55 protein-coding genes (1 of these 55 running past the window's edge) are annotated in these 55,066 nt (G+C 73.6%); 27 read left to right on the forward strand and 28 right to left on the reverse strand.

What is annotated here, in order from left to right:
- Positions 1-89: 89 nt before the first annotated feature.
- From ACGF0J_RS35450 to ACGF0J_RS35465, 4 genes are all read right to left on the reverse strand, one after another.
- A complete protein-coding gene (locus ACGF0J_RS35450) occupies positions 90-707 on the reverse strand; it encodes an LmbU family transcriptional regulator (RefSeq protein ID WP_393153195.1) in 618 nt (205 codons plus the stop codon).
- Positions 708-839: 132 nt separating this feature from the next.
- On the reverse strand, positions 840-1,844 hold the full coding sequence (locus ACGF0J_RS35455) for a sporulation-delaying protein SdpB family protein (RefSeq protein ID WP_393153197.1): 1,005 nt from the start codon (positions 1,842-1,844) through the stop codon (positions 840-842).
- Positions 1,838-2,392, reverse strand: coding sequence for an SdpA family antimicrobial peptide system protein (locus ACGF0J_RS35460; RefSeq protein WP_393153199.1), 555 nt, complete (start codon positions 2,390-2,392; stop codon positions 1,838-1,840). Before ACGF0J_RS35460 ends, ACGF0J_RS35455 begins: the two co-directional genes overlap by 7 nt.
- On the reverse strand, positions 2,389-2,904 hold the full coding sequence (locus tag ACGF0J_RS35465) for a hypothetical protein (protein WP_393153201.1): 516 nt from the start codon (positions 2,902-2,904) through the stop codon (positions 2,389-2,391). Before ACGF0J_RS35465 ends, ACGF0J_RS35460 begins: the two co-directional genes overlap by 4 nt.
- A gap of 137 nt (positions 2,905-3,041) precedes the next feature.
- On the opposite strand from ACGF0J_RS35465, the gene ACGF0J_RS35470 reads away from it, so the two are divergent.
- The 4 genes from ACGF0J_RS35470 to ACGF0J_RS35485 all read left to right on the forward strand — a co-directional run bounded on the left by ACGF0J_RS35470 (position 3,042) and on the right by ACGF0J_RS35485 (position 7,245).
- Positions 3,042-3,431 carry a GntR family transcriptional regulator gene (locus ACGF0J_RS35470; RefSeq protein WP_393153203.1) on the forward strand — a complete coding sequence of 130 codons (390 nt, stop codon included), beginning with the start codon at positions 3,042-3,044 and terminating at the stop codon, positions 3,429-3,431.
- A 192-nt stretch (positions 3,432-3,623) separates the two neighbouring features.
- Positions 3,624-4,493, forward strand: coding sequence for a hypothetical protein (locus tag ACGF0J_RS35475; protein WP_393153205.1), 870 nt, complete (start codon positions 3,624-3,626; stop codon positions 4,491-4,493).
- Between the two features lie 266 nt (positions 4,494-4,759).
- Complete coding sequence (locus ACGF0J_RS35480; protein WP_393153207.1) at positions 4,760-5,464, forward strand: 4'-phosphopantetheinyl transferase; 705 nt, start codon at positions 4,760-4,762, stop codon at positions 5,462-5,464.
- Between the two features lie 29 nt (positions 5,465-5,493).
- Positions 5,494-7,245, forward strand: a complete 1,752-nt coding sequence (locus tag ACGF0J_RS35485; protein ID WP_393153209.1) for an FAD-binding oxidoreductase — start codon at positions 5,494-5,496, stop codon at positions 7,243-7,245.
- A gap of 47 nt (positions 7,246-7,292) precedes the next feature.
- Here ACGF0J_RS35485 and ACGF0J_RS35490 read toward each other — a convergent pair whose 3' ends face one another.
- Positions 7,293-8,687, reverse strand: coding sequence for a glycoside hydrolase family 6 protein (locus tag ACGF0J_RS35490; RefSeq protein ID WP_393153211.1), 1,395 nt, complete (start codon positions 8,685-8,687; stop codon positions 7,293-7,295).
- A 158-nt stretch (positions 8,688-8,845) separates the two neighbouring features.
- Positions 8,846-9,403: a TetR/AcrR family transcriptional regulator gene (locus tag ACGF0J_RS35495; RefSeq protein ID WP_393153213.1), complete on the reverse strand. Its 558-nt coding sequence runs from the start codon at positions 9,401-9,403 to the stop codon at positions 8,846-8,848.
- 76 nt (positions 9,404-9,479) lie between these two features.
- On the opposite strand from ACGF0J_RS35495, the gene ACGF0J_RS35500 reads away from it, so the two are divergent.
- Positions 9,480-10,463: a DsbA family protein gene (locus tag ACGF0J_RS35500; protein ID WP_393153215.1), complete on the forward strand. Its 984-nt coding sequence runs from the start codon at positions 9,480-9,482 to the stop codon at positions 10,461-10,463.
- Here ACGF0J_RS35500 and ACGF0J_RS35505 read toward each other — a convergent pair.
- From ACGF0J_RS35505 to ACGF0J_RS35535, 7 genes are all read right to left on the reverse strand, one after another.
- Entirely contained in the window at positions 10,448-11,896 is a 1,449-nt protein-coding gene (locus tag ACGF0J_RS35505; protein ID WP_393153217.1) for a PepSY-associated TM helix domain-containing protein, read from the reverse strand. The two genes, ACGF0J_RS35500 and ACGF0J_RS35505, sit on opposite strands and share 16 nt — an antisense overlap.
- 273 nt (positions 11,897-12,169) lie before the next feature.
- Complete coding sequence (locus tag ACGF0J_RS35510) at positions 12,170-12,880, reverse strand: hypothetical protein (RefSeq protein WP_393153219.1); 711 nt, start codon at positions 12,878-12,880, stop codon at positions 12,170-12,172.
- 188 nt (positions 12,881-13,068) lie between these two features.
- Complete coding sequence (locus ACGF0J_RS35515) at positions 13,069-14,751, reverse strand: ABC transporter ATP-binding protein (protein WP_393153221.1); 1,683 nt, start codon at positions 14,749-14,751, stop codon at positions 13,069-13,071.
- A complete protein-coding gene (locus ACGF0J_RS35520) occupies positions 14,748-15,644 on the reverse strand; it encodes an ABC transporter permease (protein ID WP_393153223.1) in 897 nt (298 codons plus the stop codon). Before ACGF0J_RS35520 ends, ACGF0J_RS35515 begins: the two co-directional genes overlap by 4 nt.
- Positions 15,634-16,674: an ABC transporter permease gene (locus ACGF0J_RS35525; protein ID WP_393153225.1), complete on the reverse strand. Its 1,041-nt coding sequence runs from the start codon at positions 16,672-16,674 to the stop codon at positions 15,634-15,636. Before ACGF0J_RS35525 ends, ACGF0J_RS35520 begins: the two co-directional genes overlap by 11 nt.
- Positions 16,659-18,236: an ABC transporter substrate-binding protein gene (locus tag ACGF0J_RS35530; protein ID WP_393153227.1), complete on the reverse strand. Its 1,578-nt coding sequence runs from the start codon at positions 18,234-18,236 to the stop codon at positions 16,659-16,661. Before ACGF0J_RS35530 ends, ACGF0J_RS35525 begins: the two co-directional genes overlap by 16 nt.
- Before the next feature lie 134 nt (positions 18,237-18,370).
- Positions 18,371-19,810, reverse strand: coding sequence for a PucR family transcriptional regulator (locus tag ACGF0J_RS35535; RefSeq protein ID WP_393153229.1), 1,440 nt, complete (start codon positions 19,808-19,810; stop codon positions 18,371-18,373).
- 88 nt (positions 19,811-19,898) lie between these two features.
- Between ACGF0J_RS35535 and ACGF0J_RS35540 the strand changes: the two genes are divergently transcribed.
- The 6 genes from ACGF0J_RS35540 (at position 19,899) to ACGF0J_RS35565 (ending at position 26,956) form a co-directional block, all read left to right on the forward strand.
- Positions 19,899-20,999: a DUF917 domain-containing protein gene (locus ACGF0J_RS35540; RefSeq protein WP_393153231.1), complete on the forward strand. Its 1,101-nt coding sequence runs from the start codon at positions 19,899-19,901 to the stop codon at positions 20,997-20,999.
- Complete coding sequence (locus ACGF0J_RS35545; protein ID WP_393153233.1) at positions 20,996-22,306, forward strand: hydantoinase/oxoprolinase N-terminal domain-containing protein; 1,311 nt, start codon at positions 20,996-20,998, stop codon at positions 22,304-22,306. Before ACGF0J_RS35540 ends, ACGF0J_RS35545 begins: the two co-directional genes overlap by 4 nt.
- A gap of 127 nt (positions 22,307-22,433) precedes the next feature.
- Positions 22,434-23,753, forward strand: a complete 1,320-nt coding sequence (locus ACGF0J_RS35550) for a purine-cytosine permease family protein (protein WP_393153235.1) — start codon at positions 22,434-22,436, stop codon at positions 23,751-23,753.
- Between the two features lie 31 nt (positions 23,754-23,784).
- Positions 23,785-25,302 (forward strand): hydantoinase/oxoprolinase N-terminal domain-containing protein, encoded by a 1,518-nt coding sequence (locus tag ACGF0J_RS35555; RefSeq protein ID WP_393153237.1) that lies wholly within the window; start codon positions 23,785-23,787, stop codon positions 25,300-25,302.
- Entirely contained in the window at positions 25,295-26,353 is a 1,059-nt protein-coding gene (locus tag ACGF0J_RS35560; RefSeq protein ID WP_393153239.1) for a DUF917 domain-containing protein, read from the forward strand. The genes ACGF0J_RS35555 and ACGF0J_RS35560 overlap by 8 nt, the downstream gene beginning before the upstream one ends.
- Before the next feature lie 111 nt (positions 26,354-26,464).
- Entirely contained in the window at positions 26,465-26,956 is a 492-nt protein-coding gene (locus tag ACGF0J_RS35565) for a DUF4232 domain-containing protein (RefSeq protein ID WP_393153241.1), read from the forward strand.
- Here the strand turns inward: ACGF0J_RS35565 and ACGF0J_RS35570 are convergent.
- The 3 genes from ACGF0J_RS35570 to ACGF0J_RS35580 are packed head-to-tail and all read right to left on the reverse strand — an operon-like array spanning position 26,953 to position 29,133.
- Positions 26,953-27,420 carry a cupin domain-containing protein gene (locus ACGF0J_RS35570; protein WP_393153243.1) on the reverse strand — a complete coding sequence of 156 codons (468 nt, stop codon included), beginning with the start codon at positions 27,418-27,420 and terminating at the stop codon, positions 26,953-26,955. The genes ACGF0J_RS35565 and ACGF0J_RS35570 overlap by 4 nt on opposite strands.
- A gap of 7 nt (positions 27,421-27,427) precedes the next feature.
- Entirely contained in the window at positions 27,428-28,372 is a 945-nt protein-coding gene (locus tag ACGF0J_RS35575) for a sugar kinase (protein WP_393153245.1), read from the reverse strand.
- Positions 28,369-29,133 (reverse strand): IclR family transcriptional regulator, encoded by a 765-nt coding sequence (locus ACGF0J_RS35580; RefSeq protein WP_393153247.1) that lies wholly within the window; start codon positions 29,131-29,133, stop codon positions 28,369-28,371. The genes ACGF0J_RS35575 and ACGF0J_RS35580 overlap by 4 nt, the downstream gene beginning before the upstream one ends.
- 122 nt (positions 29,134-29,255) lie before the next feature.
- Between ACGF0J_RS35580 and ACGF0J_RS35585 the strand changes: the two genes are divergently transcribed.
- From ACGF0J_RS35585 to ACGF0J_RS35595, 3 genes are read left to right on the forward strand one after another with little or no spacing between them, the layout of a single operon-like run.
- Complete coding sequence (locus tag ACGF0J_RS35585) at positions 29,256-30,506, forward strand: extracellular solute-binding protein (RefSeq protein ID WP_393153249.1); 1,251 nt, start codon at positions 29,256-29,258, stop codon at positions 30,504-30,506.
- Entirely contained in the window at positions 30,503-31,435 is a 933-nt protein-coding gene (locus tag ACGF0J_RS35590; RefSeq protein ID WP_393153251.1) for a carbohydrate ABC transporter permease, read from the forward strand. The genes ACGF0J_RS35585 and ACGF0J_RS35590 overlap by 4 nt, the downstream gene beginning before the upstream one ends.
- The gene (locus ACGF0J_RS35595; protein ID WP_393153253.1) at positions 31,435-32,256 is read left to right on the forward strand and encodes a carbohydrate ABC transporter permease; all 822 of its coding nucleotides are present in this window, start codon (positions 31,435-31,437) and stop codon (positions 32,254-32,256) included. Before ACGF0J_RS35590 ends, ACGF0J_RS35595 begins: the two co-directional genes overlap by 1 nt.
- 116 nt (positions 32,257-32,372) lie before the next feature.
- On the opposite strand, the gene ACGF0J_RS35600 is transcribed toward ACGF0J_RS35595, so the two are convergent.
- Positions 32,373-34,649 carry a M9 family metallopeptidase gene (locus ACGF0J_RS35600; RefSeq protein WP_393153255.1) on the reverse strand — a complete coding sequence of 759 codons (2,277 nt, stop codon included), beginning with the start codon at positions 34,647-34,649 and terminating at the stop codon, positions 32,373-32,375.
- Positions 34,650-34,801: 152 nt separating this feature from the next.
- On the opposite strand from ACGF0J_RS35600, the gene ACGF0J_RS35605 reads away from it, so the two are divergent.
- Entirely contained in the window at positions 34,802-35,755 is a 954-nt protein-coding gene (locus ACGF0J_RS35605) for a LysR family transcriptional regulator (RefSeq protein ID WP_393153257.1), read from the forward strand.
- Between the two features lie 70 nt (positions 35,756-35,825).
- Here ACGF0J_RS35605 and ACGF0J_RS35610 read toward each other — a convergent pair whose 3' ends face one another.
- Positions 35,826-36,653 carry a helix-turn-helix domain-containing protein gene (locus ACGF0J_RS35610; protein WP_393153259.1) on the reverse strand — a complete coding sequence of 276 codons (828 nt, stop codon included), beginning with the start codon at positions 36,651-36,653 and terminating at the stop codon, positions 35,826-35,828.
- Between the two features lie 101 nt (positions 36,654-36,754).
- Here ACGF0J_RS35610 and ACGF0J_RS35615 point away from each other — a divergent pair, with 101 nt between their 5' ends.
- A complete protein-coding gene (locus ACGF0J_RS35615; protein WP_393153261.1) occupies positions 36,755-37,567 on the forward strand; it encodes a hypothetical protein in 813 nt (270 codons plus the stop codon).
- 83 nt (positions 37,568-37,650) lie between these two features.
- Here the strand turns inward: ACGF0J_RS35615 and ACGF0J_RS35620 are convergent, their stop codons facing one another.
- The 3 genes from ACGF0J_RS35620 to ACGF0J_RS35630 form a co-directional block, all read right to left on the reverse strand.
- Complete coding sequence (locus ACGF0J_RS35620; protein WP_393153263.1) at positions 37,651-39,033, reverse strand: serine/threonine protein kinase; 1,383 nt, start codon at positions 39,031-39,033, stop codon at positions 37,651-37,653.
- 135 nt (positions 39,034-39,168) lie between these two features.
- A complete protein-coding gene (locus ACGF0J_RS35625) occupies positions 39,169-39,723 on the reverse strand; it encodes a GNAT family N-acetyltransferase (protein WP_393153265.1) in 555 nt (184 codons plus the stop codon).
- Entirely contained in the window at positions 39,723-40,223 is a 501-nt protein-coding gene (locus ACGF0J_RS35630; RefSeq protein WP_393153329.1) for a shikimate kinase, read from the reverse strand. Before ACGF0J_RS35630 ends, ACGF0J_RS35625 begins: the two co-directional genes overlap by 1 nt.
- 58 nt (positions 40,224-40,281) lie before the next feature.
- Between ACGF0J_RS35630 and ACGF0J_RS35635 the strand changes: the two genes are divergently transcribed.
- Both ACGF0J_RS35635 and ACGF0J_RS35640 read left to right on the forward strand, forming a co-directional pair.
- The gene (locus ACGF0J_RS35635) at positions 40,282-40,563 is read left to right on the forward strand and encodes a hypothetical protein (RefSeq protein WP_393153267.1); all 282 of its coding nucleotides are present in this window, start codon (positions 40,282-40,284) and stop codon (positions 40,561-40,563) included.
- A 49-nt stretch (positions 40,564-40,612) separates the two neighbouring features.
- Complete coding sequence (locus ACGF0J_RS35640; protein WP_393153269.1) at positions 40,613-40,999, forward strand: ChaB family protein; 387 nt, start codon at positions 40,613-40,615, stop codon at positions 40,997-40,999.
- Between the two features lie 71 nt (positions 41,000-41,070).
- On the opposite strand, the gene ACGF0J_RS35645 is transcribed toward ACGF0J_RS35640, so the two are convergent.
- The 3 genes from ACGF0J_RS35645 to ACGF0J_RS35655 form a co-directional block, all read right to left on the reverse strand.
- Positions 41,071-42,897 (reverse strand): transketolase, encoded by a 1,827-nt coding sequence (locus ACGF0J_RS35645; protein ID WP_393153271.1) that lies wholly within the window; start codon positions 42,895-42,897, stop codon positions 41,071-41,073.
- Positions 42,898-43,001: 104 nt separating this feature from the next.
- Positions 43,002-44,033 (reverse strand): SDR family oxidoreductase, encoded by a 1,032-nt coding sequence (locus tag ACGF0J_RS35650; protein WP_393153273.1) that lies wholly within the window; start codon positions 44,031-44,033, stop codon positions 43,002-43,004.
- 44 nt (positions 44,034-44,077) lie between these two features.
- Positions 44,078-44,335, reverse strand: coding sequence for a hypothetical protein (locus tag ACGF0J_RS35655; protein WP_393153275.1), 258 nt, complete (start codon positions 44,333-44,335; stop codon positions 44,078-44,080).
- Positions 44,336-44,391: 56 nt separating this feature from the next.
- Here ACGF0J_RS35655 and ACGF0J_RS35660 point away from each other — a divergent pair, with 56 nt between their 5' ends.
- Genes ACGF0J_RS35660 through ACGF0J_RS35670 form a run of 3 tightly spaced genes read left to right on the forward strand, consistent with a single transcriptional unit; the run spans position 44,392 to position 46,398 of the window.
- Entirely contained in the window at positions 44,392-45,396 is a 1,005-nt protein-coding gene (locus ACGF0J_RS35660; protein WP_393153277.1) for a DNA topoisomerase IB, read from the forward strand.
- Positions 45,397-45,440: 44 nt separating this feature from the next.
- Entirely contained in the window at positions 45,441-45,689 is a 249-nt protein-coding gene (locus ACGF0J_RS35665; protein ID WP_393153279.1) for a BON domain-containing protein, read from the forward strand.
- Position 45,690: 1 nt separating this feature from the next.
- Positions 45,691-46,398: a metallophosphoesterase gene (locus tag ACGF0J_RS35670; RefSeq protein ID WP_393153281.1), complete on the forward strand. Its 708-nt coding sequence runs from the start codon at positions 45,691-45,693 to the stop codon at positions 46,396-46,398.
- A gap of 184 nt (positions 46,399-46,582) precedes the next feature.
- On the opposite strand, the gene ACGF0J_RS35675 is transcribed toward ACGF0J_RS35670, so the two are convergent.
- Positions 46,583-46,732, reverse strand: coding sequence for a GPGG-motif small membrane protein (locus ACGF0J_RS35675; protein ID WP_169807523.1), 150 nt, complete (start codon positions 46,730-46,732; stop codon positions 46,583-46,585).
- 157 nt (positions 46,733-46,889) lie between these two features.
- Positions 46,890-47,375 carry a DUF1360 domain-containing protein gene (locus ACGF0J_RS35680; protein WP_393153283.1) on the reverse strand — a complete coding sequence of 162 codons (486 nt, stop codon included), beginning with the start codon at positions 47,373-47,375 and terminating at the stop codon, positions 46,890-46,892.
- 110 nt (positions 47,376-47,485) lie between these two features.
- Here ACGF0J_RS35680 and ACGF0J_RS35685 point away from each other — a divergent pair, with 110 nt between their 5' ends.
- From ACGF0J_RS35685 to ACGF0J_RS35705, 5 genes are all read left to right on the forward strand, one after another.
- Positions 47,486-48,082, forward strand: a complete 597-nt coding sequence (locus ACGF0J_RS35685; RefSeq protein WP_393153285.1) for a nucleotidyltransferase — start codon at positions 47,486-47,488, stop codon at positions 48,080-48,082.
- 181 nt (positions 48,083-48,263) lie between these two features.
- A complete protein-coding gene (locus ACGF0J_RS35690) occupies positions 48,264-49,148 on the forward strand; it encodes a DMT family transporter (protein ID WP_393153287.1) in 885 nt (294 codons plus the stop codon).
- 183 nt (positions 49,149-49,331) lie between these two features.
- Positions 49,332-51,527 carry an accessory Sec system translocase SecA2 gene (gene secA2 / locus ACGF0J_RS35695; RefSeq protein WP_393153289.1) on the forward strand — a complete coding sequence of 732 codons (2,196 nt, stop codon included), beginning with the start codon at positions 49,332-49,334 and terminating at the stop codon, positions 51,525-51,527.
- Positions 51,528-51,576: 49 nt separating this feature from the next.
- Positions 51,577-51,951, forward strand: a complete 375-nt coding sequence (locus ACGF0J_RS35700) for a VOC family protein (protein ID WP_393153291.1) — start codon at positions 51,577-51,579, stop codon at positions 51,949-51,951.
- 107 nt (positions 51,952-52,058) lie between these two features.
- Positions 52,059-52,943: a DMT family transporter gene (locus ACGF0J_RS35705; protein ID WP_393153293.1), complete on the forward strand. Its 885-nt coding sequence runs from the start codon at positions 52,059-52,061 to the stop codon at positions 52,941-52,943.
- Here the strand turns inward: ACGF0J_RS35705 and ACGF0J_RS35710 are convergent.
- On the reverse strand, positions 52,846-54,081 hold the full coding sequence (locus ACGF0J_RS35710; RefSeq protein ID WP_393153295.1) for an FAD-dependent monooxygenase: 1,236 nt from the start codon (positions 54,079-54,081) through the stop codon (positions 52,846-52,848). The two genes, ACGF0J_RS35705 and ACGF0J_RS35710, sit on opposite strands and share 98 nt — an antisense overlap.
- Positions 54,082-54,182: 101 nt before the next feature.
- On the opposite strand from ACGF0J_RS35710, the gene ACGF0J_RS35715 reads away from it, so the two are divergent.
- Entirely contained in the window at positions 54,183-54,758 is a 576-nt protein-coding gene (locus tag ACGF0J_RS35715) for a TetR/AcrR family transcriptional regulator (RefSeq protein ID WP_393153297.1), read from the forward strand.
- 32 nt (positions 54,759-54,790) lie between these two features.
- On the opposite strand, the gene ACGF0J_RS35720 is transcribed toward ACGF0J_RS35715, so the two are convergent.
- Positions 54,791-55,066 carry the 3' portion of a GNAT family N-acetyltransferase gene (locus ACGF0J_RS35720; protein WP_393153299.1) on the reverse strand. 303 nt of this gene lie beyond the right edge of the window, so only the last 276 of its 579 coding nucleotides appear in the window; its start codon lies off the right edge, out of view — the gene reads right to left on this strand; it ends in the stop codon at positions 54,791-54,793.

Genomic DNA, 55,066 nt, shown 5'->3' on the forward strand with positions numbered 1-55,066 from the left:
GCCGGGGCGGCGGCGGGGGCGGGCGCGGGGGCGGGGGGGGGGGCCCCCCCCCCGCCCCCCCCCCCCCCCCCCCCCCACAGGACCGCGGGTCAGCCGCGCGACGAGACCACCACCTCGCCGGCCTCGGACGTCTTCTTGCTGATCACTTCCTGGGCGATGCTCTCCAGTGCCTGCACCATCCAGCTCACCAGGTCGCGGTTCTGCAGGTCGGCGGCCTTCTTCCAGCGTTCCAGCTGCTCCCGGCTGGAGGTCAGGCGCACCTTCACGTCCACCGATCCGGCGGCGGCCTCCCGGCCGTCCGCCGCCTCGGCGGCCTCCACCGGCACCACGCCGGTGGTGCGGCGCAGCTCGCGGCGCAGCCGGTTGCGAGACCAGCCGAACTGCTCGGCCCGCTCCAGCCATACGTCCTGCTCCTCCTGGGCGAGCGCCGCCACCTCGGCGTGGTGGGCGAAGCTCAGCTTGTCCCGGCGCCGGGCCAGGCTGAAGCGGCGGGCGACCCAGGCGTAGTTGCGCAGGGTCTGGTAGTCGAGGGAGGTCTGCTCGATGGCCATCCGGTAGCGGTCGGCGTACTCCTTCTCCCCGTAGATGAGCCAGTCACCCAGCCACCAGGCAGAGGAGTCGGAAATGAGGGATATTTGCTTGCCGATACGCTCCCAGATGGGAAATTCCAGTCGATTCGGAAACTGCAGGCCGGTGCGCCGGGTCACGACGGACCGGTCCAGTCCCAGACGGTGGCCGGTGCCCGCGTGGGGCGTTCCTTCACCGTGTCCTTTCCTCGTGAGGCCATTGACGGAGTGGTTCATGGGTCCTCCGTAAGCGGATTACTGGTGAATCTGGTGTCACGGACTCTGGTTCTGCTGGCGTGCCTTCTGCCGCGGTGATTCCTCCGCGTTCTCTGCTCGTGATCCCGTCGTCTGCGGGCTTCGTCGTGGGGTGATGCTCGCGCGCCGGCGGCGGGCCGCGAGCGTGATCGGCTCGACGCTCGTCCTGAACGGCACGTCCAGGGGCCGAAGGAACAGCACGAGGGCGCCGATCATGGCCAGGCTGAAGCTGCCGAGCCCCATCAGCACCGCGATCGAGGCGTGCAGGAACACGCCGGCGGCCAGCAGGTACGGCCTGACCACCCGGCGTGCCACCAACCCCATGACCAGGGCGAACTCGACCGCGATCGAGCCCCAGGTGAGCAGCGTGACGCCCAGGGGGTGGGCCAGCACCGGGGCGAGGAGCGGCGCGGCCCAGCCCGGGACGCCGAACAGGGGATCGCTGAGCCAGTAGTACAGGGCCGTGCCGTCCGCCCACTCCTCCCGTCCCAGCTTGGCCATGGACGCCTGCAGATAGATCCCGGCGACCTGGACGCGGATGACCAGGAGGGCCGACCAGGCGACCAGGGAGGCGGCCTCGTCGCGGACCTCGTCGCCACGCTGCCAGTGCCAGGCGCGGTCGTCGGTCAGAGCGAGGGGGAGCAGCAGCAGGGTGAGCACGGCGGCGACCTGGTCACCGCCATCGGGAATCGTCGTCGAAGCCTGGAAGCTCACCGTCGCCCACCAGTGGGGCAGCGCCGTGAGCCGGGGCCGCCATCCGGAGCAGGCCAGGAGCAGGATCGCGATCGCGACCGGGTGGGCCACGTCCGCGTCCATCACGCAGAACAGGCCGGCGCCGGCGAGCCCGTCGCAGTGGGGGTAGCCGGGCACGCCCGCGGCCGGCCTGAAGAGCGTGGCGGTGTCGCTGGCCAGCAGCGTGGTCAGCGTCGCGGCCGCGACGAGGGTTCTGGCGGCGCCGTACACGTTGGTCCAGGGGCTGATCCGGGCGATGTCGTGCGCCCACGTCCCGAGGCGGGTCAGCATCGCGCGTCCAGGAGCACGACCGTCGCGGGCATCCGGGTCCGCGCCGCGGCTGCGGACCACGCCCACGGCAGGGGTTCCTGCCGGGACACGCCGAGCGGGCCGCAGAGGAGAGGGCGGGGCGCGGGATTGGCCACCGGCACGGCCTGCGTCAGGCCGCCGAGGCAGCGGGTGATCTCGCCGGTGTCGCAGCGCGACCACTGCTCGGCCGGCACTGCTGCGACGAGGATGCCGAGGTCCACCGCCTGCGCCCGCGACCGCCGGTCGAACCCCCACAGGTTGCGGAGCTCGGCGTGCGGCCCGAGCAGCGCCGGTTCCCAGGCGCCCGCGGGTGAGCGGCGCCAGACGATCTCGTGGTGCTCGCGCGCCGACCTGGTGAAGAACGCCCATCCCTGCGGTGCCACGACCCTGGCGTGCTCGGCGGCGGAACGCTGGCCGGGCAGCTCCAGGGCGGCCGACGGCAACTGGCCGATGACGACGTAGCCGGCGGCGGCAGCCCAGGCCAGGCCGAGCAGGAGCAGGAGTGCTCCGAGCCGGCGGTGCGGGCTCACGGGGTCAGGGTTTCGGCCACGTCGTCGGCCCAGCGTTCGCGCACCAGGGCGGCGCTCTGGGAGGAGGCTCGATGCCAGTAGCTGTGCTTGTTCACCACCATGTGGGTCGCCCTGACGATCGTCCGGTGGACCACGATGAAGCTGCCGTGCGGGCCCTTGCCCGGTGCCACGGCGGAGGACGCGTTGACCGTCGTGTCGTAGGCGGCGTCGGCGGACCGCGCGATGCGGACCCTGTCACCGCTGGTGATGTCGGCTGCGAAGGACTCGAAGAAGCCCGGCGTCCGGGCCTCGATCCGGGCAGTGAGATCATCGGCTTCGGCGGTGGTCCAGGGCTGTCCCTGGTGGAGGCTGAGCTCGGGATGGGCCCGGGCCACTGGTCCCTCCGCGAGGAGGAGGCCCTTGAAAAGCTCCTTGCCGTCGTAGCGGGCGGGGACCGACTCCCCCCGCGCGATGCCCCCACCGATGATGCCGATGACCAGGAAGGTTCCTAAGATCGCTCGTGTATGTCGCATGCCTGCTCCAGGTCATCATGAGGCCCATCAGGTCTTGTTGTTATATAACTTCTCGAACAATGTTGTAAATGGGACCAGCATGGGAACCTGCAGAACTGCCCTGTCCGTCCAGGGTGCGGCTCTAGAAGGAGCGACGAATGCGCCTGAGCATCGACCCGAGCTCGGCGGAACCTCTCTTCGACCAGATAGCCCGGAGCCTACGTCAGGCTCTCGCGGCGGGAGCGCTCCAGCCGGGTGACAGGTTGCCGCCGGCCCGCGAACTGGCGGACAGCCTGCAGGTGAACCTGCACACGGTGCTGCGGGCCTACGCCCTGCTGCGCGACGAGGGACTCCTGGAGGTTCGCAGAGGCAGGGGCACGGTCGTCGTCTCCCGGTCGCCGCAGCAGCTCGACCCGCGTCTCACCAGGGCGATCGAGGCCCTGCTGGGGGAGGCGCGACGGGTGGGGCTCACGGAGAGCGAATTGATCCGCTTGGTGACGCACAGCTTCCGAAGTGATGTCGGTTATGACAGGATTTCGGGCGAGTGAAATTCGCTTTCAGCGCTACGGGGAGACCAACACATGAGGTCGCGCTTCCTGGGGGTCGTGATTCTCATTCCCGCCGCATTCCACGCGATAACACTGGCGGTCCCGCTGGCCCTCCGGAACCGGCTGCCGGAACCTGTCGCCACGCACTTCACCGAGGGAAATCCGGACAGGTCGAGCCCGCTGTGGACGGTAATGGGGGAGAACTTCGTCCTGAGCACCGGCGCCTGGACGGTTTTCGGGCTGCTGGCCTGGTTACGCCATGACGGATCGATGGGGCGGCGCGCGGCCGCGGGTCTGGCGCTCGGCGTGCTCGTCCTGCTGGACCTCGCGTTCCTCATGGGGATCGTGGCGGCGAACGTGGACGCGGGCCAGTGGCGGCAGGCGTCGGCGCCCGCCTACGGGCCCGCCATGGCGTTCGCCGGCGGCGTGCTGGCCGTCGTCGTCGGCGCCGTCGCCGTCAGCCCGCGCCGGCGACGGGCCGCCGAGGACGGCCCGGAACTGCCCGACGACTGCGTCACCGGGCTGCCCAGCGGCAAGCCCACCATCTGGATCGGCGGGGCGAGGAACCGCAGATACTTCTGGCGCACCATCGCCGCCGTCTGCCTGATGCTCGTCCTCACCGTCATGGGGACGACGTGGATGGTGCTGCCCGCCGTGCTGTCGCTGCTGACGCTGCACTTCTGGAGCGGGGTCACGGCCGTCTTCGACGGCGGGCGGCTCACCATCCGGGGCGGCCTGCCGTTCCTGTTCCCCCGGCACGTCGAGCTGGCCCGGATCGAGACCGCGGAGGCGGTGCGCATCGACCCGCGCCAGTGCGGGTGGGGGTGGCGGCTGCGCAGCACGAGGCGGCACATGGTGGTCGTCAGGAAGGGCGAGGCCCTCCTGGTGGCGTTACGCGATGGTGGCGAGGTCATCGTCACCGTGGACGACGCGGCCGCGGGCGCGGCCGAGATCCGCCGCGCGCTCAGATACCAGGCGCACGCACGGCATCCGGCCGACCGGCGGGACGTTCGGCCCGCCGAGGCCGGAGAGGTGGACCCGGCCAGATCCGCCGACCTGTAAAGGCCGGTGAAATTCCCCCGCGTGCCACGGCCATAAAGGGTCGTCCGCGTAGATCGCGACATGCTGATGTCATCCTGCGCGGGCACGTCCGTGATGTCAACGAATGGACGACCAGCGCGCGACAAAGGACCAACGCATATGCGTCTCGCTGGCGGGACAGCGGCCGGCTTTCTTGGAATCGCGCCGGAAAATGGCTCACAATCCCCCGGTGCCCGTGAATTGGCGGCCGGACCGCCGGCCCTCGCCCGACGCCGGTGGCGGCTGAGATGCTTGCCGCGCTCCTGCCCGCGCCCGTGGCCGTCGAGGAGACATTCGCCGAGGGGACGGGCATGCTGCTGCCCGAGGAGGAGGCGCTGGTCACCGGCGCGGGTCCGCGCCGCGCGCGGGACGTCGCCGATGGCAGGACGTGCGCCAGGCGGGCGCTGTCGAGGCTGGGCGCGCAGCCCGGTCCCGTCCTGCGCACCGACTCGGGCGCGCCGCTCTGGCCGCCCGGGGTGGTGGGGTCCATCACCCACTGCGCGGGCTACCGCGCCGCGGCCGTGGCCTGGCGGCGCGAGGTGCCCGTCATCGCGCTGGACGCCGAGCCCGGCCTCCCGGTCCCGCGACGGGTCATCGACGGCATCACGCTGCCGGAGGAACGGGCCTGGCTCGAACGGCTCGACGCCGAACAGCCGGAGGTCGCCTGGGGGCGACTGCTCTTCAGCGCCAAGGAGGCGGTCTACAAGGCGTGGTACCCGCTCACCGGACGGTGGCTCGGCTTCGCCGACGCGGTGATCTCCGTGGACGCGGCCGCGGGCACGTTCACCGCCCGGTTGCCGGGCGGTGGACGCGTGGCCGGGTTCGACGGGTGCTGGCGGGCAGGCGGCGGCCTGCTCGTCACCGCCGTGACCCGGGCGGTGCTCCGGCCGGACCGCGCATCGGAGCGGCGGCTTCGCGAAGCCCGGCGACCGACCCCTGCCCGATTTCGATGACCCGCTGACCGAAAGGCACGGTGCCGACAGTGGCCGACGCGACACGACGCGGCTTCCTCAGCACGATGACCGCGATGGGCGGCGCCGCGGTGGCGACCGCAGTCACGCAGGGCGCGGACGCGCGGGCGGACACGCTCTCGCGCTCCTGCCCGCCGACGCCCGGCCTGGTGAGTGTGGGACCCGACGACCCCCGCTACCAGGACCTGATCCTCAGGGGCTACAACGCCCGCTTCCTCGGCAGCCCCGAGACCGTGCACGTGGTCCACTCGGCCGACCAGGTGGTACGCGCCGTGAACCAGGCGGTGCGCGCGGGCAAGCGGATCGTCGTGCGCGGCGGCGGCCACTGCTTCGAGAACTTCGTCGACGACCCGTCCGCCCAGGTGGTCATCGACCTCAGCCAACTGAACGGTGTGGCCTACGACCCGCGCCACCACGCCTTCGCCGTCGAGGCCGGAGCGACGCTGGGGCAGGTCTACCGCTCCCTGTCCCTCGGGTGGGGCGTGACCCTCCCCGCGGGCACCTGCCCGTCCGTCGGCGTCGGGGGGCACGTCGCCGGCGGGGGATACGGCCTGCTGTCGCGCCGGCACGGCCTGGTCGTGGACCATCTCCACGGCGTGGAGGCGGTCGTGGTCGACAGGTCCGGCCGGGCCCGCGTCGTCGTGGCCACGCGGGAGCGCGACGATCCGCACCATGACCTCTGGTGGGCCCACACGGGCGGCGGCGGTGGGAACTTCGGCATCGTCACCCGCTACCTGATGCGTTCGCCGCATGCGACCCGCCGGACCGACCCGGCGAACCTGCTGCCCGCGCCGCCGGCCGGAATCCTGGCGTGCCAGATGTCCTGGGACTGGGCCGAGCTGACCCGGAGCACGTTCGCCCGGCTGCTGGACAACTACGGGCGATGGCAGCAGGGACCGATGAACGAGCCGGCCTACGCCGGTATGGACACCACGCTCGCCCTGCCGCACCGCGCCGGCGGCCGGATCGGCCTGACGGCGCTCCTCGACGTCCCCGGCCCGGCCGCCGAGGAGTCGATGGGTCGGTTCATTCACGCGATGGGCCAGGGGGTCGGCGAGCCGCTGATCGAGGTGTTCGGCACCTCGCCGTACCTGCGCCTGGTCACCTCGTCCGGGGACGCGGCCGGGTCCTTCTACCTCAGGTCCAAGTCCAAGTGCGGCTACCTGCGGGCGCCGTGGACGCCGAAGCAGGTCGAGACGGTGTACCGGTACCTGACCGAGGGGGAGGAGGACCCCGGCGGCGCCGTCTACCTGAACTCGTTCGGCGGGACGGTGAACAAGGTCCCCGCCGACGCGACGGCCTTCCCTCACAGGTCCTCGTCCATGATCGCGTTCTACGACGTGGGCTGGTACGACCCGGCGCAGGACGAGGAGAAGCTCGCCTGGGTGCGGCGGCTCTACCGTGAGGTGTACGAGGACACGGGCGGCGTGCCGGCGCTGGACGGGCGCAACGACGGCGCGTACATCAACTACCCGGACCTGGACCTCGCCGACCCGGCGCACAACACCTCGGGAACGGCCTGGCACACCCTGTACTACAAGGACAACTACGCACGGCTGCAGCGGGTCAAGGCGCGGTTCGACCCGCTCGACCTGTTCCACCACGGTCTGTCGGTCCGGCCGCCCGGCGGGGACGCCGCCGTCCGTAAGGCTGCCGCCCCGGCGGGCCGGGGGCGCCTGCCCCGGCCCGAACCACGGTCCTACGCCAAGCCGGCGGCGCCGGTGCACGGGGTCGCGCACCGCATCCTCGACGCCGGGAGCTGAAGGACGCGGGGCCGGAGACGGAAGGTCTCCGGCCCCGTGCGGACGGGTCAGGCGCCGTCGATCAGCCGGATGGCGAGGTCCGGGCTGAACGTTCCGGCGGGCACGGTCGGCGCTACGCCGCAGGGGCCGTCGGAGTCGCCGGGCACCTTCACCCACAGCAGCATCTCGGCGCCGCCGCCGACCCGCGCCGGCGTGCCGAGCTGGCGGCCGGGCGGGTTGCACCACTGGTTGTTGGAGCCCTTGCCGTTGCGGCTGGTGTCGATGACGAACGGGACGCCGCCGCCGAGCGCCGTGGAGACGGCGTCCCCGTACCGGGCCGAGTCGGCGGTCGTGTAGTAGTTGGAGACGTTGACGGCGAAGCCGCGGACGTTGCCGACGCCGGCGTCGCGCAGGCGGCCGGCCATCGTCGCCGGCTGCGTCCAGCCGGCGTTGGCCGCGTCCAGGTAGGCCCAGGTGTTGGCGGCCTTGTCGCGGAACTGCCGCGTGGCGTGGTTCAGCATGCGCTTGCGTGCCGTGATCTCGCCGCTGTCCATGCACGCGAAGTCGCCGAGGGAGTCGGGCTCGATCACGACGACCGCCGGGCGGTTCCCGATGCCGGCGGCGAACTCCGAGATCCACGTCAGGTACGCCGCCTCGCTGGGGGCGCCGCCGCTGGAGTGCTCGCCGCAGGCGTCGCGGCCGTAGATGTTGTAGGCCACCAGGATCGGCAGCTTGCGGGCGGCGGCGGCGTCGGCGACGTACCGGGAGACGGCCGAGCGGATGTCGCCGCTCCAGCCGCCGAACCAGCGGGCCATCGGCTTGGTCGAGATTGCCGCCTTGATGCGGTCGGCCTTGGCGCCGGGGTTGCGGTTCACCCACAGCGCGGGGTTGGAGCCGGGGTCGACGTAGAAGCCGTCGGTCATCTCCACCGGTCCGGAGCCGGGCGGCGGCGTGGAGGTCGTCTCGGTGAGGGAGACGTTGTCCACGAAGAAGGTGAAGCCGGCGTTCTTGCCGAGCTGGAACGACACCTGTCCGGCCGGGGTGCCGAGGCCGGCGGTGAAGGGGAAGCTGAAGCGCTTGCTCGTCGTGGTGAGGGCGATCGGCTGGGTGAGCGTGTTGGTGTACGGGGCGTCGGCGAGCTGCACGGTCGTCACGGCGGAGACGGCGGTGGAGGCCGAGGCGTCGAAGGAGAGCGTGTAGGACTTGCCCTTGGTCAGCGTGATGGCGTTCTGGCCGATCATGGCGTCCCACGGGTTGGCGGTGCCGCCGGGCACGGTGACGCGCAGCCGTCCGGCGTCCACGGCCATCGAGGTGTTGGCGGAGTTCCACCAGGGCGCGGTGCCGTTGGCGAAGGTGCCGTTGACCACCAGCTCGGGTGCCGCGGCGGCGGATGCGGCCGGGGTCACCGACAAGGCGGTGAGTGCCGCGGCCGTGATCGCCGTGAGGCGGGTTGACAGTCGCACGAGACGGGTCCCTTTCTGGGCGTCAAATCGCGATCGGTGATCAAATATCACAGGGACGGGACCCGTTTCGTGCCGGTTTACGGGAACTTGTGGGCGCGCCTGGGTATCCGATCGGAGGCGTCCGCCGGGTAGTGGCCGGTGGGCACGTTCCACGCGGGTCAGGACCGGAAGAGCCGCCAGAAGGCCAGGGCGATCTCCTCGGCCGGTGCGCGGCGGCCGCCCGTCACCCAGTGGGCGACCACCCCGGTCAGCGCGCCGGCCAGGTAGGCGGCGTGCACCTCGGGCGGCACGTCGGCGTACCCGCCGGGCCGGGTGCCCCGGGCGAAGCGGCCGGCCAGCTCGGCGGTCAGGCGTTCGCGCAGCCGGGCCGCGAAGCGGGCGCTGCCCTGCGCGTCCAGCATGCGCTCGAACAGGGTCGCGTGCGCCGCCACGTGGCCGAACAGGGTGACCAGCGGCTCCGGCGCGTGGTCGCGCGGGCTGTCCAGCGGGCACAGCGCCGCCGCTCGGGCGACGTGGCCGATCGTGTCGTCCATCGCGTCGGTGACCAGCGAGTCGAGGTCGGGGTAGTGCAGGTAGACCGTGGCGCGGTTGACCTCGGCGCGCCGGGCCACTGCCGACATCGTGATCGAGCCGAACTCGTGTTCGGCCGCCAGGGTGAGGACGGCGGACCGCAGCCGGGCCCGGGTGCGCCGCGCGCGGGGATCTTCGGGGTTCACGCCGCCAACTATACGACAGCAGTCGCTTACAAGACATGTGTTGTTTAATCAACAGTCGTCGTATAAGGTGCCGGGCATGCGAGTCGAGATCTGGGCCGACGTGGTCTGCCCCTGGGCGTACATCGGGAAGAGGCGGCTGGAGAAGGCGCTGGCCGGCTGGGACGGGGAGCCGGTCGAGGTGGTGTGGCGGCCGTACCGCATCGACCCGGCCGCGCCCGCGCCCGGCGAGCCGCTGGCGGATCTGCTGCGCGACCCGCGGGTCGACGAGGCGCTGCGGTCGTGCAACCCGGACCTGACACCCGCCGACAACCGTTCGCTGGTCGAGCGGATCGCCGCCACCGAGGGGCTCGGCCCGCCGTGGGGAGCCGCGTGGCGGGTGAGCACCCACGACGCGCACCGGCTGATCGCGCTGGCGTACGAGCACGGCGGCGCCGGGCTGCAGGACGCCGTGGCCGAGGGGGTGCTGCGGGCGCACTTCGTCGAGGCCCTCGACCTGAGCCGCCCGGAGGTGCTCGGCGGGGTCGCCGCCCGAGCGGGCTTCGCCGAGGGGGCGGACCTGCTGGCGGCCGGCGCCGGCGACGAGCAGGTCCGCGAGTCGCTGCTCGTCGGCAAGGCCATGGGCGTGCGGACCTCGCCCACCCTTGTCGTGGCGGGCCGCGCGCTGGCCGGCGCCCAGCCGCCGGAGGTGATCAGGGAGTTCCTGGAGGAGGCCGGCGCGACGGTCCCGCGCCGGCTGCCGGCGGAGGTCGAGCGGCTCCGGCACGCCGAGTCGCTGCTGGACCAGCGCGACCCGCTGGGCTCGCTGGCCCTGCTGCGGCCCCTGCTCGGCGAGCACGGCGACGACCGCGGCGTCCGCATGCTCGCCGCCCGCGCCTACTACGCCTCCGCGCAGCTCGGCCGGGCCGCCGCCACGCTGGAGCGGCTGGTGGCCGAGTCGCCGGACGACTCCTACGCGCGCCACCTGCTCGGCCGCACCCTGCAGCGCCAGGGCCGGCCCGAGCAGGCCGGCCCGCACCTGGCCATGGCCTCCGCCATGACCCCGTCCTACGACGTGACCTGACCTGACCGGCGGCGCGCCTTCGACGCGACGCGGGCGCGTACGCCGACCAGGACGCCGAGCAGGACGTCGAGCAGCAGGAAGGCGGCCAGCGACACACCCAGCAGCGGCAGGAACCAGCCGACCGCCACGACCGCCACGGCCGCCGGCACGAGGACGGCCCAGCGCACCCCCCGCCAGGCGCCCCGCCGGTACGGCCGGGCGAAGCCGCGCGTGGGCCGGCGCTGCCACCACATCCGGTACCCGTATCCGACCAGGAAGACCAGGCCGGCGGCCAGGGCGATGAGCAGGAGCTGGTTGGCCGGGCCGAACAGGACCCCCATGTGCCCGTCGATGCCCCAGCGGGCGAGCTTGGCCGCCGGCGGATGGTCGGCGAAGCGCAGCTCCTCGACGACCTGCGCGGTGCCCGGGTCGACGGCCACCTGGTCCAGCCGCTGCGGCCACACGTTGTCGATCTCCTTGACCACGTAGGCGCCTCCGGAGCCGCCCGGCCAGACGATCTCCAGCGGCCCGAACAGCCCCGCCCTGGCAGCGGCCCCGGCGACCCGGTCCACCACCGCGCCGTGCGCGGCGTGGCCACCATGGCTCGCATGGCCCGTGGCGGCGTGCGCGGCGTGGTCGCCGCCGCCGGAGGCCGACGACAGCGAGGGGGTCGACCAGTCGAGCGCGGCGCGCAGGCCGCTGACGTTCTCGCCCGCGTACGCGGACCACGTCAGCCCGGTGGCGGACAGGAACAGCAGGCCGGTCACCGCCCACAGCCCGACGGCGCCGTGCCAGGACAGGGTGCGGCGCAGGCCGGTGGTCCCGGGTTCGGGGGCGAGCAGGCGGCGTACCCGCCGGCCGGGGCGACGGCGGCGGCTGAGCCACAGCAGCAGCCCGCCGAGCGCCACCACCCACAGCCAGCTCGCCGCCAGCTCGCTGTAGATCCGGCCGGGCTCACCCAGATGCAGGTTGCGGTGCAGGTGGGAGACCCAGGCGCGGACGGGCAGCGCGCCGGAGCCGCCGTAGCTCTCCAGCGTGCCCCGCACCTCGGCGGTGTGCGGGTCGACGAACACGGCCAACTTGGTGCTCGGCGCCAGGCCGGGCACCTCCATCAGCACCGCCGTGGTGCGACCCGGCTCGGCGGGCGTCCGCACGGAGGTGACGGTGCCCCGCGGCTGGGCGGCACGGGCGGCCGCGACCTGCTGGGAGAGCGGGGTGGTGGCGGGGCCGGCGGGCACGTACAGCTCGTGGCTGTAGACGATCTTCTCGACCTGCCAGGAGGCGGCGTAGAGCAGGCCGGTCGCGGCGGCGACGAGCAGGAACGGTGCGACGAGGACACCGGCGTAGAAGTGCAGCCGCAGCACGAGCGGACGCAGCGCCGCCCAGCTCGCGCCGCGGGGCGCGGGTGAGCCGGGAGGCTCGGTGGTGGGTTCGGTTTCGAGGATCGAGGACATGGGGCGTTCTCCGTTTCCGGGGACGCGCGCACGCGGGACGCGCACGTGTCGCGGTACGAGCCGATGGGGGACGCCGACGCAGGCCGGATGCGCGTCCTGGACGCGCGCGGGCGCGGCGACGGCGCGGCGACGGCGGTGACAAGGCCGTGCCGGCCCGCGTCCAGACCGGGGTGGCACTCGGCGTGGACGGGACGCGATCGGGGCACGGCGTGGGGACGGGCGTCCGCCCGCGCGAGGGACATGAGCCGTCCGGTCGGCGGCGGCGGGCCCGTTTCAGCGAACGGAGAACGCGAGGGGCGGGCCGCGCCGGGAGATCGCCGCCACGTGCGGTGGCGGCGGAGGCGCCGGGGCCGCCGAGGCGGCGCTGATCGTCGGCCCGGCCGCGGTGACCCGGCAGGTGAGCCCGACCAGCAGCCGGGTCAGGAAGCCGCGCACCGAGGTGACGGCGAGACGCAGGAAGGTGGCCAGGGCCGTTTCCCCCCGCTCCAGCCACCAGCCGGAGATCAGGGCGACGGTCACGTGCACCAGCAGCATCGCCATGCCGCCGCCCGCGCCCGGGGCCGCGAGCGCGGGATCGAGCAGGCCGTCCGGGGCCGCGTGGTGTCCGGTCTGGTGTCCTGCGTGGTGTCCGGCCTGCCACGTCGCCGTTCCGGCGGGTGCGGGGGCCGGGGCGGTGAACAGGTTGTGCAGGCCGTACTGGGCGGCGAAGCAGGCGGCGAGCAGCGTGCGGCGCCCGCGTCGGCGGGCGGCCAGCGCGTACGCCCCGGCCCAGGTCGCCGCCGTCGCGCCGGCCAGCATCGGCAGCTCCACCGGACCGCCTCCGGTGGCCGTGTGCAGGCCGGCCGACAGCAGCACGCACACGACCGCGAACACCCCGGCGCGTGGCGCCCGGATGAGCGGATGGCCCACATGCGGCGCGCCGTCACGGCAGTCGCGACCGGCGCCCCCGCCTCCTGCGGGGAACGGGCCCGGTCGCGCAGCCATCGCCCTGCTCCTTTCCTCGCCCGGAGATACGGCCCGGGAGCCGTTCCGGCTCAACGCCGCGGCGGATTTCCGTCCGGCGATCTCCGCGGCGCGGTGGGGGCGCTCGGGGACGGACCCGGCCGAGGGCTCGGGGACGGCCCGGCCGGGGCGCTCGGGGACGGCGCGCGGGGGGCGCTCGGGGACGGTGGTCAGGCCGGGCTTTCGTCGAGCATGGCAGGAGTGGCGGCGAGCAGCGCCCTCGTCTCCGGGTGGGTCGCGGCGGTCAGGTCGGCGGCGGGCAGGTCCTCCACGACGCGGCCCTCGCTCATGGTGACGATCCGGTCCGCGACGCGGCGGGCGACCCGCAGGTCATGCGTCACCACGACGAGGGTCAGCCCCTCCACCCGTAGCCCCGCCAGCAGGCCGAGGACATGCTCGGTGGCGAGCACGTCGAGCCCGCTCGTGGGCTCGTCCGCCAGCAGCACGCGCGGGCGCTGCGCCAGCGCGCGGGCGATGGCGACCCGCTGCAGTTCCCCACCCGAGAGCGTGGCGGGCCGCCGCGCCGCGAACCCGGCCTCCAGCCCGACCCGCGCCAGCAGCGCCGCCACCTCCGCGGCCACCTGCGCCGCGGCGGATCCGGCCGCCCCGCCCCGGGGAAGCGCCTCGGCGACGACCTGGCCGACGGTGTAGCGGGGGTCGAACGAGGCTTGCGGGTTCTGGAAGATCAGACCCGTGGTCCTGCGGACCGCCCGCCTGTCACGATCCCGGATCGCCCACACGTCGCGGCCGTCCACCGTCACGGTCCCCGAGCCGGGCCGGTCGAGGGTGGACAGCGTGCCGAGGAGCGTGGTCTTGCCCGAGCCGCTGCGGCCCACGACGGCGACCGACTCGCCGGGCTCGATGGCCAGGCCGACCCCGTCGAGCGCCCGCACCCGCCGGCCCCGGCCCCGCAACTCGCGGCGCACGTCCACGCAGCGCAGCCCGGCCCCGGCCCGCGCGCCTGTCCCGGCCGTGACCCCGGCCGTGACCCCAGCCGTGACCCCAGCCGTCCCGGACGTGACCCGGGAGGCGGTGATCAGGGTGCGGGTCAGGTCGGCCCGCGGGTCCGACAGCACGCCGCCCGCCGGGCGGGCCTCCACGATCCGGCCGTGGTCCAGGACCGCGATGTCGTCCGCCCACCGCGCGGCCGCCGCCAGGTCGTGGGTGATCAGCAGCACGGCCCGGCCGTGCTCGTGCGCCTGGGCGCGGACGAGGTCGAGCACCGGGGCCTGGGTGACCGGGTCGAGGGCGGAGGTCACCTCGTCGGCGATGAGCAGCGGCGGCGACGTGGCGACGGCCAGCGCCAGCGCCACCCGCTGCGCCTGACCGCCGGACAGCTCGAACGGGTAGGCGTCCCACAGCGTGCCGGGCAGCCCGCACGACAGCAGCGCCTCCTCCCCGGCCGCCCGGACCTCCCTCCGCCGCGCTCCCCGGAGCATGGCCCGGGCCGGCGCGTGCCCCCCGGCCGCCCCGCCGTGGGCACGCAGCGTCTCGGCGAGGTGGCTGCCGACCGTGATGGTCGGGTTGAGCGAGGCGAGCGCGTCCTGGAAGGCGTAGCCGACGGACCGTCCCGCCATCACGGGCGCCCCGTCGAGCGACACCGAGCCGGTCGCCGGGTGCAGTCCGGCGACGGCGCGGGCCGTCAGGCTCTTGCCGCTGCCGCTCCTGCCCACCAGGGCCACCACCCGACCGCGCGGCACGTCCAGGTCGAGCCCGTCCACGACCCGGCGGCCACCGGCCTCGACGACCAGGGAACGGACGATAAGACCGCGGACGACCGGACGGCCCGGGTCGGGGCCGTGTGTGTCCGGGCGGTGCGCGGTGCGGCGGTGCGTGTGGGGGTCGGGCGTCACCAGGGCCTGCCTTCCGGACGGCCGCCGACGGCGTTCGCGACGAGGTTCACCGCGACTATCGTGACGATCACCGCCGCCGCGGGCACGGCGACCGTGTGCCACTCGCCGGTGAGCAGGTGCGACTGCGCCTCGGTGAGGAGGTTGCCCCAGCTCGGCTGGTTGGGCGGGATGCCGAGGCCGAGGAAGCTCAGCGTGGACTCGGTCAGGATGGCGTGCCCCACCTCGAACGCCGCGATGGCGGCCACCGGCGGCGCCGCCCCGGGCAGCAGGTGCCGCCACAGGACCTGCCGCCGGGTCAGGCCGAGCCCGTAGGCGGCCCGTACGTACAGGCGTTCCCGCAGGCTGCGCAGCTCGGCGCGGACGATCAGGGCGACCGGCATCCAGCTCGTCACCGCGATGCCCAGGATCACCACGTGCATCGACGGCCCCGCGACGGCGGCCAGCGCCAGCACCACGACGAGCAGCGGCAGGGAGAGCAGCACGTCGGCGGCTCGGGCGATGAGCCCGTCCAGCCAGCGGGGCGCGACGGCGGCCAGGCCGCCGATGAGCGTGCCGGCGCCCACGGTGACGGCCGCCGCCGTGATGCCGACGACCAGGGACGTGCGCGCGCCGTACAGCATGCGGCTGAGCAGGTCGCGGCCCAGCATGTCGGTGCCGAGCGGGTGGCCGGGCGAGCCGGGCGGCAGCGAGGTGGCGGCGGTGTCGGTGGCGAGCGGTTCGTACGGCGTCAGCAGCGGCGCGGCGGCGGCCAGCGCCGCCATCGCCGCGAGCACGACGAGCGCGACCGGAAGCGCGGGACGGCGCGGCCGCATCCGCACGGCGAGCAGCCCGCGCGGCCGCACCCCGGCCCGCACCCCGGCCCGCACCCCGGCGGGCGGCTGGTCAGCCGGCATGGGCGGCCGTCCCGTCGGCGCGAACCGGGTGCGGGTCGGACGGCATGGACGGCCTCCCGGGGGCGCGGCGGCGGATGCGCGGGTCGAGCGCGGCGACGACCAGCTCGGCGGCCAGATTGGCGGCCACCACCACCAGCCCGGTGACCAGCACGATCGCGACGAGCACCGGGTAGTCCTGGCCGCGGGCGGCGTCGATGGCCTGGCGGCCCATGCCGGGCCAGGAGAAGACGACCTCGGTGGTGTACGCGCCGGTCAGCAGCGTGCCGACGCTGACGCCGAGCCGGGCGGTGAACGGCACCAGACCGGGCCGCATCAGGTGCCGTGTCGTGACGACCCGCCGGGGCAGCCCGCGGGCGCGGGCGTTGTCGACGTGCGGGGCGTCGCGCAGCCGGCCGACGCCGCTCTCCACGAGCCGGACGTAGATGCCGAAGTGGTGGCCGAACGCCAGCGCGGTGGCGGGCAGCACCAGGTGGGTGAGCAGCGCGTACGGGGTGACCGGCTCGCCGGGCCGGCTCACCCCGCCGGACGGCAGCAGCCCGGTGGCGGCCGTGAAGACGTACAGCAGCAGCAGCGCGGCGACGAACCCGGGCAGTCCGCCCAGCACGAACATCGCCCCGTCGATCGCCCGGCGCAGCCAGGCCCGCCGGGTCAGCGCGGCCACCAGGCCGACGGCCACCGCGCCGGCGGCCGACAGCAGCGTCGCGGCGGCGGTGAGCAGCGCGGTCCAGGGCGCGGTGGCGGCCAGGGTCTCGGTGACGGGCCGGCCTGTGAGGTAGGAGGTGCCGAGGTCGCCGCGGACCGCCGCCGACACCCACCGCGCGTACCTGACGGGCAGCGGCTCGTCCAGCCCCATCTCGGCGCGCAGCCGCGCCACGTCCTCGGCGGCGGGCGGCCGGCCGCCGTTGCGCGCCTCCAGCACGGACGCCGCCGGATCTCCCGGCGCGGCGTCGAGCAGGGCGAAGCAGACCACCGACAGGACGGCGACCACGGCCGGCGCGGTCGCCGCCCGCCGGATCAGCGATAGCGCCACGTCTCGGCGTTCCAGAAGAATCCGTAGCCGTGGTGGCCGAGCGTGCGCTGCCGGGGGCCGGTCAGGTCCTCCGGCACCGCGTTGATCGCCTTCAGGTACGAGATCCACACGAACGGCGGGTCGTCCTGCAGCGCCTGCTGGAAGGCGTCGTAGGCGGCCTTGCGCCGGTCCGGGTCGAGCGTGCCGCGGCCGTCCTCCAGGGCCTTGTCGACGGCCGGGTTGCGGTAGGAGCCGAAGTTGGAGCCGCCCTCGGCCAGCGCCTCGGAGGAGTGGAAGGGCCCGTAGACAGAGGTGTCCGGGTCGTACGGCGTGCCCCAGCCGACCACGAACACCTCCAGGTCGCCCCAGTGCCGGCGCACCCAGTCGCGCGGGCGTGGCGTCGGCACCGCGTCGAACCCCTGCTGCCGGAGCTGGGTGGCGGCCACGTTGAGGATGGCCACCCGCAGCGAGTCCTCGGCGAACGTGCTCAGCTCGAACCGCACCGTCTTGCCGTCCTTGGCCCACAGGCCCTGCCCGTCGCGGGCGTAGCCGGCCTCGGCCATGAGCGCGGCGACCTTGGCGGGGTCGTGCGCGAAGCCCGGCGCGGCGGCGTACGGGGAGGTGTCGAGCGGGCCCTTGGCCGGGGTGCCGTAGCCGAGCACGACGCTCTTGGTGATCGCGTCGCGGTCGACGGCGTGGTTCATCGCCTGGCGCACCCGCTTGTCGGCGAAGACGGGGTTCGTCATGTTGAACATCAGGGCCCGGTAGTCGGCGGTCGGGTAGACCTCCAGCCGCTTGCCCCGGGCCTTGCCGGCCTGCTGCGGGGCGAGGGCGGCTGCGTCCACCTCGCCGTTGGCGAGCTGGATCAGGCGGGCGCTGTCGTCCGGCACGTACTTGATGATGATCTTCTGCAGGCCGGGGGCGCCCTCGTAGTAGCCGCCGAACGCCCGCAGCTCGGCGTACTGGCCGGGCTTGTACGTGGTCAGCTCGAACGGCCCGGCGCCGACCGGCTGCCGGCCGAAGTCCGAGTCGGTGATCTTCTTGCCGTTCAGGACGTGCCTGGGCAGCACGGCCATCGCCATGGCGTCGAGCATCGGGGCGAACGGCCGGGCGAGCTCCAGGCGGACCGTCGTGGCGTCGGGCGCGGTGACGGAGGTGACGGCGGTGAAGTTGCGGGCGAGCGGCGAGTCCGCTCCGGCCGCTTTGATCGTCTCGATGGTGAACGTGACGTCGTCCGAGGTGAGCGGTTCGCCGTCGTGCCAGGTCAGCCCCTTGCGCAGGCGGAAGGTGTAGGACCTGCCGTCCTTGGCGACCTCCCACGACTCGGCGAGGGCGGGGACGACCTTGTTGTCGGCGTCCCGCCGCGTCAGGCCGCGGAAGACCAGCTCGGTCACCGGGTCGGTGTGCTCGTCCTGCAGGCCGGGGTTGAAGGTCTCGGGCTCGTCGCCGAGTGCGTAGGTGAGCGTGCCGTCGCGGGCGGGGGTGCTCGTGCCGCCGCCCTGCCCGCCGCCCTGCCCGCAGGCGGCGAGGAGGACGGCTACGGACATCGCGGCGAGCGCGGTCAGAACCGGACGTCTGTGCATGATTCAGCATTATTGCAAATAATGTGCAGGAGCTTGTAGGTGGCATCAGGTTGCCGTCGCTGGGTGCGGTCCGAGAGCGGCCGGGCCACCACGGCCTGGGGCTCGCCCCGCATCCGGCAGCCGGTGGCCCGGTCTCAGGCGCGGGCGGCGCGGCAGGCGAGCTGGAGGGCGAGCCGCTGCTGCGGGTCGGACAGGTCGGCCTGCAACAGGGCCTCGATGCGGCGGATGTTCCTGCTCACCGCGTTGCGGTGCAGGTGCACCTCCTCCGCGGCCCGCGCGGGCGAGCCGTGGTGGTCGAGGTAGGCGCGCAGGATGGCCAGGAGCTGTGCGGGCCGTTCGCCCGGAAGGTCCAGGATGGGCTGGAGCAGCTCTCTGACGGCCTGCTGGGCCGCGTCGGAGGAGTACCACTCCTCCAGCATCCGGTCCAGCCCGGCCAGGTCGTACGTGGCCAGCGGCAGGCGGCTGCGGCGCAGGGCCGTACGCGCCTCGGAGGCCGACGTGCGCAGCCCGAGCAGGCCCTGGTGCGCGGTGCTCACCCCGCAGCGCAGCTCGGCCCCGGCCGGGCGGACCCGGCCCAGGAGACGGCCGGCGTCACGGACCGCCTCACGCAACCCCGCCCGGCCGGGATCGCGCGGCTGGGTGCGGACGAGCACCAGCGCGTCGCCCGCCAGGGCGCCGTTCCACGACGGGCCGACGATCTCCCGTACGGCCCGGGCCGTGCGGGAGGCGACGGTGTCGAGCAGGGCGTAGCGCTCGGGGCCCTCGTCCATGAGAGGTTCGAGGCGCAGCACGATGTGCCACTCGTCGATCGGCAGCCCCAGCGCGCGGGCTCGCGGGGCCAGCTCCTGCGCCTGCTTCTCCGCCGTCACCAGCAGCTCGGTCAGCACCTGGGACCGCGAGCGGCCGGGCAGCTCGTCGGCCGGCCCCGCGGCCGCGGCCAGGGCCGACAGCCGCAGCACCACCTGGACGGCCCGGCCGAGGTGCCCGTCGCGCGCCTCGGCGGAGAAGTCGTGGCCCTCGGCGCGTACCGGCACGCCGAGCGCGGCGGCGGCCTCCTCGGCGATCCGGTCGGGCGCGCCGCCCGCCCGCAGCACGCCCTCCATCGCCCGCGCCGTCCTGATCAGCGCGTCGGCCGCGTCACCCGCGATGACCCGGTCGATGGCGACGATCAGCTCGGCGAGGTCGCCCGGCCCGCCGTCGCCGCCGGGCGCGGGGTCGCCGGGCGGGGGGTGCGCGGGGTCGCCGCCGGCGGCCTCGCAGAGGACGACGCGGCCGCGCCGGGCGAGGACCGCGGCGCTCCGGTCGATGTCGGGCACCAGGCCGGCGCCGGGATGGCCGGTGGCCGGGGCGCGGGCGGTGAGGACGAGCGCCGCGGCCCGGGCGGCCGCCGCGTCCCGCAGCGCCACGTCCAGCCGGTAACCCGTGGCCTGCCGCGAAGCCGCCCGGGTGAGCACCACGACGGACCCCGGAGGCTGCCAGGCCACCTCCTTGAGGTCCTCGACCAGACGCACGCCGGTGGCGGCGCGCGGCACGTCGGGCCCCGCCAGCCGGTGCAGCTCGGCGAGCAGGTACATGCCGCCAGTGTGCCACCAGCACATCGGCGGGCGAAACAGGTGCTCCGGGCACATGCCCGTTGACCTGGGCATTCGTACGCTGGGCAGCGTGGACATCGACACCGGGCTGCTCCCGGCGTTCGCGCGGGGCTGCGCCGTCCTGGGCTCGGGAGGCGGCGGCTCCGTGACGATCGGACGCGCCGCCGCCCTCCAGGCGCTGGAGGACCACGGCCCCGTCCGCGTCGTCGCGCCCGCCGACCTGGACCCCGGCCTGCTGGTCATGCCGGTGGGCACGGCCGGTTCGTCGGCGGTGATGTCCGAGCGGGTCGGCGGCACCGAGGAGCCCGTCCACCTGCGTGACAAGATCGAGGAACTGTTCGGCGTCCGCGTCGGCGCCGTCATGGCCAGCGAGATCGGCGGGGCCAACGGCTGCCTCGCGGTCGCGTGGGCGGCCCGCCTGGGCCTGCCGCTGGTGGACGCCGACGGGATGAGCCGCGCCTTCCCCGGCATGGACCAGACCGTGATGGAACTGCGCGGCATCCCCGCCACCCCGGCCGTGCTGTGCGACGAGCGCGGCCGGACGGTCGTCATCGAGCACGTCACCGGGCGCTGGCTGGAACGTTACGTCCGCGCGTCCCTGGAGGCGTTCGGCGGGCAGGTCGCGACCAGCGAGTACGTCCTGCGCGGTGACCAGGTCGCCACGGCGACGGCGCTCGGCTCCGTCACCCGGGCGGTGCGCCTGGGCACCGCCCTGCCCGAGCCGCTGATCACCGGGAAGGTAGCCGAGGCGGCGGGTTCGATCCTCGTCGAGGGTCTGGGCCGCGACCAGGGCCGGCTGCTGCGCGTCGAGGCGGGCAGCGAATACCTCGCGGCGATCGAGGACGGGCGGCCGGTTGCGGCGGTGCCCGACGTCATCGCGCTGCTCGACACCCGCACGCGCGAGGTGGTGCAGACCGAGCAGATCAGGTACGGCCTGCGGGTCAGCGTGCTGCGCGTGCCGTGCGACCCGATCTGGTACACCCCCGAGGGACTGCGCCTGGCGGGGCCCGCCGCCTTCGGCCTGTCCGGCATCCCCGCGCCGCTCGGCGCGCCCGGTCGCTCGACCGTCTGGAGAGCCGCACCGGACGAGCCGCGCGCCCGGCCGGCGTCGCCACAGGCGCCGCCCGCATCCGGCGGCAGCGGAGCCCCGCCCGGTGAGGTGTTCCGATGAAGGCCGGTGTGCACGTGGGACTCGCCACCACCGAGGCGGCGCTGATCGACGACGACGGCGCCCTGGTCGCCACCGCCGCGGTCGGCTCCGTGCCGGGCGACGCCGTCGCCAGCGTGGGGGCCGCCCTCGTGCGGCTGCCGCGGCACGATCCGGCCCAGGTCGCGGTGGGGCTGCGGGCCACCGCCTCCGCCGTGGCCGAGCGGCGGGGGCTGCGCCGGGTCGGGGTGCTGCGCATCGGCGGGGCCGCCGCCCGCGCGGTGCGTCCGCTGTGGGGCTGGCCCGCCGACCTGCGGGCGGCCGTCTGCGCCGGCGTCGACATCGTGGACGGCGGCGGCGGGCTCGACCGGGAGGACTGGACGCCCCTGGACCGCGACGCGGTGGCCCGGTTCGCCGCCGGCGTGGCGGGCAAGGCGCAGGCGGTCGCCGTCGCGGGCCTGTTCTCGCCGCTGGACGGGGAGCAGGAACGCCAGGCGGCCGAGATCCTCCGGGCCGAGCTGGGCGACCTGCCGATCGCCCTGTCCGCCGACCTGGGCTCGATCGGGCTGCTGGAACGCGAGAACGCCACCGTCCTCGACGCCGCCCTGTCCGGTGTCGCCGGTGGGCTCGCCGACCGGCTGGCAGGCACGCTGACGGCGCTCCACCCAGGCGCCGCCGTGTTCGTCACCCGCGGCGACGGCACGCTGATGAGCCTGGAGCACCTGGCCCGCCACCCCGGGGCGAGTCTCGGCAGCGGGCCCGCGAGCGTGCTGCGCGGGGCGGGCGCGCTGGCCGGGCTGGAGGACGCGGTGGTCGCCGACGTGGGCGCCCGGCGGGTCAACGTCGGCGCGCTGGCCGGCGGCTTCCCCGAGGAGGCCGTCGGCGGGGCCGAGATCGGCGGGGTGTGTGTCGGGTCCCGCATCCCGGCGCTGATCCGGCTGCCCCGGCCGTTCGACCCGGCCGAACTGGCCGAGGCGGTCGACCGGCTCCAGCCGGGCGCCGGGCGGCTGCCGCTGGTCGTGGTCGGCGGCGGCGCGCACGACGTGCCCGGAGGGGTGCATCCCGAGCACGGGGAGGCGGCGGGCGCGATCGGCGCGGCCGTCAGCCCCGTCGGCGGCCAGCACGAGCGGATCGTCCGGCTTCCCGACCGGTCCGCGACGCCCGTGGTGCTGGAGGACGTCATGGAGGAGGCGCGGGCGGCGGCGGTCCGCGCCGGCGCCGACCCGCGGCACGTGGTGGTGGTGGAGGTGGACGAGACACCGCTGGCCTATCTGCCCGGCCGGTTCGTCAGGCTCCGCGCCAGAGCCGCCGGCCCGCCGTCCCCCCTGTGACCCGGCTCGCCGACCCCGTCCCCCGGCGGGCGCGCGCGTGCCCGCAGGCAGGCCCGCGCCGCCGACAGACCTGCCCACCCCCCAACAGAGACAGACTCGTGCACCCCCCAAGAGAGAGGCACCACCCATGACCGACCCCGACTACCCGCTGGAGCGGGTGCCGGCCGACGCCCGCTACCCCTGGTTCAACGTGGCCGTGCAGCGCTTCGGCCAGCTCTCCGACCTGACGCAGTTCCTGCTCGGCGCGACCCTGGGCGCCGGGCTGTCCTTCTGGGGCGCGTTCTGGGCGTTCACGCTCGGCTCGGTGATCCTGGAGGTGGTCTGCATCTTCGTCGGCATCGCCGGCATGCGGGAGGGCCTGTCGACCTCCATGCTCGCCCGCTGGACCGGGTTCGGCCGGTACGGTGCCACGCTCATCGGCGTCGTCATCATGCTCAGCCTCTTCGGCTGGTTCGGCGTGCAGACCGCGGTCTTCGCGGCGGGCCTGCACTCGATCATGTCGTGGCTGCCGCTGTGGGCCTGGTCGCTGGTCGCCGGGCTCGGCGTGACGCTGCTGGTCATCCGCGGCTTCAAGGCGATGGGCCTGACGGCGTTCGTGACCGTGCCGGCCTTCCTCGGCCTGGCCGGCTGGGCGATGTGGGTGGAGATGTCCCGGCACGACCTCGGCGCCCTGGTGGCCTCACCGCCGTTCGGCGAGCCGATCAGCATCGCGACCGGCGCCACCATCGTGGCCGGCTCCTACATCGTCGGCGCCGTCACCACGCCCGACATGACGAGGTTCAACCGCAACACCGGCGACGTGGTCAAGCAGACGCTGGTCGGCATCTCCCTCGGCGAGTACGTGCTCGGCCTGGCCGGCGTGCTGCTGGCCTACGCGGTCAAGTCGTCCGACGTCATCGCGATCATCACGGCGTCCTCCGGCGTGGTCGGCGTCATCGTGCTCATCACCGCCACCGTCAAGATCAACAACTGGAACCTCTACTCCGCCACGCTCGGCCTGCTCACCGCGGTCGAGTCCACCATCGGCGTGCGGCTGAACCGGGTCACCGTCACCCTGGGCATCGGCATCCTCGGCAGCCTGCTGGCCGCGGCGGGCATCCTGGAGCGCTTCACCGACTTCCTGCTCATCCTCGGCGTCATCACGCCGCCGATCGCCGGGATCATGGTCGCCGAGTACTTCGTCCTCCGCCGCTGGCGGCCCGTCCTGGACGCCTCCCGCGCCGCCGGGCGGCTGCCGGACACCGAGCCCACCTGGGTCCCGGCCACGCTCGTCATCTGGGTGGCGGCGGCCGTGTTCGGCTGGCTGAGCGAGCAACACCAGTGGTTCGGCATCCCCGCGCTCAACTCGCTGCTGCTCGCCGGCGTCGCGTACGTCGTGGCCGGTCGTCTCGGCCTGGTCCGGGGGACTCGCGAGCAACCCGTGGAACAGCGCGCGGTGAACGTCTGAAATGTCAGCAACCGTCAGGAAAGACCCCCACATGCGTATCGGCATCGACGTCGGCGGCACCAACACCGACGCCGCCCTGATCGACGGTGACGGCCAGGTGCTGGCCACCGTCAAGTGCCCCACCACGGAGGACGTCACCGGCGGCGTCGCCGCGGCCCTCGCCGCGCTGGGCGCCACCGACGTGTCCGCCGTGATGATCGGCACCACCCACTTCGTCAACGCCCTGGTGGAGGCCGCCAGGCTGGAGCCGGTCGCCGCCGTGCGGCTCGGCCTGCCCGCCACGGCGGCCCTCCCGCCGCTGGTCGACTGGCCCCTGCCGCTGCGCGAGGCCGTCGAGGGAGCGATCCACCTGTGCCACGGCGGCCACGAGTACGACGGCACCCCCCTGTCCGGCCTGGACCCGGCCGAGCTGCGGGCGGTCGCCGCCGACATCAGGGCGCGCGGGCTGCGCTCCGTCGCCGTCTCCTCGGTGTTCTCCCCGGTCAGCGCCGACTCCGAGCGGCGCGCGGCCGAGATCCTGGCCGCCGAGCTGGGGCCGGGCGTGCACCTGTCGCTGTCCGCCGAGATCGGCCGCGTCGGACTGCTGGCCAGGGAGAACGCCACGATCGTGAACGCCGCGCTGCGCCCGCTGGCCGACCGGACGGTGGCCGCCTTCGGCGAGGCGCTGCGCCGGGCGGGCATCACCGCGCCGCTGTTCCTGTCGCAGAACGACGGCACCCTCATGGACGTCGCCCACGCCCGCCGCTACCCCGTCGCCACCTTCGCCTCGGGGCCGACCAACTCGATGCGCGGGGCCGCGTACCTGTCCGGGCTGAGCGACTGCGCGGTCGTCGACATCGGCGGCACCACCACCGACGTCGGCGTCCTCGCCGGCGGCTTCCCGCGCGAGGCAGCGGGGGAGGCGCTCGTCGCCGGGGTGCGCACCAACTTCCGCATCCCCGACGTGCTGTCGATCGGCATCGGCGGCGGCTCCGTCGTGGCCGGCGACGGCACCACCGGACCGCGCAGCGTCGGCTACCGGCTGACGTCGGAGGCGCTCGTCTTCGGCGGCCCCACCCTCACCGCCACCGACCTCGCCGTGGCCGCCGGCCATGCCCGCCTCGGCGACCCGGCACGGGTCGCCGGCGTGGACCCCGGCCCGGCGCTGAAGGGCATCGCCGAACGGGTCGCCGAGGCCGTGGACCGCATGCGCACCTCTCCGGCGCCGCTGCCCGTCGTCCTGGTCGGCGGCGGCAGCATCCTCATCGACGAGCTGCCCGGCTTCGCCGACGTGCGCAGACCCGACCACTACGAGGTGGCCAACGCGGTCGGCGCGGCCATCGCCCAGGTCGGCGGCGAGGTGGACCGGGTGTTCTCCGGCCCGCGCGAGGCCAACCTGGCCGAGGCCCGGGCGGAGGCGGTGAGCCGCGCCGAGCGGGCCGGCGCCCGCGCGGGCAGCGTGCGGATCGTGGACGTGGAGGAGCTGCCGCTCGCCTACCTGCCGGGTGACGCCACCCGGATCAGGGTGAAGGCCGTCGGTGACCTGGACCTGGAGAAGATCGATGCGTGAGATCGGGATCGACGTGCTCGGCGACCTGGCGCGGGGCGCCGGGATCCTCGGCACGGGCGGCGGCGGCGACCCCTACGTCGGCATGCTGCTGGCCCGCGAGGCCATCCGCAGGCACGGCCCGGTGACCGTCCTCGACATCGGCGAGGTGCCCGCCGACGCGACCGTCGTACCGGTGTCGGGGATGGGCGCGCCCACCGTCCTGCTGGAGAAACTGCCCGCCGGCACCGAGGAGCTGACCGCCCTGCGTGCCCTGGAACAGGTGCTCGGCCGGCCCGCCAGCCACATCGTCCCCATCGAGATCGGCGGCGTGAACTCGATGATCCCCATCGCGGCCGCCGCGCAGGCCGGGCTGCCGCTGGTGGACGGCGACGCGATGGGCCGGGCGTTCCCCGAGGCCCAGATGGTGCTGCCGACGCTGATGGGCGTGCCCAACACGCCCATGGCGCTGGCCGACGACAAGGGCAACACCCTGGTCGTGGAGGCGGTGACCAACCGCTGGGCCGAGCGCATCGCCAGGGCGGCGTGCGTGCAGATGGGCTGCCAGGTGTCGTGCGCCGACACGGTGCTGCGCGGCGACCAGCTCCGCGACGGGCTGGTGCCCGCCACGCTCACCCTGGCCGAGAGCCTCGGCCGGGCCGTACGGGAGGCGCGGGCCGGCCACGCCGACCCGGTGGCGGCGGCGCTCGGCGTGCTCGGCGGGGTGCGGCTGTTCGCCGGCAAGGTGGTGGACGTGGAGCGGCGCACCACCGGGGGCTTCGCCAGGGGCCGGGCCCGGCTGGAGGGCACGAGCGACCTGGAGCTGCACTTCCAGAACGAGCACCTGCTCGCCCGCCGGGACGGCGAGATCGTGGCGACCACGCCCGACCTCATCTGCGTGCTCGACACCGACACCGGCGAGCCGGTCACCACGGAGGCGATGCGCTACGGCCTGCGGGTCACGGTCATCGCCGTGCCCTGCGACCCGCGCTGGACGACCCCGGCGGGGCTGGAGCTGGCCGGCCCGCGCTACTTCGGCTACGACTGCGACTACCTCCCCCTGGCGGCCGCCTGACACGGGCCGGCGAGGACGCGGTCGGCTTCCGAGGGGGACGGCCGTCCGGTGTAAGCCGCCTGACTACCGGAAATACCCCCCAGCAAGGTGACAAAGTGACGGGGCGTGCCGATGAGGGGACTGAGGATCGCCGGGATCGTGGGCGGGCTGCTGCTGGCGGGCGGCGGCGTGCCCGCCCCGGCCCGCGGGCCCGCGCCGGGGGCGGCGCGGGACCCGGGCGGCTGCTCCTCGGCCCAGCTCGACGTGCGGCTGGACCGGGTCGATCCCGGTGCGGGCAACCGGTACGCGCCGCTGGTGTTCACCAACCGCTCCGGCGCCGACTGCACCCTGCGCGGCCGTCCGGCGCTGGTCGTGCTCGACGCCTCCGGCGCCCCGCTGCCGGGCGCGGCGCCGGCCGCGCCCGGCACCTGGGCGCCGGAGGAGACGGTCACCCTGGAGCCGGGCGGCAGCGCCCGCTCGGTGCTGCATTGGACAGTCACCGCCGACGACTGTCCCGACGCCTCCGCGCTGCTGGTGACCCCGCCGGGGCAGGGCGCCGCCACGACGCTCCCGTTCCCGGCCGGACGGGTCTGCGGCACGCTCGACGTCACGCCCGTCCGCTAGAGCGAGGTGGTGCGGTGGCGGGCGCGGAACTCGGCCAGCAGTTCGTCGGTCACCTCCGCTCCGGCCGCCACGGCGGCGTGCACCTCGCGGAAGTACCCCTCGTACCCGGCCGGCGTGTAGAGGCACAGGGCGCGGGCCGGCACGGCGCCGGCGTTGCGGAAGCCGTGCGGTGTGCCGCGCAGCGCCGCCAGCAGGTGGCCGGGCCCCGCCGTCACCTCGCCGTCGCCGTGGTGCAGGGTCAGCTCCCCGTCGAGCACGTAGAAGTACTCGTCGTGCCCGTGGTGGACGTGCGGCCGGGCCCCGATCACGCCTGCGGCCAGGGTGAACTCCTCGAACGCGAACCGTCCGCCGGTGTGCTCGCCCGTCAGCCGGAACAGGTGCGCCACCCCGGCGACGTCGATCAGCTCGCCGTCCTCGGGACGGCGCAGCAGGGGGCGCGGTCCCGGCATTTCCCTGTCGGTCATCTCAGCATTATCGGCTGATGTCGGCACCGTCGCGCCGCAGCAGGCTCAGGTCGCGGCGGCGGGGCAGGCTCTCCCAGTCGCCCTGCGAGGTGACGGCGAACGCCCCGGCCGCGCACGCCGTCCGCAGCCGCTCGTCCGGCTCGGCCCCGGCCAGCCAGTCGGCCAGCCACCCGGCCGCGAACGCGTCTCCCGCGCCGACCGGGTCCACCTCGGTCACCTCGTACGGCTCCGCGCGCCGGACCACCCCACCGGACAGCTCCAGAGCGCCCTCGGCTCCCGACTTGACGAGCACGTGGCGCGGCCCGAGCGACGCCAGCGCCTCGGCGAGCGCGACCGGCTCGGCCGCGTCGGCGACGAGGCGGCCCTCCGGCACGGTCGCGAACAGCACGTCCACGTCCGCGATCACGCCGCGCAGCCACTCGCCCGCCTCCTTCGGCGACCAGAGCGCCCGCCGGTAGTTGACGTCGAGCGAGACGAGCACCCCGGCGGCGCGGGCCTGGGCGACGGCGTGGCGCGTCGCCTCGCGGGCGGACGCCGACAGCGCCGGCGTGATCGCCGACAGGTGCAGCACGCGGGCGCCGCGGATGAGCGCCGGGTCCAGGTCGGCGGGGGCGAGCCGGGAGCCGGCGCTGTCTCTGCGGTAGTAGCTGACGTCGATGAGGTCGGCGGTCCGCCTGCCCTTGATCATCAGTCCGGTGGGCGCGCCGGGGTCGGCGATGGCGCGGGTGTCCACCCCCTCGCCGAGCAGGGTGGCGCGGATCAGGTCGCCGAACTCGTCGGCGCCGACCCGGCCCACCCAGGTCACGCTGTGGCCGAGCCGTGCCACGCCGATCGCCACGTTGGACTCGGCCCCGCCCAGCCCGAGGTCGAAGTCGCGGGCGAAGCGCAGCGGCCCCGTACGGCGGGCCGCGAACAGCGCCATGGTCTCACCGAAGGTCACCAGATCGGTCATCGAGAGGAGCTACCCAGCTTTCTGGAGATGCGCGACGCCGCGGCGGCCACCATCGGCCCCAGTTCCCGCACCCGTGCGGCGGTGATCCGCGAGGAGAGGCCGGACAGGGAGATGGCGGCGACCACGGCGCCGGTGTGGTTGAAGATCGGCGCGCCGACGCAGCGCACCTCGGGTTCGTTCTCGCGGTCGTCCACGCTGTAACCGCGCCGGCGCACGCTCGCCAGGTCGGCGCGCAGCCGGGCCGGGTCGCTGATGGTGTGCCTGGTCATGACCTTCAGGTCGAGCCCGTCGACGGTGTCGTCCGGCAGCCAGGCGAGGATGGCCTTGCCCACGGCGGTGCTGTGCAGCGGGCCGCGGCTGCCGATGCGTGAGGCCATGCGGACGTTGGTCTCGTTCTCGACCTTGTCGATGTAGACGACGTGCGGCGGCTCGTACACCACGAGGTGGACCGTCTCGCGCACCTCGGCCACCAGCCGGTGCGACTCCTCGGCCGCGACCGCGCGCAGGTCGAGGCCCGAGAGGTAGGCCTGGCCCAGCTCCAGCGTGCCGTGGCCGAGCCGGTAGGCACCGGTCCTGCGGTCGCGTTCGAGCAGCCTGGCCTCGACGAGCGGGACCGTCAGCCGCAGCACGGTGCTCTTGGACAGGTCCACCGCCTCGGCGAGCTGGGTGAGCGTCAGGCCGCTGGAGGCCCGCACCTGGTCCAGCACCGCGAGCGCGCGGCGGAGGGAGGCTGACTGGTTGCGCTCGGGCACGGAGGCCATGGTAGGCGGTGCGGTTGTCGGACGTCAGCTTTTGCAGCACGTCGTTGTGCAGTGCACAACAAGTCGGCGCAGCTCTTCCGTGCCGCTCCGGCCGTTCCTAGTCTCGGCGCCAGGAGGTAATAGTGAAGTTTCTTTACTGTGCCCTGGCCGTCGTCACCCTGGCCGCCCTTACCGCCTGCGCGCCCCCCACGACCGCTCCCGCGTCCGGGGGCGACGACCGGACCGGGACCCTGCGCGTGTGGCTCTACGACGAGCCCAACCGCGCCCCCAAGGAGAAGGTCGTCGGCGAGGCGATCAAGGAGTTCACGGCCGCCCACCCGGACGTCAAGGTCGAGATCAGCTACATCCCGACCACGCCCGCCCGGCACGAGAAGTTCAAGGGCGCCTTCAACGACCCGCCCAGCGCGCCCGACGTCGCCGAGTACGGCAACACCGACCTCGCCGAGTACGTGGCCGCGGGCGGCCTCGCCGACCTCACCGCCGACCTGCGGGGAGTCGACGTCAACGCCGACCTCATGAAGTCGGCCTCCGTGGCCGGCAAGGTCTACGGCCTGCCCTGGTACATCGGCGTGCGCGCCCTCTACTACCGTACGGACGTCCTCGCGGAGCTGGGCCTGAAACCCCCCGCCTCCATCGGGGAACTGGCACGCACGGCCCGGACCATCCGGGCGAGGAAACCCGACCTGTACGGCATCGCCGTCGGCGGCGAGTACACCTTCGGCGCCCTGCCGTTCGTCTGGGCCGCGGGCGGCGACATCACCTCTCTCGACTCGGCCGCCTCGCGCAAGGGGGTCGAGGCGTACACCGGCCTGCTGTCCGACGCCGTGTGCCCGCCGCAGGCATGCGCGTCGCTGACCGGCGGCAGGACCGTCGAGCTGTTCGCCGGCGGCAAGGCGGCGATGGGCATCCTCGGCAACTTCAACCGCGCGGCCGTGGACGCCGGGGCGGCGGCCGGCAGGTACCGGGTCGTGCCGCTGCCCGGCTTCGAGCCCGGCTCGGTCGCGCCGGCCTTCGCCGGCGGCAACAACCTCGGCGTGCTGCGCCATGCCCGGCACCGCACGCTCGCGGTCGAGTTCGTCAAGCTGCTCGGCGGCAGGACGTACCAGACCAAGATGTACGAGGCGATGGGCAACCTGCCGACCCTCACCGCCGCCCGGGACGAACTGGCCGCCAAGGACCCCTTCGTCAAGCCCTTCCTCGACGTCGTCGCCGCGGGCACCAGGTTCGTGCCCGTCCACCCCGGCTGGGTGAAGATCGACAACACCAAGGTCATCCCGACCATGCTGCAGAAGGCCGCCACCGGGCGGGCGAGCGTGGACGAGGCCACGACGGAGGCCGCCGCCGCCGTCAAGACGGCCCTCGGCGGCTCGTGACCGCGGCCGCCCCGCCCGCCCTCGCCCGATGGCGGCGGGCCGCGACGCGACGCCGGGCGGGCGCTGCGCGGCCGTGGCTGTACCTGCTGCCCGCCCTCGCCGTCCTCGGGCCGCTGTTCGGCTACCCGATCTACCTGCTCGGCCTGCTGTCGGTCTTCGACTACCGGCAGGCGCAGGTCAGCGGCGGGCAGCCGACCACGTTCGTCGGGTTCGGCAACTACGCGGCCCTGTTCGGCGACGCGCGGTTCTGGAGCGTGCTGCTGCAGACCGTGGGGTTCGCCGCCGCGCTGGTGGCCGCCACCCTGGCCGTGGGCGCGGCCCTGGCCGTGCTCATGACCCGCGTCGGGACCGTGCCGAGGGCGGCGCTGTCGCTGGCCGCCCTCGGCGCCTGGGCGGCGCCCGCGATGACCGGGTCCACCGTGTGGATGTTCCTCTTCGACGCCGACCTCGGCCTGGTCAACCAGGTGCTCGGCACCGAGGGCCGCAACTGGTTCTTCGACCGGTGGGTGACGTTCGGGGTGGTCGGCGCCACCGTCGTGTGGCACTCGTTCCCGTTCGTCATGGTGACGCTGTACGCGGGCATCCAGGCCGTGCCCGCCTCGGTGCTGGAGGCGGCCGCGCTGGACGGGGCGTCCGCCTGGCAGGCGTTCCGCCGGGTGGTCGTGCCGATGCTGCGGCCGCTGATCACCATCGTCGTCATCCAGTCGATCATCTGGGATTTCAAGATCTTCACCCAGATCTACGTGATGACCAGCGGCGGCGGCATCGCCGGGCAGAACACCGTGCTCAACGTCTACGCCTACCAGACCGCGTTCGGCTCCTCCGAGTACGGGCTCGGCTCGGCCATCGGCGTGGTGATGACGCTGATCCTGCTCGTCGTGACCATGTTCTACATCCGCGCGCTGCACCGGACGGGGGAGAGGCTCTAGTGCGTACCACCCGGCACGCGGCCAACGCGGTGGCGCTGGTCGTGGCGTTCCTGACGGCTTTCCCGCTCTACTGGATGGCGCTGTCGGCGGTCAAACCCGCCGGGGAGATCCACACCCTCGACGTGCGGCCGTGGACCCTCCACCCCACCCTGGAGCACTTCACGCGGGTGCTCACCGGCGAGGGGTTCGCCCGCTACTTCGTCAACAGCGCGGTGGTGGCGCTGGCCGTCGTGGCGCTGTCGGCCGTGGTCGCCTTCCTCGCCGCGGTGGCGGTCACCCGGTTCGCGTTCCGGTTCCGCACCACCGTGCTGATCATGTTCCTGGTGGCGCAGATGGTGCCGGTGGAGGCGCTGACGATCCCGCTGTTCTTCGTGGTGCGCGACGCGGGCCTGCTCAACACCCTCGCCTCGCTGGTGCTCGTGCACCTGGCGTTCTCCCTGCCGTTCGCCGTCTGGATGATGCGCGGCTTCGTCGCCGCGGTGCCGGAGGCGCTGGAGGAGGCGGCGCTGATCGACGGGGCGAGCCGCGCGACCGTGCTGTGGCGCATCCTGTTCCCCCTGGTCGCTCCCGGCCTGGTGGCGACGAGCGTCTTCTCGTTCATCACCGCCTGGAACGACTTCGTCTTCGCCAGGACGTTCATCATCTCGGCCAGGGACAACCAGACTCTGCCCGCCGCGCTGCTCGGCTTCTTCAAGCCGGACGAGAACGACTGGGGCGGCATCATGGCGGCCTCGACGCTCATGACGATCCCCGTGCTGGTCTTCTTCGTGGCGGTGCAGCGCCGCCTCGTGTCAGGTCTTGGAGGGGCCGTCAAAGACTGATGTCTCGTGCCGATGAATCGCGGCAGCTGAGGTCCGCGCGGGGAGCGGAAAGGCCCGCACGGCGTCGCGGGACGCCGTGCGGGCGTGGGCGGTGAACAGGGCCGGTACCGGTGGGGTCAGTACTCGGTGGTGACGGCCGTGCCCGAGAAGGCCGCCGCGCCGTGCAGACTGACGTAATGCCAGCCGGCCGCCGGGGCGGTGACAGTGATGGTGTGCCCGTTGCCGGCTCCGGCGGCGCGCAGGGTGTGGGAGGAGACGGTGGCCCAGCCCCGGTCGCTGTAGTAGAGGTCGGCGTCGCCGGTCCCGCCCGACGAGGTGATGGTCAGGCTGGGGACGCCGTCGGGTAGGTAGAGGTAGAGGTAGGCGTAGTCGCCCGCGACGGCGGACAGCCCGCTGCGCCGGCAGTCGCGGTCCAGCCGCCGGGTGTCCGGGTCGGCGCACTCGGGGACCTGGCCGTCGCCCGCGCAGCCGCCTGCCGAGCACGCGGCCAGCCAGGAGTTCCAGTCGGCGTCGTAGCGGCTGCCGATGCCGCGGGTCAGGAAGTCGCGGGCGGCGTTCCACGAGCCGGTGCGGTAGTGGCCGAGCACGGTGTCGACGTCGGCGCGGTGCCGTTCGTACATGTAGCGCACGGCCAGGTAGCCCCACCGGTAGACGCGCGTGGCGTCGTGGTCGTACGTGGTGTTCCACAGGGTGCTGAGGGCGTAGGTGCGGCGGCCGGCCTCGGCGATGGCGGCGTCGTAGGTCACCTTCCGGTAGGAGTAGGAGACGTACTCGGCGAAGCCCTCGATCCACCAGACGGTCGGCGTGGAGATGGCGGCGGCGAAGTCGCCGTGCATGGTGAACCGGCCGTCGAGGTAGTGGGTGTACTCGTGGTTGAGGTTCCAGATCTGGAAGTCCGGGCGCAGCCACTCGGCCTCGTAGGCGATGAACCGCGGCTGGTTGCCCGGCCGGGAGGGGTCGCCCTCCAGGTACATGCCGCCGTTGTTCGTGTCGATGCCGAACATGACGCCGGCGTAGGTCTGGTAGTCGGTGCTGGAGTCGAACACCACCACCTCCAGGGTGGTGTTGTGGTCGTCGGCCACCGGCCGGCCGCCGTCGCGGGCCAGGTCGTGGAAGAAGGCGTCCTGGCCCGCGAGGCTCGTACAGGTGCCGGAGAGCTGGCCGGAGGTCATCTCCTGGGCGCGGATCCGGATCGCCGGGCCGCACGCGTGGGTGACGGGCAGCACCGCGGCGGCCAGGCGGGCGGCCAGGTCGCAGGTGCCGTAGAAGGAGCAGGAGGCTCTGTCGAAGGCGTCGGCCATCTCGGCCACGCCGACCCACAGCCGCGCGGTCGGGCCCGTGACGGCGCTGCGCCCGAGCAGGCCGCGCGCCATCGGCCGGACGGTGTCCCGCAGGGCCGCGTGCTGGAGGAACCGCGCGAGCTCGCGCCCGGCGTTGGCCGTGAGGTAGCCGCGCTCGGTCCCGAGCAGGGCGAGGTGGCGGGTGGCGAAGGACTCGAGCGTCCTGAGGACGCCGGTGTCCGCCTGGACGGCGCTTACGAACGCGGGCACCTGGTGGCCGCGGAACAGCACCGTGTAGGCGCTGTTGACCGCGTTCAGCATCCACCACGACGCGTCGTAGGAGGAGTCGTAGCCGTTCAGCAGCCGCTCGACCACGTCCAGGTAGCGGTCGTTCTGCTGGGCGCTGTCGATCAGCACGACCGCCTCCGACAGCACCTCGCCGTTGGCGTCGCTGACCGTCCAGGCGCGCGGGTTCGCGAAGAACGCGTCGAGTCCCGCCCGGATTGCGGTCCTGAGCTGCGGCCCGTACGAGCCGACATCGTCGGGGTGGTACCACTGCACGTAGTAGCCGGCCCGCAGGTACAGCACGAGCTGGGCGGTGCCGGCGCGGTTGTCGCCCGGATAGCCGGCGCCGTCGTCCCGCAGGGCGGTGGCGACGCTCACCATCTGCTCCTCGCGGAAGGCGCCGCGGGCGTCGGTCCCGGTCAGGCCGAAGAGCGTGTTGACGCAGTCGGTGGTGGCCGACTTGACGTGCCTGACCAGCTCGCCGCCCGTGCGGCCGGTGAAGCCGGCGACGTCGCAGGCGGCCGCCCGGGCCGTGGGGGTGCCGGCCGAGGGCCGCCGTGGTCGCGGCGCGGGGCGCGGGTCGTCGTAGTCGCGGCGAGCGGCGTCGGTGGAAGCGGGCTGCGGCGCCCGCTCGCGGGCGTCCAGCCGCGAGTCGCGCAGGTGTTCCGGCTCGTCGGTGCCGGTCAGGGACGCGACGGGTGGCGGCTCGGCGGTGAGCGCGCTTCGCGTCGTGGGCGCCTCCACACCGGCGTACGCGGGGGAGACCGGCTGGAGGAGGAGGCTGAGGGTGATGAGCGGCAGCAGTAATCGCCTGGGCACTTTGGACACGGGGGACCTCCGGGGGTGTCCGCTGGGCTGTGAGGTGCCCCGAGTGTGCGGCCCGCGCGGAACCCGTGGTCATAGGGCGCGCCATAGATGTTGGCTATGTGTTCACCGGAACGCCTGGTCCCGTACGGTGACATGTCACATAATTTGCCTTTATGGAGCTTGAGCTCCGGCATCTCCGGATGCTCTGCGCGATAGCGGAGACGGGCAGCGTGACCCGGGCGGCCGCCCGGCTCGGCCTGTCGCAACCCGCCCTCACCGTCCAGCTACGCAAGGTCGAGGAGATCGTCGGCGGCGCGCTCTTCGCGCGCAGCCGCTCCGGCGCCGTCCCCACCCTGCTGGGCGGCCAGGTCATCGCCCGCGCCCGGGTCGTGCTGTCGGAGATGGACGGGCTGGTCGGCGACCTGCGCGACGCCCGCGCCCAGGTGACCCGGCTCCGCCTGGGCAGCGTCCACACGGCCTGCGTCGCGAGCGTCGTCGGCCGGGTCGGCGAGGCCCTGCCCGGCCGCCTCATCTCCCTGCGGATCGAGCCGTCGGCCGCGCTGCTGGCCGACGCCCTCACCCGGGGCATGCTCGACGCGGCGCTCGTGGGCATGATCGAGGGTTTCGACGTCCCGCTGCCCGCGCCGATCGTCAGCCGGACGCTGATCCCGCACCACCCGATCTTCGTCGCCCTGGCTGAACGGCACCGGCTGGCCGGTCAGGCCGAGATCAGCCTCGCCGACCTGCGTGAGGAACGCTGGATCAGCCCGCCCGGCGCGGACGACGGCTCCCTGGCGGCCCTGCGCGCCGCGTGCCGCGCGGCCGGGTTCGAGCCGGACGTCCGCTACGACGCCCCCAGCGGGGGCGGGCACCACCTCGTGGCCGCGGGCCACGGCATCAGGCTGGTGGACCCCACCTGGCCCGCCCCGCCGGGCACCGCCGTCCGCCCGCTCGCCGGCGAGCCCCAGGTCGCCCGGCTCGTCGTCGCCTGGCGCCGCGACCGTCTCGGCACGGTGGCGGCGACCGCCGTCTACCGCGGCCTCGCCGCCGCCTTCCGCGACCACGTGGACGACAACCCGGCCTACCGCGACTGGTGGGACGCCCACCCCGAGACGCATCCCCTCTGAGCGGGAACTGGTGTCGCTCATTCTGCGTGAAGCCGACGGACCATGGCCGTGACGGCTTCGCAGGGCGATCTCACGGCCTGGTGTTGACCTGCCGGCTCTGTGTTCCAGTGGCGCCGCTACGCCAGTGCGGCGGCGCGCTCTGCCGCGGGCCCGGCTCCACCGCGACGGCGGTGGTGTAGCGTCCGGGCGGCACCTGCTGGGGGAACGGCCCGCAGGTGCTCGCCTGACCTGCTGTCAGGGCACCGAGCTCGCACGCCCGCAGAGTCTTCGCCAGCGGTACGCGGGATTCGATGTCGTGCAACCAGACGTAGGCGACCGCGCCGTCGACCGCCTGGACCGCGCGCAGGTCGAGGGAGGTGGCCACGGCTCCGTCGGTCACCTGGACACAGGGCTGGACCGATACCGGCACGCGCACCTCGACAATCGGCGAGCGGCACTGCGTCGGCATGTCCGGTACGGCATCGCCCGGGGTCCAGATGGACGCCGCGGTGGCCGTGACGAGTGCCAGCGCCGTACCGATGCCCGCCGCGACCTTCCACAGAGCGCGTGGCCTCCGCTCCTGGCCGTGGGCCTCGTCCGCCATGGCTGATCCGCTGGGCTCGGGTTCGCGGGTGGCCTGGGAGTTCTGCGGGATCTGGCCGTTGATCTCGTGCCAGCGCCGCTCCCACTCGGCAGTGTCCGTCATGCCGCAGGCGCGTACGTAATCGAGGGTGGCCGCCAGGCTCGGCAGCCGGAGTCCCTTGGCGGCTTCGGAGAGCCTGCTCGGCGAGCACCCGACCCGAGAGCCCATGATCCGGTAAGTCGGTTTCCCCGCCGCCACGCGCAACTGGCGCAGGTCATGCGCGAAGCGTTCGATCAACCCGCTGCCGGGATCGAGTTCACGTTCTGGCCTGCCCAATTCACCCTGCCTGGTTGATCAGGTGTCCGATCGGTGGTGATCAATCAAAGCGTGACAAGGATGGGCCGTACCAGGCAAGTCAGTCGGCTGAGGAGGCACGAGTGAAGAAGAGGATGTTCGCGGCGGTGGCTGCGGTGGCGGTGGGCACCTGTGGTGTCTCGGCGCCGGCCCACGCCGCCATGGGAGTGGCCTTCCGCGCGTATTCGGGCGCGAGCCAGAGCGCACACCAGGCCCATTTCGAGAGCCTGCGCCGCCAGGGCTACCGGCCGATCACGGTGAGCGTGTCGGAGGGGCCGAGCTACGCGGCCGTCTGGGTCAAGGGCGGGGGCGGAGCCTGGATCTCGCGGAGCGGGATGTCCGAGGCGGGCTTCAGGGCGCGGTTCGACGACTACCTCGCGCAGGGATACCAGCCGACATCGGTGTCCGCGACGGGTCCGGCCGGCCGTGCGACGTTCACCGCGCTGTGGGAGAAGCGCTCCGAACGGTTCTTCTCTCGCATGGGGCTCACGGGGGCACAGTTCGCCGCCGCCAACCGGAAGGCGCATGAGGACGGGTACGTACCGGTCTCGATTGACGTGTACGGCACGTCGTCGGATCCCCGGTACGTCGCGGTCTGGCGGCAGAGCCAGGGAGGCGGATGGTACTTCTCGTACGGGAAGTCGTCCGCCGCGCACAAGAAGTTCTTCGACGAGCGCACCGCCGAGGGGTTCCGCCCGACGGCGGTCGCGGTGGCCCCGGGAGGGGCGCGGTTCGCCGCGATCTACCGCAAGGACGGTGTCCGCCCCTGGCACCACTACATCGACACCTCCGGCTCCGCCTACCAGCGCCGGTTCGACAGCCTCGTGGCCCGCGGCCTGCGGCCGGTCCAGGTGAACGTCGAGGACGGCGTGTACGCCTCGGTCTGGGTCAGGTGACCGGGCCGGCGGCGGGACGACACAACGGAGGCAGCGTGATCCGTCGCCGCATCACCTGGCGAAACCGCAACACCTGACAATCCTCACCAGCCTGTGCCGCCCGCCGCCTTCGGGCGGGCGGCACGGGTCTCGGCCGTCCAGGTGCCCAGCCGGGGCCAGGCGCGGACGAGGGCGGCGCCGGCGGGGGCGACGGGCCCGCCGGTGACGGCCACCAGCGTGCCGACCTCGGTCCTGATCGCCCGCACGGGCACACTGCGCCGCACCAGCAGGCCCGCGTCGGTCAGCTTGGCCAGCACCTCCGCCTCGTCGGCGTCCTCGGCGGGCGCCGCGCAGCCCTCCGCCGGGGCGTCACCGGCCGGAGCCGGGAACGCGCCGTCCCCGTCCGGAAGGCAGCCGTCGAGCAGGCGGAGCAGGAGGACCGGCAGCCGTTCCCGCTGGCGGGGCGTCAGCGACTCGTACACCCGTTCGGCCAGCTCGCCGAGCGCCGGCGGGCCGGCCAGGCCGCCGGGCGGCACCAGCCTCGGTCCCGGAGCCGCGCCCGTCACCCCGCCGTCGTCCGTGTCCCGAGGGGCGGGCCGCAGGACGGCGACGACCGCCGCGCCGGACCTCTCAGACGCGGTCCCTTCCGCGCCGGACCCCGCCGGAGCGGCGTCCGGCTCGGCGTCTCGTCCGCCGCCCGGCCTCGGGTCGGGGACCGGGCGGAGGGCCGGGGCCGTAGGGTGCAGGGAGGCGAGGCCGGCCAGCAGGGCGTCGGCCGACGGCCGGTCGGCGGGGCGCTTGTCCAGAGCCCGGCCCACCAGCTCCCGCAGCCCCCCGGGCAACGCCTCCAGATCGGGGTCGACGGCCAGCAGCCGATGCATCACCCCACCCAGGCTCTCCCCGTGGAACGGATCGCGCCCGGTCGCCGCGAACAGCATCACCCCGCCCCAGGCGAACACGTCCGCCGCGGGCCCCGGCCGCTCCCCGGTGATCACCTCGGGAGCCAGGTAGGTGGGCGTGCCGAGCATCCCCGCGCCGCCCAGGCCCAGGTCGATCAGGGTGGGTCCGCCTGGGGAGAGCAGCACGCTCTCGGGGCGCAGGTCGCGGTGGGCGACGCCGATCGCGTGCAGCGTGCGCAACGCCGTGGCGACCGCGACGGCGAGCACGCCGAGCTCCGCGCCCTCGTACGGCCCGTGCCGCGCCACGGCCCGCCTCAGGTCGGGCCCCTCGACGAACTCGCTCACGATGTACGGCACCGTCCCGTCGACGCCCACGTCGACGACCCTGGCCAGGTGGCACGGCCGGACCCGGAGCACCGCGTCGGTCAGCTGCTGGGTGACCTCGCCCCGCGGCACCTTGACGGCGAACCTGCGTCCCTCGTCGTCGTAGGCGTCGTAGACGACCCCCCGCCCTCCGGCGCCGAGCCGTCCGGCCAGCCAGTAGCCGCCGAGGCTTCGCGGGTCACCGGGCACCAAGCACTTCGTCACTGCTGCTTAGATGCGGCCGAAGCGGGATTAGTTGCGCGGGGACGCCGCGGATGCGGACGGAAGAAGCCGCGGATGCGGACGGAAGAAGACGCCACAGGCCCCCCGCGCGCCTCGGAGGACCCGTGGTCATGATCATTATTGCAGGGCGGGGGACCCGGTGGGCCACTCCGTCCGCAGCACGGACATGGTGATCGAGTCGTACCGCCGGCCGTCCCACAGCAGCGCGTCGCGCAGCACGCCCTCCTGGACGAAGCCGACCTTCTTGTACACGTGGGCGGCCCGCTCGTTGAAGGAGTAGACGCCGAGGCTGACCCGGTGCAGCGGCGTCGCCGCGAACGCGTGGCCGAGCGTCAGCCGGATGGCCTCGGTGCCGTAGCCCCTGCCGAACACCCGCGGCCCCACCAGCGCGATGCGCAGGTTGCAGGCCAGGTTGTCGGCGTCGAGCTCGTTGAGCACGATCTCGCCGACATAGCCGCCGTCCGCCACGATCGCCAGGTCGAGCCGGTCGTCGTGCCCGCCCCTGGTGGCGTACCACTGCCGGGCGGCCTGCAGGTCGAACTCGCCGTGCGAGCCGGTCAGCCGCCGCACCTCCGGATCGGTGACCAGCGCGTAGAGGTCTTCGGCGTCTTCGGGACCGACCGGGCGCAGCGTCACGCGCTCGCCCCGGAGGGTGGGTTTCTCGGCGAACATCACCCCTGACTACCCTGCCGGTCCGGCGCGGGCAACCGGATTTCGCGCAGCACCGCCTCCGCCACCTCCTCGGGCGACATGACGCCGACGTCGCACGTCATGTCGGCCACCTCCCGGAAGTACGCGCCTCGGCGCGCCCGCATCTCGGCCGGGCCGAACGCGGGCCGGTGGTCGTCGGAGCGCATCCGCTCGGCCAGCACCTCGTCGGGCGCGTCCAGCCACACCACGAACGCCGCCCGCAACGCGGCCCGCACCCGGGGGTCCTCGACGGTGCTGGCCGCCGCGGTGACCACCTTCGGCGCGTCGTCGGCCAGCTCGACGAGCACGTGCTCGGCCTCCCTGGCGTGCAGCACGTCCGCCCCCTCACGGGCGGCGATCTGCGCGGCGGTGCCGCCGTACCGGTTGGCCAGGAACGGATCGCTGTCGCTGAGCGGCACGCCCAGGGCCTCGCTGATCAGGCGTCCCGCGCTCGTCTTGCCCGAGCCCATAAGACCGACCATCACTACTGGTTTGTTTTTTGCCATGTGGATAGAGGTTCCTCGTGTCAAGGAGGTAATCATGACCATCGCCGGAAGCATCATCCTCATCATGCTCGGCGCGATCCTCACGTGGGCCGTCGAGTTCGACCTCGCCGGCCTCGACATCAACGTCGTCGGCGTCATTCTCATGCTCGGCGGGTTGATCGGGCTCGCGTTCGGCATCTACCGGATCAGGGTCACCCGCAGAGCGGTCGGCCCGATCGACGAGCCGGTGCAGCGCCACGAGGTCTACGAGTCGCCCGAGGCCCGCCGGACGACCGTGTACGAGGAGCGCCGCCACTACAACGAGCCGCCGCTGTAGCGACCCCGGTCGCCGCCGCGACGCCACATCCAGGAAGAGGTGAACCGACATGCCGGCCAGGCAGGAGCTGCCGTCAACCCTTCGACGCTCGCCGAAGAAGGCGCAGGAGACGTGGATGAAGGCCCACGACTCCGCCGTCGAGACGTACGGCGAGGGCCGCCGCGCCCACATGACGGCTTTCGCGGCCCTGAAGCACTCCTTCGAGAAGGTGGGCGACCATTGGGAGCCCAAGTCGGAGAAGGGCCCGTCGGACAAGGGCGCCACGGACCGGTCCGGCAGGACCGACGAAGGCGTCGACGCGAACGCCGGCAAGGAGCACCTGCGGCACGTGGCCGCCGAGCTGGGCGTACGCGGCCGGTCGAAGATGACCAAGCAGGAGCTCGTCGACGCGATCAAGAAGGCCAACCGGCGGGCCACCGCGAAGGCTCGCGGCTGACCCGCTCGCCGAGATCGGCGGGCCCCTGACGAGGCCCGCCGTTCCCGTGCGCCGTCGACCCGGGCCTGCGCTCACAGGAGCCGCCTGACCGCCTCGACGATGGCCCGCCGGTCGATGCGGGCGTCCGCGAGCTGCTGCTGCGGCGTGGCCGACCCCGGCAGCCCCCGTACGGCCAGCTTCACCACCCGGGGTCCCAGCTCGCTGACGGCGTCCAGCACGGCGTCGCCCAACCCGCCCTCGGGCCGGTGGTCCTCGACCGTGATGAGGTTGCCCGTCGTGGTGGCCGCCGCCGTGAGCGCGGCGACGTCGACCGGTTTGACCGAGTACAGGTCGATCACGCCCACGGGCACGCCCCGCTCGGCCAGTTCGTCGGCCGCGGCCAGCGCCTCGTGCACCGTCACCCCGGCGGCCACGATCGTCGCCCGGTCGGTGGGGGAGTGGCGCAGCACCCGCGAGCCGCCCACGGGGAAGCGCTCGCCGGGCCGGTAGATGACGGGCGTGTCGCCCCGCGTCGTGCGCAGGTAGGACACGCCGGGCACGTCGGCCATCTCGGCGGTCAGGGCCGCCGCCTGGTTCGCGTCGCACGGGTAGAGCACGATGCTCTCGTGGACCGGCCGCATCATGGCCAGGTCCTCCAGCCCCATCTGGGAGGGGCCGTCCTCGCCGATGGCCACGCCGGCGTGCGAGCCGACCAGCCGGATCGACGCCCTGCTCACCGCGGCCATCCGGATGAAGTCGTGCGCCCTGGTGAGGAACGCCGCGAACGTCGCCGCGTACGGCACCCAGCCGCGCACCTGCATGCCGACGGCGGCGGCCACGAGCTGCTGCTCGGCGATGTACATCTCGAAGAACCGCTCGGGGAACGCCTTGGCGAACTCCTCGATCTTGGTGGAGTCGGCCACCTCGCCGTCCAGCGCCACCACGTCGCCGCGGGCCGCCCCGAGCGCCGCCAGGGCCTCGCCGAACGCGGTGCGCGTCGCCACCCGCGTGCCGACGTCGTACTCGGGCAGCGTCAGTGGCCCGTCCTCGAACCGGTGCGGCGCGACCCCTGTCTCCGGCGGATGCACCCGCAGCGTGACGTGCCGGGGTCCGCCGAGCTCCCCGACGGCCGTTTCCGGGTCGCGCAGCGCCTTGCCGTGGGCGCCCTCGCGGTTCTCCACCTCCAGCACGCCCTCGCCCTTGCGGGTCTTGGCCAGGATCACGGTGGGCCGTCTGCGCGTGTTGCGCGCGTCGCCGAACGCGAAGTCGATCTGGCCCGGGTCGTGGCCGTCGATCTCGATCGTGCGCCAGCCGAACGCGCCGAACCTGCGCGCGTACGCGCCGGTGTCCCAGCCGTGCCGGGTGGGCCCCCGCTGGCCGAGCCGGTTCACGTCCACGATCAGCGTCAGGTTGGCCAGGCCCTCGTCCCCGGCGTGCTCGGCGGCCTCCCACACCGACCCCTCGGCCAGCTCGCCGTCACCGCACAGCACCCACACCCGGTACGGCAGGCGCTCCAGCCGTCCCGCCATCGCCATCCCCACGCCGACGGGCAGACCCTGTCCGAGCGACCCGGTCGCCACGTCCACCCACGGCAGCCGGGGCGTCGGGTGGCCCTCCAGCCGGCTGCCGCGCTTCCTGAAGGACAGCAGCTCCTCCTCGTCGATCGCGCCCGCGGCCTTGAACAGCGCGTACAGCAGCGGCGAGGCGTGTCCCTTGGAGAAGATCAGGTGGTCGTTGGCGGGGTCGTCCGGCCGGTCGAAGTCGTAGCGCAGGTGACAGGCGAACAGCACGGCCATCAGGTCGGCGGCGGACAACGACGACGTGGGGTGACCGGAGCCTGCCGCGGCCGAGCCGCGCACGGAGTCCACGCGGAGCTGGGCGGCGAGTTCGGTCAGAAAATGCAGATCGCGTTCGGGCATGTGGGCCTCCTCCTGGTCCCCCGCCGCCTACCCCTTTCTCGCCCGGATAACGCGATGGTCAACTCTCTGGCTGACTTGTGGTCAAGGGAGAAGTCGAAGGGCCGTCAGCCGCGGCGCCGGAGCGCCGCCAGCGCGATCCACGCCGCGCCCGCCGCGGCCATGGACAGCACGACCGGCCGCCGGTGCTGCGAGAGCCACAGCTGCGGGCTGCGCCCGTGCGAGCGGTGGTCGAAGCTGCCGCGCGCCCCGTAGTCGGTGGCCTCGTCGGCCGGCTTCCACAGATTGGCCACACCGCTCGGCGCCTGTTCGGTCGTCTGCTGCGAGTCCACGCCGGTACGCGCCAGGTAGCGGTCGAGCAGGGCCGGCGCGATGCGCTGGGCGAGCAGCGTGGCGGCCGTGGTGACGCCGACCCAGTACTCCTTGCGTTCGGGGTGCTCGGCCGCGTACACGATGCCGCGGGCGGCCACCTCCGGCTGGTAGATGGGCGGCACCGGCTGCGGATGCCGGCCCAGCTTCGACAGCACCCAGTCGAACTGCGGGGTGTTGACGGCGGGGAGCTGCACCAGCGTGATGTCGATGCCGCTCCGGTCGGCCAGCAACTCCGTCCGCACCGACTCGGTGAAACCCTTCACGGCGTGCTTGGCGCCGCAGTACGCCGACTGCAGCGGGATGCCGCGCTGCGACAGCGCCGAGCCGACCTGCACGATCGTGCCCCGGCCGCGGGGGCGCATCAGGTCGAGGGCCACCCGGGTACCCCAGACGTAGCCGAGGTAGGTGACGGCGGTGGTCCGCTCGTACTCCTCCGGCGTGATGTCGGTGAACCGGGCGAACACCGACGAGAAGGCCACGTTGATCCACACGTCGATGGGGCCGAGCTCGTTTTCGACCCGTTCGGCCGCCTGCCGTACCTCTTCGTAGTCGGCGACGTCCGCCTCGTAGACCTGGCCCACCCCGCCGGCGGCGCCCACGTCGACGGCGGCCGCGCCCAGCCCGGTCGTGCCGCGCGCGAGCAGCGCCACCTTGGCGCCCTTGGCGCCCAGCTCACGCACCACGGCCCGCCCCACGCCGCCGCTCGCGCCGGTCACGACGACCACTCTGCCGCGCAGGTCGTGCGACCGCTCGGGGGACTCGCTCACGGAGGGGGACTCCGTGAGCACATCGGTTCGCTGCGGGGGCATGGTCATCCCGCCTCTCCTACGTTGCGGTTCTTCTGACGGCGTACGGCCAGCACGATGTCCACCACCGTGATCACGGCCACCACGATCGCGATGCCGGTCAGCACCGGCGCGGAGGCGATCAGCCCCAGCGCGGCCACCGCGAACGCGAAGACGAGGATGAAGGATCCGGCCCTGATGTGCACGACGTCACGCGGCGTCGCGGGCACCATCGGCTTGCCCGACTCCGAGCGCCTTTCTTCGAATGGGTTGTTATCAGACATGGAGCGTCACCTGCCCCTGCCGTTTGCCGCCTAACGCTCGGGGTAGCCGGGGTCGCGTGCCTGAGCTGCATCCCAGTGACCAGAAGGAGCCGGGTATCCTCCGGCGGCGGCGGGGGCGCGGTTTCGGCTACCAGCACGCGGACGGCCGCCCCGTCACCCCCGAGGAGCGGGCGCGGATCCGGGCGCTGGCCATCCCGCCGGCCTGGACCGACGTGTGGATCTGCGCCTCGCCCGACGGGCACCTGCAGGCCGTCGGGACCGACGCGGCAGGCCGCAGGCAGTACCGCTACCACGACCTGTGGCGCGCCCAGCAGGACCGCCTCAAGTTCGACCGGGTGCTGGAGCTGGCCGAGCGGCTGCCGGCCTTCCGCAAGGCGGTCGACCAGGGGCTGGCCGGCAGGGGGCTGACCAGGGAGCGGGTGCTCGCCGCGGCGGCCCGGCTGCTGGACATCGGCTTCTTCCGGGTCGGCGGGGAGAGCTACGACTCCTACGGCCTGGCGACGCTGCGGATGGAGCACGTGACGTGCTCACGCAGCACGATCACCTGCTCGTACCGCGCCAAGGGGGACATCCCGCGCGAGGTGGTGGTGGCCGACCCGGCGGCGTGCGCGGTCGTCAGGTCGCTGAAAGGTTCGGGGTGCGAGGGCGAGCTGCTGCGCTACCGGCACGCCGGCGGCTGGACGGACGTGCGCAGCGACGACATCAACGCCTACCTGCGCGAGACGATCGGCGACGACTTCACCGCCAAGGACTTCCGCACCTGGCACGCGACCGTGCTCGCCGCCGTCGGCCTGGCGGTGTCCACCCCGGCCGCGCGGGTCGGGTCCACCGCGCGCAAGCGGGCGGTCGCCCGGGTGATGCGCGAGGTGTCGGAGTACCTCGGCAACACGCCCACGGTGGCTCGCGAGTCGTACGTGGACCCGCGCGTGGTGGAGGCGTACGGGAAGGGCAGGACGATCGCGCCGGTGCTGACCGAGCTGGGAGCCGACGCCGACTTCGGCGGGCTGGCCACCCACGGAGCCGTGGAACGCGCGGTCGTGGACCTGATACGCGCCGTTTGAGGGAGACCTCCCCGGGCATGCGGCGTCTGGAGAAGGAGGAAGCGATGGAAGCTCCGCAGTACGTCGCGGCCCGGATCCAGCAGGCGCTGGCGGAGGACGCGCGCACCCACGAGCTCGGCATCCATGTCGATGTGCGAGGCGACCAGCTGTTCCTGCGCGGCCAGGTGAGCGGCAACGAACAGCGCGAACGGCTGGGCCAGGTGGCGCACGAGACCGCGCCGAGTCTGAGGATGCACAACGAGATCAAGGTCGTCGTCGTCAGCGAGCCCGGAGAGGATGAGCACCTTGACTAACGTGCGCATAGCGGCCGTGGGCGACATTCACCTGGGCGAGGACGTCCGCGGCGAGTACCGCAAGAGACTGGAGGGCATCGAGGAGCGCGCCGACGTGCTGATGCTGGCGGGTGACCTGACCCGGCACGGCACGCTGGAGGAGGGCAAGCTCGTGGCCGACGAGCTGCGCGACCTGCCGGTGACCACCGTCGCCGTGCTCGGCAATCACGACTATCACTCCGACCAGCAGGACGCGATCGCGGGCGAGCTGCGCGACGCCGGGGTGATCGTGCTGGACGACGACGGGGTCGTCATCGAGTGCGGCGAAACGAAGCTGGGGGTCGTCGGCGGCAAGGGCTTCGGCGGCGGGTTCGCCGGCAAGTGCGCCAGCGAGTTCGGCGAGCGGGAGATCAAGGACTTCGTCGCGCACACCCGCTCCATCGCCGAGGCGTGGAAGCTTGCGCTGAAGGAGATGCAGGCCGACCGCCGGGTGGTGCTGTCGCACTATTCCCCCGTCAAGGAGACCCTGCACGGCGAGCCGCTGGAGATCTACCCCTTCCTCGGCTCGTACCTGCTGGCCGAGGCCGTCGACACCGCGGGCGCCGAGCTGATCCTGCACGGCCACGCGCACAAGGGCAGCGAGAAGGGGCTCACGCCCGGCGGGATCCGCGTGCGCAACGTGGCGCTGCCCGTGCTCGGCAAGGCCTACGCGGTCTACTGCCTGGACTGAGGCTGCCTGGGCTGGGCTGCCTGAGCTGAGGCCCGCCGCCTGGACCGGCGAGCGGAAAAGACGAGAACGGCCGCTCCCTTTCGGGGAGCGGCCGTTTCAGTGGACGGTCGGCGACAAAGAAGCCCATCACATTTCGCGTTCCCCAGTGCATAACCGGCGCGACGGAAAGGCGCTTCGCACGCCGCTATACATTGAAGATGCTGACGCCGCCCGGACCCACGAGGAAACCGAGGACGATCAGGACGATCCCCCACAGGATGTCGCGACGGGCCAGGATGACGTAGATCCCGGCGATGACGAGAACGACTGCGATGATCCAAAGCAAAGTAGCCATGACCCGCTACTGCCCGGGGCCGAAGGCATTTAACATGCTTTCCGGGCGACCTGCATGTTTTGCCTGGTGCCTGCCACCGGGAAGTTGACGCCCGTGACATTCGTCCGGCTGTTTCTCTCCCGCGCGGAGCACGCCCCACGGCCGTCACCCGCCCTCGTCAGGTGGCCTTCCGCATGAGCCTGGCGTAGGCCAGTTGCAGCCAGTCGGAGGCGGCCACCGCGGTCATCGTGGCCCCGGCCAGCCGGGTCAGGCGCGGCGCGAACACCATGCCCGCCGCGTACGCGGTGGCCGTCCACTGCGCCAGGCAGAACGGGCAGGAGACCAGCTCGCCCACCGAGTTGCGCGGCTCCTCCTTCAGCTCCGCCGGCCCGCTCACCCCCTCGTACCGGGTGAACGGCGCCCGGAGCGGGCTCGTCACCGGGTCCTTGGCCAGCAGCCGCGACACCTTGTGGGTGCACGCCGCCATCAGCGCCAGGTCCAGCAGCTCGATGCGGTCGGGGGCGCGCCGCCCGGTCAGCGCGGCCGCGCCCACCGCCGCCGCCACCGCTCCGCCGTACACGGTCAGGATGCGCAGGTAGCCGCGGATCGGCCGGTCGTGCCCGCCCGCGTACTCCTGCTCGGTCCTCTCCAGGAAATCGGTCATAGGGGCTGGCGCTACCCCCGCCCCGGGCCGCTACGCGCGCGCGCAGAACGCGAAGTCCTCCGCAGCGATCCACAACGCCTATTCGGTACGCCTGCGGGTAGCCCCGTCTCATGAGCAGCCATAGTCATGCGGTCACCGATGCCATTCTCGACACATTGAAACGTGCCAGTTCGGGGTTGAAGGACGCCGGTGTGAAGTTCGCGCTGGCGGGTGGGTGCGCGGCCTACGCCCGGGGAGCGGCGCCGTCGTTGCACGACGTCGACTTCGTCATCACCGAGCACGACGTGCCGGCCGCGCTGGAGGCGTTGCGGTCGATCGGCTTCGAGACGGCCAAGCCTCCCGAGGACTGGCTGGTCAAAGCGTTCGACGAGGGCCGGCTGGTTGACCTGATCTTCCGGGTGTCCGACCGGCCGATCACGCACGAACTGCTCGACCGGGCCGAGCCGATGAAGGCCTCGGCCGTGATCGTGCCCGTGCTGGAGGCGACCGACCTGGTCATCTCGTGGTTGCTGCCGCTGTCGGAGCACGCCTGCGACTACGGCTCCCTGCTGCCGCAGGTGCGGGCGCTGCGCGAGCAGGTCAACTGGTCGCGGGTCGCCGCCGTGACGGCGGACTCGCCGTACGCCGCCACCTTCCTCACCCTGCTGGAACGTCTGGGCGTGCTCGAAGCGCCCGTCAAGCCCGAGGGCGAGCCCGCCTGGCCGTGACAGGAAAGGAAAGGCCGCACTCCGTTAGAGTGGGCGGCGTGCCGCGCTTTCTGATCTGCTCCCCGCCGCCCGCCCCGTAGCGGGCGGCTTCTCTCACGCACTCCGGGTCTGACCGATCCGGGGGTGGTCGCTGCCCGCGCACCGGGCCCTCGTACGACCACTCCCATCGGAGAGATCTTTCATGACCCCTGTTTCCGCGCGGCGGGGCGCGTTCTACGTGTCCGTGGCCGCGGCCGCCTGGGGCACCGGCGGCACCGCCGGTCTGCTGCTGTTCCAGTCGGGCGGCCTCGGCCCCGTCGGCGTCTCGCTGTGGCGCTACCTCCTCGGCGCCGCCTTCCTGCTCGTCCTGCTCCGCCTCACCGGCGGGCTGCCCGGCCTGGTCGGCAGGCTCGGCCCGCGGGTGCTCGCCGTGGGCCTCGGGATGGCCGTCTACCAGGCCGCCTACTTCGCCGCCATCGCCCGGTCCGGGGTGGCCGTGGCGACCGTGGTGACGATGGGCGCCGCCCCCGTGCTCACCGCGCTGGGCAGCCGCTTCCTGCTCGGCGAGCGGCTGGGGCGGTCCGGCCTGCTCGCCATGGGCGCGGCGCTGGCCGGGCTGCTCCTGCTCACCTGGGGAGACCTCGGCTCCGGGGCGCGGGCCGGGCAGTGGGCCGGCATCGGGTTCGCGCTGCTGTCGGCAGCCGGGTACGCCGCCGTCACGCTCCACTCCCGCCGCCACCACGACGACCCGCAGGGCACGGCCGTGGGCGGGTTCGCCGTCGCGGCGGCCTGCCTGGCGCCGTTCGCCGCGGCCGGCGGGGCGCTGCCCGAGGTCACCCTGTCCTCGGTGGCGCTGCTGCTCTACCTGGGGGCGGTGCCCACGGCGCTCGCCTACGGGCTGTACTTCCGCGCGCTCACCACGCTCAGCGCGGCCACCGTGTCGGTCATCTCGCTCGGCGAGGCCGCCGGCGCCGCGGTGCTCGGCGTGCTGCTGTTCGGCGAACGGCTGACGCTGCCCGCCTGGGCGGGGTGCGCGCTGCTGGTCGCCGCGGTGGTGGTGCTCACCGTCCGGCCGGGCGACGGCTGACGGTCCGGGGAGCGGGGCGGCGGCGCCGGAAGGTCGCATGAGCCCGTACGGGCCACCGCATGGGTTAGGGTCCGGTACGGCGACGCATGCCGTACCGTCGCTCCGCTCCCGCGGACCGAGCAGTGCCGACCAGCGGCGGGGCACGCGGGGAACGGTGCCGGCAGAGCGCGCGTTGGAGGGACTGTGGCATCGATAACCGGAATCCTCAGAAACCTCCTGGACCGTCCAGGAGGGTCGAACCTGAGCCCGTACCAGAAGATCGTCAAGGCGGCCGGCGAGCTGGCCGGCGAGGTCGGGAAGCTCGGCGAGCTGCCCCGGCCGGCGATGGACGATCTGGCCCGCTTCTGCGCCGTCGCGCGCGAGGCGGCCGACCGGACGCTCGGGCTGAGGCCCTACGACGTGCAGCTCCTCGGCACGCTCGCCCTCCTCGACGGCAAGATCGCCGAGATGGCCACCGGCGAGGGCAAGACGCTGGCCGGCGCGATGGCGGCGGCGGGCCACGCCCTGCAGGGCAGGCGGGTGCACGTCATGTCCGTCAACGACTACCTGGCCCGGCGCGACGCGGAGTGGATGGCGCCGTTCTACGCGGCGATGGGCGTCACGGTCGGCTGGGTCGGGCAGAGCTCCACGTTCGAGGAGCGGCGCGAGGCGTACGCCAGGGACGTCACCTACGGAGCGGTCAGCGAGATCGGCTTCGACGTGCTGCGTGACCGGCTGCGCACCGACGCGGGCCGGATCATCGTCCCCGAGCCCGAGGTGGCGCTGGTCGACGAGGCCGACTCCGTGCTGGTGGACGAGGCCCGGGTGCCGCTGGTGATGGCCGGCGCGTCCGACGCGGGCGACGCGGTGCCGGAGATGGCCGCCATGGTCAGGCAGCTCGTCCGCGGCTACCACTACGAGATCGACGACCAGGCGCGCAACGTCTACCTGACCCCCAAGGGCGCCGACACCGTCGAGAACCTGCTCGGCGTCGACCTCTACGACGAGAACGAGCCGGGCACGCTCATCGAGCTCAACCTCGCACTGCACGCCCACGCCCTGCTCGCCCGCGACGTCGACTACATCGTGCGCGACGGCAAGGTGCAGCTCATCAACGCCTCCCGCGGCCGGGTCGCGCTGCTGCAACGCTGGCCCAACGGCCTGCAGGCGGCGGTGGAGGCCAAGGAGGCCCTCGCCCCCAGCGAGAAGGGCGAGATCCTCGACTCCATCTCCGTGCAGGGCCTCGTCCGCCGCTACCCCCGCATCTGCGGCATGACCGGCACGGCCGTGGCGGTCAGCGAGCAGCTCGGCGAGTTCTACGGGTTGAAGGTCGCGGTCATCCCGTCCAACCGGCCGTGCGTCAGGACCGACGAGCCGGACCGGATCTACCCGACGGTGCCCGACAAGGTCGCGGCGCTGGTCGAGGAGATCCAGGCGGTGCACGCCACCGGCCGGCCCATCCTCATCGGCACCCTCGACGTGGCCGAGTCGGAGAACCTCGCCATGCTCCTGCAGCGGCGCGGCCTCGAACCCGTCGTGCTCAACGCCAAGAACGACGCCGAGGAGGCCGCGATCATCGCCCGCGCGGGCGAGCGCGACGCCGTCACCGTCTCCACCCAGATGGCCGGGCGCGGCACCGACATCCGCCTCGGCGAGGGCGTCGCCGAGCTGGGCGGCCTGTATGTGATCGGCTCCGGCCGGCACGCCAGCAGCCGCCTGGACGACCAGTTGCGCGGCCGGGCGGGCCGGCAGGGCGATCCGGGCGGGTCGGTGTTCTTCGTCAGCATGGACGACGACCTCATCACCCAGTTCGTCCCCGACGAGCGGCCGCCGGCCGCCGACGCCGACGGCCTCGTGCGCCACCGCCGCGGCGCCTACCTGGTCGGCCACGCCCAGCGCGTCGCCGAAGGCGTCAACCTGCAGATCCACCGCAACACCTGGCGGTACACCCGTCTGCTGGAGCAGCAGCGGGAGCTGATCCTGGAGTGGCGCGACAAGGTCCTGCACGGCGACGCCGCCGCGCGGGCGCTGGCCGAGGGCGACCCGGAGCGCTGGGCGGAGCTGCCCGAGGACACCCGCGAGGAGACCGCCCGGCAGATCGTGCTGCACGCGATCGACCGGTGCTGGACCGAGCACCTGGCCTTCCTCACCGACCTGCGCGAGGGCATCCACCTGCGGGCGCTGGGCCGGATGAGCCCGATCGACGAGTTCCACCGGGAGGCCGTGGCCGAGTACAAGGCCATGCTCGCCGAGGTGGAGCGCCGCTCGCTGGAGGCGTTCGAGGCCCCCGAGCCCGACCTCGCCCGGCCCACGGCCACCTGGACCTACATGGTGCAGGACAACCCGTTCGGCACGGAGTGGGACCGGATCATCAAGCGGATGGGTTCGCGCCGCACCTGACCGGCCGTACCTGACAGAAGATGGCAGGTACGGCTGGGAGGCTGGTCGCATGACGACGAAAGCGAAGCTCCTCGCCATCTCCCTCGACTGCGCGGACCCCAGGAAGCTGGCCGAGTTCTACCACCGGGTCCTCGGCATGGACATCCAGCACGCCGAGGACGAGTACGCCGCCGTGGGCGACGGCACCCTGTCCATCTACTTCGGCCGCGTCCCCGGACGCAAGCCCGCCGCGTGGCCGGGCGACGACAAGCAGTTCCACTTCGACCTGCTCGTGCCGGACGTGGAGAAGGCGGTCGAGGAGTACGTCGCGCTCGGCGCCACCCGGCCCGACTTCCAGCCCGGGGTGACCGACGAGGGCGTGAGGTGGATCGTGCTCCAGGATCCGGACGGCCATCTCTTCTGCGTCTGCCCGGCCCGGTCCTAGGGGCTTCCCAGGGGGGCGTTCAGCCTAAAGGATGATTCTCCGGCCGCGTCCGCCCCTTAGGCTGGAGCAATGCTCCTGGACGGATCCCTACCCCTGCGTGGTCGCCCATGACCTGGGTCGGCATGCTCATCGCCCTGGTCGGCGCGTTGGGATACGCGCTCGGGGCGGCGTTGCAACAGTACGAGGCCGTGGCGGAGGGCGCCTCGCTCAAGCTGGTGAAGCGCCCCCGCTGGTGGGTCGGCGGAGTGATCGCCTTCACCGGCGCCTGCCTGCACGCCGTCGCGCTGAGCATGGCCCCCCTGGTCGCGGTGCAGCCGATCAGCGTGGCCACGCTGGTGTTCGCGGTGCCGCTGGCGGCGTTCATGTTCGGCCGCCGGCCGTACCGGGCGGAGATCCTGGGGTCGATCGCCGTGGCCGTGGGGCTGCTCTGGCTCATGCTGCTGGTGCCCGCCCACCACGTGACACCGCGCCTGAGCGACGGCGCCGCGCTCGGCTTCATCGGGGTGATCGGCGTCATCGTGCTGGTCGCGCAGCTCCTCGCCAACCGGATGCACGGGCCGGGCCGGGCGCTGCTGCTCGCGGTGAGCGCCGGCGCCGTCACGGCGAGCGTGTCCACGTTCGTCCGCGTGGTGGGCGGCGGGCTGGAGGGCGACTTCGGGCGGCTGCTGCACTGGTTCACGCTCGCCGTGCCGGTGCTGCTGGTCTGCGCCGTGGTGCTGCTGCAGCACTCCTACGCGGTCGGCTACTTCGGCATCGCGTACGCCGGGGTGCAGGTCGTCGACCCGATCACCTCCGTGCTGGCCGGCGCCATCCTGCTCGGCGAGCCGCTGCCGACCAGCCCGTCCACGGCCGTCCCCGCGCTGCTCGCCGGGGCGCTCACCATCGCCGGCACGATCACGCTGGGGCGGCTGGCTCCCGACCATTCCCGGCCGAAGCCGGTGGACGCCACCCCAGCACCTCGTTCATTGAGCGCAGCATCAGATCGGGTCTGAGCCGCGAGGCCAGCGCCATGCCCGTGTCACGCAGCCGCACCGCCACGGGGTTGCGCAGCTGTGTCGCCCGGCAGATCGACATCGCGCTGCGGGTGATGGCCGCCGTCCGGTCCCGCCGCGCCGCCGTGTAGGCGGCCGGCCCTCCGCCCTCGCCCACGTGGTGCGCGAGCACGACCGCGTCCTCGATGGCCTGGCAGGCGCCCTGGCCGAGGTTCGGCGTCATCGGGTGGGCGGCGTCGCCGAGCAGCGCCACCCGGCCCCGGTGGAAGGCGGGCAGCGGGGTGGCGAAAGAGAAGACGTCGTTGCGCAGGATCCGCTCCGGCCCGGCCGCGCGCAGCAGCTCCGGGATCGGCTCGTGCCACTCCCCGAACCTGCGCAGCAGCTCCGCACGCTCGTCGGTGTGCGTCGCGCCGGCGGGGGAGAGGTCCGTGGCGTAGAAGTAGACGAGGTCGCCGGCGAGCAGGTGGGTGCCGAACACCAGCCCGCGCCCCCAGGTCTCCGTGCTGGTCACCGGGATGTCCGGACGAGGCACGAGCCCGCGCCAGGCCGTCACGCCGGAGTAGACGGGGCCGGGGTGGTCGGGGAAGAGCGCGCGCCGCGTCGCCGAGTGGATCCCGTCGGCGGCCACGACCAGGTCGGCCCGCAGCTCACTCACCCCGGCGCCCCCACCCGCCGGACGTCCGACAGCAGCGCCCGCCGGACCGCCGTTCGCGCGGTCGGCGGGGGAGACGCGCACGGTGCCGGTGTCCGGATCGACCCCGGTCACCTCGACGCCCAGCCGCAGCCGTTCCTCGCCCAGAGCCTCGGCGAGCAGGCCGATGAGCGTGGCGCGCAGCAGGAGGACCATCGAGTCGCCGTAGATCTCGCGCGCCCGGTCCTCCGTGGTGGACACCAGCCATCGGCCGTCCGGCCGGCGGATCCCCACCTCGCCCCGCACCTGCGACAGCTCGCGCACCCGGTCGCCGAGCCCGAGCGTGTCGAGCGCCCGCAGCGCGTTCGCCGCGATGACGAACCCCGACCCGACGTTCTCCAGTTGCCGGGCGCGTTCGAGCACCGTCACGTCCCAGCCCTGGCGGCGTAGCGCGACGCCCGCCGCGAGTCCGCCCACCCCGCCACCGATCACCACTGCTTCCGGCACGTCCCGATCTCCTCTGCACTACGCCTGTAGTTCGCCTTACGGTACTACGCCCGTAGTTCGGGGGCACTATGGGTGTAGTCGAACGCGTAGGATCGGTGCCCGTGAAGCGTTCAGACACGGTCGCTGAGGCGGCGATCACGCTGCTGGCCGAGCGGGGGATGCGCGGGCTGACGCACCGGGCGGTGGACGAGGCCGCCGGCCTGCCGCCCGGGTCCACCTCCAACCTGGCCCGCACGCGCGCGGCCCTCCTCGAACTCACCCTGGCCCGCCTGACCGCCCTGGAGGAACACGCCCTGGCCCCCGCCATCACCGGCGGCCCGCCCTCCCGCGAGGAACTGCCCGACGTGCTGGCCGAGGCGGTGCACGTCCAGATCGGCGATCGACGGCGCACCCTGGCCCGTTACGAGCTGGCACTGGAGGCGACCCGGCGACCCGAGCTGCGCGCGATCTACGACCGGGCCGGCCGCCGCTTCCGCGACCCCGCCGTCGCCCTCCTCGCCGCCGTCGGTTCCCGCGACCCGGTACGGCACGCACGCCAGGTGGTGGCGTTCGGCGAGGGCATGCTGTTCGACGCGATCGCCGGGGCCGGCACCGCGCCCTCCCGGGCCGAACTCCGGCAGGCCATGCGCGAACTGCTGTCCGGCATGCTCGACCCCTCGCCCGCGCCCCACCCGTGAGGGGATGCCGCCCCGCGCAACCGCCTCCCGGCCTAACGGCTCAGGCGGGCCCGGTGCTCGGGCCACTCCTCTTCGAGGATGCCGAAACAGACGGTGTCGCGCCAGGTGCCGTCGGGCCGCCTGCGGTGCCGCCGCAGCGTGCCCTCGTGCACGCCGCCGATGCGGCGGATCGCGCTCTGCGAGCGGGTGTTGAGCACGTCGGTCTTGAGCAGCACCCGGTTGTAACCGAGCTTGTCGAAGGCGTGGTCGAGGAGCAGCAGCTTGCAGGAGGTGTTCACGGCCGTGCGCCAGACCGACCGGCCGTACCA

This window comes from Nonomuraea sp. NPDC047897 (genome assembly GCF_043204415.1).
Taxonomy (GTDB): Bacteria; Actinomycetota; Actinomycetes; order Streptosporangiales; family Streptosporangiaceae; genus Nonomuraea.

Excerpts from the sequence above, each read along its gene's own strand:
- ACGF0J_RS35455 (WP_393153197.1), bottom strand. The coding sequence starts at position 1,844 with ATGCTGACCCGCCTCGGGACGTGGGCGCACGACATCGCCCGGATCAGC.
- ACGF0J_RS35465 (WP_393153201.1), bottom strand. The coding sequence starts at position 2,904 with ATGCGACATACACGAGCGATCTTAGGAACCTTCCTGGTCATCGGCATC.
- ACGF0J_RS35470 (WP_393153203.1), top strand. The coding sequence starts at position 3,042 with ATGCGCCTGAGCATCGACCCGAGCTCGGCGGAACCTCTCTTCGACCAG.
- ACGF0J_RS35475 (WP_393153205.1), top strand. The coding sequence starts at position 3,624 with ATGGGGGAGAACTTCGTCCTGAGCACCGGCGCCTGGACGGTTTTCGGG.
- ACGF0J_RS35480 (WP_393153207.1), top strand. The coding sequence starts at position 4,760 with ATGCTTGCCGCGCTCCTGCCCGCGCCCGTGGCCGTCGAGGAGACATTC.
- ACGF0J_RS35500 (WP_393153215.1), top strand. The coding sequence starts at position 9,480 with ATGCGAGTCGAGATCTGGGCCGACGTGGTCTGCCCCTGGGCGTACATC.
- ACGF0J_RS35505 (WP_393153217.1), bottom strand. The coding sequence starts at position 11,896 with ATGTCCTCGATCCTCGAAACCGAACCCACCACCGAGCCTCCCGGCTCA.
- ACGF0J_RS35510 (WP_393153219.1), bottom strand. The coding sequence starts at position 12,880 with ATGGCTGCGCGACCGGGCCCGTTCCCCGCAGGAGGCGGGGGCGCCGGT.
- ACGF0J_RS35520 (WP_393153223.1), bottom strand. The coding sequence starts at position 15,644 with ATGCCGGCTGACCAGCCGCCCGCCGGGGTGCGGGCCGGGGTGCGGGCC.
- ACGF0J_RS35530 (WP_393153227.1), bottom strand. The coding sequence starts at position 18,236 with ATGCACAGACGTCCGGTTCTGACCGCGCTCGCCGCGATGTCCGTAGCC.
- ACGF0J_RS35535 (WP_393153229.1), bottom strand. The coding sequence starts at position 19,810 with ATGTACCTGCTCGCCGAGCTGCACCGGCTGGCGGGGCCCGACGTGCCG.
- ACGF0J_RS35545 (WP_393153233.1), top strand. The coding sequence starts at position 20,996 with ATGAAGGCCGGTGTGCACGTGGGACTCGCCACCACCGAGGCGGCGCTG.
- ACGF0J_RS35550 (WP_393153235.1), top strand. The coding sequence starts at position 22,434 with ATGACCGACCCCGACTACCCGCTGGAGCGGGTGCCGGCCGACGCCCGC.
- ACGF0J_RS35555 (WP_393153237.1), top strand. The coding sequence starts at position 23,785 with ATGCGTATCGGCATCGACGTCGGCGGCACCAACACCGACGCCGCCCTG.
- ACGF0J_RS35560 (WP_393153239.1), top strand. The coding sequence starts at position 25,295 with ATGCGTGAGATCGGGATCGACGTGCTCGGCGACCTGGCGCGGGGCGCC.
- ACGF0J_RS35565 (WP_393153241.1), top strand. The coding sequence starts at position 26,465 with ATGAGGGGACTGAGGATCGCCGGGATCGTGGGCGGGCTGCTGCTGGCG.
- ACGF0J_RS35570 (WP_393153243.1), bottom strand. The coding sequence starts at position 27,420 with ATGACCGACAGGGAAATGCCGGGACCGCGCCCCCTGCTGCGCCGTCCC.
- ACGF0J_RS35575 (WP_393153245.1), bottom strand. The coding sequence starts at position 28,372 with ATGACCGATCTGGTGACCTTCGGTGAGACCATGGCGCTGTTCGCGGCC.
- ACGF0J_RS35580 (WP_393153247.1), bottom strand. The coding sequence starts at position 29,133 with ATGGCCTCCGTGCCCGAGCGCAACCAGTCAGCCTCCCTCCGCCGCGCG.
- ACGF0J_RS35605 (WP_393153257.1), top strand. The coding sequence starts at position 34,802 with ATGGAGCTTGAGCTCCGGCATCTCCGGATGCTCTGCGCGATAGCGGAG.
- ACGF0J_RS35625 (WP_393153265.1), bottom strand. The coding sequence starts at position 39,723 with ATGTTCGCCGAGAAACCCACCCTCCGGGGCGAGCGCGTGACGCTGCGC.
- ACGF0J_RS35630 (WP_393153329.1), bottom strand. The coding sequence starts at position 40,223 with ATGGTCGGTCTTATGGGCTCGGGCAAGACGAGCGCGGGACGCCTGATC.
- ACGF0J_RS35635 (WP_393153267.1), top strand. The coding sequence starts at position 40,282 with ATGACCATCGCCGGAAGCATCATCCTCATCATGCTCGGCGCGATCCTC.
- ACGF0J_RS35640 (WP_393153269.1), top strand. The coding sequence starts at position 40,613 with ATGCCGGCCAGGCAGGAGCTGCCGTCAACCCTTCGACGCTCGCCGAAG.
- ACGF0J_RS35645 (WP_393153271.1), bottom strand. The coding sequence starts at position 42,897 with ATGCCCGAACGCGATCTGCATTTTCTGACCGAACTCGCCGCCCAGCTC.
- ACGF0J_RS35655 (WP_393153275.1), bottom strand. The coding sequence starts at position 44,335 with ATGTCTGATAACAACCCATTCGAAGAAAGGCGCTCGGAGTCGGGCAAG.
- ACGF0J_RS35665 (WP_393153279.1), top strand. The coding sequence starts at position 45,441 with ATGGAAGCTCCGCAGTACGTCGCGGCCCGGATCCAGCAGGCGCTGGCG.
- ACGF0J_RS35675 (WP_169807523.1), bottom strand. The coding sequence starts at position 46,732 with ATGGCTACTTTGCTTTGGATCATCGCAGTCGTTCTCGTCATCGCCGGG.
- ACGF0J_RS35680 (WP_393153283.1), bottom strand. The coding sequence starts at position 47,375 with ATGACCGATTTCCTGGAGAGGACCGAGCAGGAGTACGCGGGCGGGCAC.
- ACGF0J_RS35685 (WP_393153285.1), top strand. The coding sequence starts at position 47,486 with ATGAGCAGCCATAGTCATGCGGTCACCGATGCCATTCTCGACACATTG.
- ACGF0J_RS35690 (WP_393153287.1), top strand. The coding sequence starts at position 48,264 with ATGACCCCTGTTTCCGCGCGGCGGGGCGCGTTCTACGTGTCCGTGGCC.
- ACGF0J_RS35700 (WP_393153291.1), top strand. The coding sequence starts at position 51,577 with ATGACGACGAAAGCGAAGCTCCTCGCCATCTCCCTCGACTGCGCGGAC.
- ACGF0J_RS35705 (WP_393153293.1), top strand. The coding sequence starts at position 52,059 with ATGACCTGGGTCGGCATGCTCATCGCCCTGGTCGGCGCGTTGGGATAC.